The sequence below is a fragment of the Raineyella antarctica genome (assembly GCF_900092135.1).
Classification (GTDB): domain Bacteria; phylum Actinomycetota; class Actinomycetes; order Propionibacteriales; family Propionibacteriaceae; genus Raineyella; species Raineyella antarctica.
On sequence record NZ_FMYF01000006.1, the window covers coordinates 1 to 56,475 of the forward strand.

Annotated in this window: 52 protein-coding genes; 14 read left to right on the forward strand and 38 right to left on the reverse strand. The window is 69.8% G+C overall.

All coding sequences use genetic code 11. From position 1 onward, the window contains the following. Positions 1-8: 8 nt before the first annotated feature. From GA0111570_RS10115 to GA0111570_RS10225, 23 genes are all read right to left on the reverse strand, one after another. Entirely contained in the window at positions 9-1,067 is a 1,059-nt protein-coding gene (locus tag GA0111570_RS10115) for an IS110 family RNA-guided transposase (protein ID WP_092605118.1), read from the reverse strand. Between the two features lie 261 nt (positions 1,068-1,328). After that, the gene (gene abc-f, locus GA0111570_RS10120) at positions 1,329-2,930 is read right to left on the reverse strand and encodes a ribosomal protection-like ABC-F family protein (RefSeq protein WP_092610267.1); all 1,602 of its coding nucleotides are present in this window, start codon (positions 2,928-2,930) and stop codon (positions 1,329-1,331) included. A gap of 9 nt (positions 2,931-2,939) precedes the next feature. Further along, on the reverse strand, positions 2,940-4,289 hold the full coding sequence (locus GA0111570_RS10125; RefSeq protein ID WP_175557441.1) for an acyltransferase family protein: 1,350 nt from the start codon (positions 4,287-4,289) through the stop codon (positions 2,940-2,942). Between the two features lie 206 nt (positions 4,290-4,495). Continuing rightward, positions 4,496-4,846 (reverse strand): metal-sulfur cluster assembly factor, encoded by a 351-nt coding sequence (locus tag GA0111570_RS10130; RefSeq protein ID WP_217634119.1) that lies wholly within the window; start codon positions 4,844-4,846, stop codon positions 4,496-4,498. 65 nt (positions 4,847-4,911) lie between these two features. Beyond that, a complete protein-coding gene (gene sufU / locus GA0111570_RS10135; RefSeq protein WP_092610275.1) occupies positions 4,912-5,379 on the reverse strand; it encodes a Fe-S cluster assembly sulfur transfer protein SufU in 468 nt (155 codons plus the stop codon). Further along, positions 5,379-6,680 (reverse strand): cysteine desulfurase, encoded by a 1,302-nt coding sequence (locus tag GA0111570_RS10140; RefSeq protein ID WP_092610278.1) that lies wholly within the window; start codon positions 6,678-6,680, stop codon positions 5,379-5,381. Before GA0111570_RS10140 ends, sufU begins: the two co-directional genes overlap by 1 nt. Further along, the gene (gene sufC, locus GA0111570_RS10145) at positions 6,673-7,440 is read right to left on the reverse strand and encodes a Fe-S cluster assembly ATPase SufC (RefSeq protein WP_092610281.1); all 768 of its coding nucleotides are present in this window, start codon (positions 7,438-7,440) and stop codon (positions 6,673-6,675) included. The genes GA0111570_RS10140 and sufC overlap by 8 nt, the downstream gene beginning before the upstream one ends. 40 nt (positions 7,441-7,480) lie before the next feature. Continuing rightward, entirely contained in the window at positions 7,481-8,671 is a 1,191-nt protein-coding gene (gene sufD / locus GA0111570_RS10150) for a Fe-S cluster assembly protein SufD (protein WP_245703123.1), read from the reverse strand. A gap of 49 nt (positions 8,672-8,720) precedes the next feature. Beyond that, complete coding sequence (gene sufB / locus GA0111570_RS10155) at positions 8,721-10,154, reverse strand: Fe-S cluster assembly protein SufB (RefSeq protein ID WP_092610284.1); 1,434 nt, start codon at positions 10,152-10,154, stop codon at positions 8,721-8,723. A 3-nt stretch (positions 10,155-10,157) separates the two neighbouring features. Continuing rightward, positions 10,158-10,889, reverse strand: a complete 732-nt coding sequence (locus tag GA0111570_RS10160; protein WP_245703125.1) for a helix-turn-helix transcriptional regulator — start codon at positions 10,887-10,889, stop codon at positions 10,158-10,160. Positions 10,890-11,501: 612 nt separating this feature from the next. After that, complete coding sequence (locus tag GA0111570_RS10165) at positions 11,502-12,329, reverse strand: alpha/beta fold hydrolase (protein WP_175557442.1); 828 nt, start codon at positions 12,327-12,329, stop codon at positions 11,502-11,504. Positions 12,330-12,530: 201 nt separating this feature from the next. Further along, the gene (locus GA0111570_RS10170; protein ID WP_217634110.1) at positions 12,531-13,661 is read right to left on the reverse strand and encodes an FAD-dependent oxidoreductase; all 1,131 of its coding nucleotides are present in this window, start codon (positions 13,659-13,661) and stop codon (positions 12,531-12,533) included. Positions 13,662-13,734: 73 nt separating this feature from the next. Next, positions 13,735-14,232, reverse strand: a complete 498-nt coding sequence (locus GA0111570_RS10175; RefSeq protein WP_092610290.1) for a lipocalin-like domain-containing protein — start codon at positions 14,230-14,232, stop codon at positions 13,735-13,737. After that, positions 14,225-15,256 carry an alpha/beta fold hydrolase gene (locus GA0111570_RS10180; RefSeq protein WP_217634111.1) on the reverse strand — a complete coding sequence of 344 codons (1,032 nt, stop codon included), beginning with the start codon at positions 15,254-15,256 and terminating at the stop codon, positions 14,225-14,227. The genes GA0111570_RS10175 and GA0111570_RS10180 overlap by 8 nt, the downstream gene beginning before the upstream one ends. A 14-nt stretch (positions 15,257-15,270) precedes the next feature. Continuing rightward, a complete protein-coding gene (locus tag GA0111570_RS10185) occupies positions 15,271-16,266 on the reverse strand; it encodes a VOC family protein (RefSeq protein WP_092610295.1) in 996 nt (331 codons plus the stop codon). Between the two features lie 76 nt (positions 16,267-16,342). Further along, positions 16,343-17,155: an SDR family oxidoreductase gene (locus GA0111570_RS10190; RefSeq protein WP_175557443.1), complete on the reverse strand. Its 813-nt coding sequence runs from the start codon at positions 17,153-17,155 to the stop codon at positions 16,343-16,345. Positions 17,156-17,189: 34 nt separating this feature from the next. Then, positions 17,190-17,756: an aromatic-ring-hydroxylating dioxygenase subunit beta gene (locus GA0111570_RS10195; RefSeq protein WP_092610297.1), complete on the reverse strand. Its 567-nt coding sequence runs from the start codon at positions 17,754-17,756 to the stop codon at positions 17,190-17,192. Beyond that, positions 17,753-19,219, reverse strand: coding sequence for an aromatic ring-hydroxylating oxygenase subunit alpha (locus GA0111570_RS10200; protein WP_092610300.1), 1,467 nt, complete (start codon positions 19,217-19,219; stop codon positions 17,753-17,755). Before GA0111570_RS10200 ends, GA0111570_RS10195 begins: the two co-directional genes overlap by 4 nt. Positions 19,220-19,289: 70 nt before the next feature. Next, the gene (locus GA0111570_RS10205; RefSeq protein ID WP_092610305.1) at positions 19,290-20,522 is read right to left on the reverse strand and encodes an NAD(P)/FAD-dependent oxidoreductase; all 1,233 of its coding nucleotides are present in this window, start codon (positions 20,520-20,522) and stop codon (positions 19,290-19,292) included. Positions 20,523-20,525: 3 nt separating this feature from the next. Next, entirely contained in the window at positions 20,526-20,735 is a 210-nt protein-coding gene (locus tag GA0111570_RS10210; protein WP_092610308.1) for a ferredoxin, read from the reverse strand. A 329-nt stretch (positions 20,736-21,064) separates the two neighbouring features. Next, positions 21,065-22,237: an FAD-dependent oxidoreductase gene (locus GA0111570_RS10215; RefSeq protein ID WP_092610311.1), complete on the reverse strand. Its 1,173-nt coding sequence runs from the start codon at positions 22,235-22,237 to the stop codon at positions 21,065-21,067. Next, positions 22,224-23,918, reverse strand: a complete 1,695-nt coding sequence (locus GA0111570_RS10220; protein ID WP_092610314.1) for an MFS transporter — start codon at positions 23,916-23,918, stop codon at positions 22,224-22,226. The genes GA0111570_RS10215 and GA0111570_RS10220 overlap by 14 nt, the downstream gene beginning before the upstream one ends. Positions 23,919-24,026: 108 nt before the next feature. After that, positions 24,027-24,965: a LysR substrate-binding domain-containing protein gene (locus GA0111570_RS10225; RefSeq protein WP_092610317.1), complete on the reverse strand. Its 939-nt coding sequence runs from the start codon at positions 24,963-24,965 to the stop codon at positions 24,027-24,029. Positions 24,966-25,172: 207 nt separating this feature from the next. Between GA0111570_RS10225 and GA0111570_RS10230 the strand changes: the two genes are divergently transcribed. The 9 genes from GA0111570_RS10230 (at position 25,173) to GA0111570_RS10270 (ending at position 33,801) form a co-directional block, all read left to right on the forward strand. After that, positions 25,173-26,099: a VOC family protein gene (locus GA0111570_RS10230; protein ID WP_092610320.1), complete on the forward strand. Its 927-nt coding sequence runs from the start codon at positions 25,173-25,175 to the stop codon at positions 26,097-26,099. Between the two features lie 115 nt (positions 26,100-26,214). After that, positions 26,215-27,231, forward strand: coding sequence for an ornithine cyclodeaminase family protein (locus GA0111570_RS10235; protein ID WP_092610323.1), 1,017 nt, complete (start codon positions 26,215-26,217; stop codon positions 27,229-27,231). A gap of 52 nt (positions 27,232-27,283) precedes the next feature. Beyond that, a complete protein-coding gene (locus GA0111570_RS10240) occupies positions 27,284-28,300 on the forward strand; it encodes a dihydrodipicolinate synthase family protein (RefSeq protein ID WP_092610326.1) in 1,017 nt (338 codons plus the stop codon). Positions 28,301-28,314: 14 nt separating this feature from the next. Beyond that, positions 28,315-29,799 (forward strand): NAD-dependent succinate-semialdehyde dehydrogenase, encoded by a 1,485-nt coding sequence (locus GA0111570_RS10245; protein ID WP_092610329.1) that lies wholly within the window; start codon positions 28,315-28,317, stop codon positions 29,797-29,799. Positions 29,800-29,876: 77 nt separating this feature from the next. Then, positions 29,877-30,452 carry a VOC family protein gene (locus GA0111570_RS10250; protein ID WP_092610332.1) on the forward strand — a complete coding sequence of 192 codons (576 nt, stop codon included), beginning with the start codon at positions 29,877-29,879 and terminating at the stop codon, positions 30,450-30,452. A gap of 1 nt (position 30,453) precedes the next feature. Next, on the forward strand, positions 30,454-31,245 hold the full coding sequence (locus GA0111570_RS10255; RefSeq protein ID WP_092610335.1) for an alpha/beta fold hydrolase: 792 nt from the start codon (positions 30,454-30,456) through the stop codon (positions 31,243-31,245). A 149-nt stretch (positions 31,246-31,394) separates the two neighbouring features. Further along, a complete protein-coding gene (locus GA0111570_RS10260; protein ID WP_092610944.1) occupies positions 31,395-32,114 on the forward strand; it encodes an ABC transporter ATP-binding protein in 720 nt (239 codons plus the stop codon). A gap of 26 nt (positions 32,115-32,140) precedes the next feature. Beyond that, entirely contained in the window at positions 32,141-32,905 is a 765-nt protein-coding gene (locus GA0111570_RS10265; protein WP_092610947.1) for an ABC transporter permease, read from the forward strand. Further along, positions 32,902-33,801: a COX15/CtaA family protein gene (locus tag GA0111570_RS10270; RefSeq protein ID WP_245703126.1), complete on the forward strand. Its 900-nt coding sequence runs from the start codon at positions 32,902-32,904 to the stop codon at positions 33,799-33,801. The genes GA0111570_RS10265 and GA0111570_RS10270 overlap by 4 nt, the downstream gene beginning before the upstream one ends. A gap of 132 nt (positions 33,802-33,933) precedes the next feature. Here GA0111570_RS10270 and GA0111570_RS10275 read toward each other — a convergent pair whose 3' ends face one another. Continuing rightward, positions 33,934-34,647, reverse strand: coding sequence for a TIGR03936 family radical SAM-associated protein (locus GA0111570_RS10275; protein ID WP_245703128.1), 714 nt, complete (start codon positions 34,645-34,647; stop codon positions 33,934-33,936). A 244-nt stretch (positions 34,648-34,891) separates the two neighbouring features. On the opposite strand from GA0111570_RS10275, the gene GA0111570_RS10280 reads away from it, so the two are divergent. Together GA0111570_RS10280 and GA0111570_RS10285 are read left to right on the forward strand one after the other, a co-directional pair. Next, on the forward strand, positions 34,892-35,395 hold the full coding sequence (locus GA0111570_RS10280; protein ID WP_092610344.1) for an SRPBCC domain-containing protein: 504 nt from the start codon (positions 34,892-34,894) through the stop codon (positions 35,393-35,395). A 70-nt stretch (positions 35,396-35,465) separates the two neighbouring features. After that, on the forward strand, positions 35,466-37,181 hold the full coding sequence (locus GA0111570_RS10285; RefSeq protein WP_092610347.1) for an NAD-dependent malic enzyme: 1,716 nt from the start codon (positions 35,466-35,468) through the stop codon (positions 37,179-37,181). Positions 37,182-37,256: 75 nt separating this feature from the next. Here GA0111570_RS10285 and GA0111570_RS10290 read toward each other — a convergent pair whose 3' ends face one another. From GA0111570_RS10290 to GA0111570_RS10340, 11 genes are all read right to left on the reverse strand, one after another. After that, positions 37,257-39,239 (reverse strand): TIGR03960 family B12-binding radical SAM protein, encoded by a 1,983-nt coding sequence (locus GA0111570_RS10290; RefSeq protein ID WP_092610350.1) that lies wholly within the window; start codon positions 39,237-39,239, stop codon positions 37,257-37,259. Continuing rightward, complete coding sequence (locus GA0111570_RS10295; protein WP_092610353.1) at positions 39,190-40,278, reverse strand: CPBP family intramembrane glutamic endopeptidase; 1,089 nt, start codon at positions 40,276-40,278, stop codon at positions 39,190-39,192. The genes GA0111570_RS10290 and GA0111570_RS10295 overlap by 50 nt, the downstream gene beginning before the upstream one ends. A gap of 31 nt (positions 40,279-40,309) precedes the next feature. Continuing rightward, on the reverse strand, positions 40,310-40,771 hold the full coding sequence (mnhG, locus tag GA0111570_RS10300) for a monovalent cation/H(+) antiporter subunit G (protein ID WP_092610356.1): 462 nt from the start codon (positions 40,769-40,771) through the stop codon (positions 40,310-40,312). Then, positions 40,768-41,217, reverse strand: coding sequence for an MrpF/PhaF family protein (locus tag GA0111570_RS10305; RefSeq protein WP_092610359.1), 450 nt, complete (start codon positions 41,215-41,217; stop codon positions 40,768-40,770). Before GA0111570_RS10305 ends, mnhG begins: the two co-directional genes overlap by 4 nt. After that, the gene (locus GA0111570_RS10310; protein WP_092610362.1) at positions 41,214-41,984 is read right to left on the reverse strand and encodes a Na+/H+ antiporter subunit E; all 771 of its coding nucleotides are present in this window, start codon (positions 41,982-41,984) and stop codon (positions 41,214-41,216) included. Before GA0111570_RS10310 ends, GA0111570_RS10305 begins: the two co-directional genes overlap by 4 nt. Then, positions 41,984-43,507, reverse strand: coding sequence for a Na+/H+ antiporter subunit D (locus GA0111570_RS10315; RefSeq protein ID WP_092610365.1), 1,524 nt, complete (start codon positions 43,505-43,507; stop codon positions 41,984-41,986). The genes GA0111570_RS10310 and GA0111570_RS10315 overlap by 1 nt, the downstream gene beginning before the upstream one ends. Then, the gene (locus GA0111570_RS10320; protein ID WP_092610368.1) at positions 43,504-44,112 is read right to left on the reverse strand and encodes a Na(+)/H(+) antiporter subunit C; all 609 of its coding nucleotides are present in this window, start codon (positions 44,110-44,112) and stop codon (positions 43,504-43,506) included. The genes GA0111570_RS10315 and GA0111570_RS10320 overlap by 4 nt, the downstream gene beginning before the upstream one ends. Next, the gene (locus tag GA0111570_RS10325; RefSeq protein WP_092610371.1) at positions 44,112-47,102 is read right to left on the reverse strand and encodes a Na+/H+ antiporter subunit A; all 2,991 of its coding nucleotides are present in this window, start codon (positions 47,100-47,102) and stop codon (positions 44,112-44,114) included. Before GA0111570_RS10325 ends, GA0111570_RS10320 begins: the two co-directional genes overlap by 1 nt. After that, the gene (ndk, locus tag GA0111570_RS10330) at positions 47,099-47,533 is read right to left on the reverse strand and encodes a nucleoside-diphosphate kinase (RefSeq protein ID WP_092610374.1); all 435 of its coding nucleotides are present in this window, start codon (positions 47,531-47,533) and stop codon (positions 47,099-47,101) included. The genes GA0111570_RS10325 and ndk overlap by 4 nt, the downstream gene beginning before the upstream one ends. Positions 47,534-47,623: 90 nt before the next feature. Then, the gene (locus GA0111570_RS10335) at positions 47,624-47,962 is read right to left on the reverse strand and encodes a DUF4233 domain-containing protein (protein ID WP_175557444.1); all 339 of its coding nucleotides are present in this window, start codon (positions 47,960-47,962) and stop codon (positions 47,624-47,626) included. After that, on the reverse strand, positions 47,962-49,485 hold the full coding sequence (locus GA0111570_RS10340) for a bifunctional folylpolyglutamate synthase/dihydrofolate synthase (protein ID WP_092610380.1): 1,524 nt from the start codon (positions 49,483-49,485) through the stop codon (positions 47,962-47,964). Before GA0111570_RS10340 ends, GA0111570_RS10335 begins: the two co-directional genes overlap by 1 nt. Before the next feature lie 106 nt (positions 49,486-49,591). Here GA0111570_RS10340 and GA0111570_RS10345 point away from each other — a divergent pair, with 106 nt between their 5' ends. The 3 genes from GA0111570_RS10345 (at position 49,592) to valS (ending at position 53,684) form a co-directional block, all read left to right on the forward strand. Continuing rightward, on the forward strand, positions 49,592-50,161 hold the full coding sequence (locus tag GA0111570_RS10345) for a DoxX family protein (RefSeq protein WP_092610383.1): 570 nt from the start codon (positions 49,592-49,594) through the stop codon (positions 50,159-50,161). Between the two features lie 27 nt (positions 50,162-50,188). Next, positions 50,189-50,974, forward strand: coding sequence for a DsbA family protein (locus GA0111570_RS10350; protein WP_092610386.1), 786 nt, complete (start codon positions 50,189-50,191; stop codon positions 50,972-50,974). A 94-nt stretch (positions 50,975-51,068) separates the two neighbouring features. Further along, entirely contained in the window at positions 51,069-53,684 is a 2,616-nt protein-coding gene (gene valS, locus GA0111570_RS10355) for a valine--tRNA ligase (RefSeq protein WP_092610389.1), read from the forward strand. A 68-nt stretch (positions 53,685-53,752) separates the two neighbouring features. Here the strand turns inward: valS and clpX are convergent, their stop codons facing one another. From clpX to GA0111570_RS10370, 3 genes are read right to left on the reverse strand one after another with little or no spacing between them, the layout of a single operon-like run. Continuing rightward, positions 53,753-55,048, reverse strand: a complete 1,296-nt coding sequence (clpX, locus tag GA0111570_RS10360; RefSeq protein WP_092610392.1) for an ATP-dependent Clp protease ATP-binding subunit ClpX — start codon at positions 55,046-55,048, stop codon at positions 53,753-53,755. Positions 55,049-55,070: 22 nt separating this feature from the next. Then, the gene (locus GA0111570_RS10365) at positions 55,071-55,757 is read right to left on the reverse strand and encodes an ATP-dependent Clp protease proteolytic subunit (protein ID WP_092610394.1); all 687 of its coding nucleotides are present in this window, start codon (positions 55,755-55,757) and stop codon (positions 55,071-55,073) included. Positions 55,758-55,768: 11 nt separating this feature from the next. Beyond that, a complete protein-coding gene (locus GA0111570_RS10370) occupies positions 55,769-56,344 on the reverse strand; it encodes a ClpP family protease (protein WP_092610950.1) in 576 nt (191 codons plus the stop codon). Positions 56,345-56,475 lie beyond the last annotated feature (131 nt).

Below are 56,475 nucleotides of genomic sequence, written 5' to 3' on the forward strand. Positions count from 1 at the left end.
GGACGCTCCTATGGTCTGTCAAGGACTGGTGGGTGTTCGAGGAGGCGGTAGAGGTCGCGGGCGATGTAGCGCTTGAGGCAGCGTTTGATCTCGCGTGGGGTCTTGCCCTGGGCGGTGCGGCGGGCGGTGTAGTCCTTGGTCGGCTGGTGGTAGCGCTGACGGGACAGGACGATGGTGTGCAGTGCCCGGTTGAGTTGTCGGTCCCCATGGCGGTTGAGTCGGTAGCGGGTGGTGGTCTGGCCGCTGTTGGCGGGGATCGGGGCGACGCCGGCCAGCATCGCGAACGCTGCTTCGGAGTGGATCCGGCCAGGGTGGGACCAGGCGCACAACACCACGGCGGCGACGATCGGGCCGACGCCGAGTTGGTCGAGCAGGTCGGGTCGCCAGCGCTTCACGATGGCCAGGATCGCTGTTTCGTGGCCGGCAGCCTCGGTCTGCAGGCCCTGGCAGCGGCGCGCGAGCTGGCGCAGCACGCGCGCCGTGGTGCTGGTCTCGGTGTCCCAGCTGGGCTGGATGCGTAGCTTGGCGGCGATACGGACCTGCTCGACCGGCCGGTGGCCGCGCAGCTTGGCGCGCAGGACCTCAGGGGCGGCGATGGTCAGGCTGAACAGTTGGCGCATGGTCACGGTGTAGGCATCGACCGCGGAGCCACGCGCGGCGAGCAGCACGGAGAGGGCTTGTCGGTCCCCGGCCGCCCGGGGTGTGCCCAGCACGGGCCGGGCCAGGGCTTCACGGGCGGCGCGGACCGCGTCGATCTTGTCGGACTTCGCCCCGTGGCGGCGCTGGGTGCGTTCGGGCCGGTCCAGCTCCACCACGTACTCCTCGCCGGCCGCCAGCAAACGGGTCAGTCCGGCGCCGTGGCCGCCGGTGCCCTCGATCGCCCACGCGCGCAGCGCGCCGTGCTCATCAGCGAAGTCGATCAGTGCGCGGTAACCCTCGGGGGTGGTCGGGACGCTCAGGTCGGCCAGCGCGGCACCGGTGTGGGCATCGATCACTGCGGCTGTGTGGGTCTCGACGTGGGTGTCGACCCCGATGACGAAGTCGACGACTTCGGCCAGACTGGTCATGCGTTCTCCCTTGCTCCGGAATGGACGTGGTTCCGGTCCGGGAGGAGTCACGGCAGGACTGTGACGGGACACCTCAGGTGCTGTGAACACCTGAGGGTCAAGCTCCTGATCAGGCCAACAAGGCTCCGACCGGGCCGGGGTCGGCCACCCGTGACGGACAAGTCCACTGAAAGGCACACAGGCCAGTCAGGCCAAGGGTCACGTCACCAGGTGGCTTCCCCACAGCCCATCACCAGACGAGCTGTACCGCCATCCTCACAGTCAGGCCAGCGAGATCAGCTCGCCGTACTCCGGGCTCCAGATGTCCTCGTCACCATCGGGCAACAGCAGCACCCGGTCGGGGTCGAGGGCCTGCACGGCCCCCTCGTCGTGGGTGACCAGCACGATCGCCCCGGAGTACGTGTTGATCGCGCTGAGGACCTCGGCGCGGGAGGCGGGGTCCAGGTTGTTGGTCGGCTCGTCGAGAAGCAGCACGTTCGCCGCGGAGACCACCAGCATCGCCAGCGCCAGCCGGGTCTTCTCACCACCGGAGAGCACGCCGGCCGGCTTCTCCACGTCGTCACCGGTGAACAGGAAGGAGCCGAGGATCTTGCGGACCTCGGTGTTGTTCAGGTCCGGCGAGGCCGACACCATGTTCTCCAGCACCGAGCGCGACACGTCGATCGTCTCGTGCTCCTGGGCGTAGTAGCCCACCCGGGCCCCGTGGCCCAGCATCACCTTGCCGGTGTCCGGCTCCTCGATCCCGGCGAGCATCCGCAGCAGCGTGGTCTTCCCGGCGCCGTTGAGGCCCAGGATCACCACCTGGGAGCCCTTGTCGATGGCCAGGTCGACGCCGGTGAAGACCTCCAGCGAGCCGTAGGACTTGGACAGGTTCTCGGCCCGGATCGGGGTCTTGCCGCAGGGTGCCGGCTCCGGGAAGCGGATCTTGGCCACCCGGTCGCCCTGGCGCTCGGCCTCCAGGCCCGAGATCAGCTTCTCGGCGCGACGGGCCATGTTCTGCGCAGCCACCGCCTTGGTCGCCTTCGCCCGCATCTTGTCCGCCTGGGCGAACAGCTGGTCGGCCTTGCGCTCCGCGTTCTGGCGCTCGCGCTTGCGGCGGGCCTCGTCCGCGGCGCGCTGGGTCAGGTAGCGCTTCCAGTCCATCGAGTAGATGTCCATCACGGCGCGGTTGGCGTCGAGGTGGAAGACCTTGTTGACCGTCGCCGCGAGCAGGTCGGTGTCGTGGGAGATCATCATCACCGCACCGGAGTAGGACTGCAGGTAGCCGCGCAGCCAGGTGATCGAGTCGGCGTCCAGGTGGTTGGTCGGCTCGTCCAGCAGCAGCGTGTCCGCGTCGGAGAACAGGATCCGGGCCAGTTCGACACGTCGGCGCTGGCCGCCGGACAGCGTCTTGAGCTGCTGCATCAGGACCCGCTCGGGCAGCGCCAGGTTGGACGCGATCCGGTAGGCCTCGGACTCGGCGGCGTACCCGCCGGCGGTCAGGAACTGGGTCTCGGTCTTGGCGTACGTCGCCATCGCCTTGTCCCGGACGTCATCGTCGGTGGTCTCCGCCATCTCCATCTCGGCGGCCTTCATCCGGCGCAGGATGTGGTCCAGGCCACGAGCGCCGAGGATCCGGTCGCGGACCAGCTCCTCCGGCTCCCCGGAGCGGGGGTCCTGCGGGAGGTAGCCGATGTGGCCGGTGCGCTGCACCTCTCCACCGGCCGGCAGCGACTCGCCGGCAAGGATCTTGGTCATCGTCGTCTTGCCCGCTCCGTTGCGACCGACCAGACCGATCTTGTCGCCGGGGCCGACCTGGAAGGAGACGGGCTCCAGCAGGAGACGGGCTCCGGCACGGACTTCGAGATTGCGGACAGTCAACACCGCGCCATCCTATGCCCGACCCCCCGGAACCTCCGATTCGTCGGTCTGCCCGCCGCCCCGGTGATGATGTTGGTGCCGCCTGGACTGGCGTGAGGCGTCGCGGAACATCAGCGCGCCGGCGGCGAAGCACAGCAGCCCGATCGTGGCCCGAGGTGCAGCGGGGTGGAGCACCATCCCGGTGCGGTAGATCAGCCAGAAGCCGACCAACAACAGCACCATCGAGGCCACCGCCAGCCGTGTCCGGGGGGCGTCACCGAGCGGTGGGACGAGGCGTCGCTCGACCATGCTGATCACCGGGACGAGCCCGACCATCAACGGCAGGGCCAGGGCAATGATGAGTGGGCGGCCCAGCAGGACGGTCGCCCGGCCGGGGTGCCGCTCGGCGAGCGGGTAGAGCAGCCCGATGGCCAGGGCGATGATCGGACCATGCCACAGGTAGATGGTCACGGCGAGCGCGTTGACCCACGCCAGCACCTTCTGCAGCACCCGGGCACGCTCCAGCGCGGCCCCGAAGGCCCGCTCGACCTGGGCCAGCACCGCTGTCTGGGCCAGGGCCAGGGCTGCCATCGTCGCGGTCGGAGGGGCCAGGTTACCGACGGCCTGGTCCCCCACGGCCGCCGGACTGGGCGGATAGTAGCCGACCACCTTGAGCAGCACGAGGAGTGCGATGACCGCGCCGGCGAAGGTGGCCCAGATGATGATCCTCGGTCCCGTCCTCCACCAGCCCCGGTGGTAGGCGATGCCCAGCTGGTGCACGAACAGCCAGACGACCACGTAGTTGATGTCGGCGGCCCACCCGATCCCGAGGGAGAAGCGCACGGCGTCGACGATGATCGCCAGGACGGCCAGCACGATCAGCACGAGCACACCCCACCGGTCGTGGGCGGCGCACATCACCGGCGCCAGGATCACCACCACCAGGTAGACCAGCAGGAACCACAGCGCCCCAGTCAGCTTCTGGGTGCCCAGCATGGCGGTGGAGAAGGTCCCGAACCACGCGATCACCGTCCCCACCGTCGCCCACACCGCGATGTAGAACGCCAACGGGCCGAGCAGTCGTCTGGCCCGGGTGACCAGCCACGTTCCGTATGTGGCGCCTTGGCCCTGCAGGCGGTCGATCACAAGGGTGTTCGCGAAGCCGCCGGCCACGAAGAACAGCGGCATCACCATGATGAACCAGCCCAGCGTCCAGCCGACCGGCCCGGGCGACCCAACGAACGTACGGATCGGGGCGCCGTTGCCGACGGTCGTGACGTCGACGCGGAACAGCATCAGGTGGAAGCCGATCACCACCAGCAGGGAGAGCGCCCGCGCGAAGTCGATGGCGACGTTGCGGGTCGGCGTGCCTGGGGTGTTCACACCCCCATTGAACCGCACCGGGGCCTCAGTGCGGCCCGTACCGAGGGTGGACGGGGCCGATGCGACGCGCGAACGCCCGCGCACGTCGACCGGGACGTGGCGCGGGCGTTCGGATCAGGCATGGCCACAGGCGGCGTGGCAAAAGGCTGCGGCGCTGATCGGGCGCCGATGCCTGTCAGCTGGCCTCGCGGGTCACGTGCGGCTGGTCAGACGTTGAAGCCCATCGCCCGCAGCTGGTCCCGGCCATCATCGGAGATCTTGGCGGCGGTCCACGGCGGCATCCAGACCCAGTTGATGTGCAGGGCGTTGACCATGCCCTCGAGGGCGGCCTCGGCCTGGTCCTCGATCATGTCGGTCAGCGGGCAGGCCGCGCTGGTGAGCGTCATGTCGACCACGACGGTGGAGTCGTCGTCGACGTGGACGCCGTAGATCAGGCCGAGGTCGACGACGTTGATCCCCAGTTCGGGGTCCACGACGTCCTTCAGTGCCTCGAGCACGTCCTCGTCGGTCGGCTTGGAGGACGCGGCCGCAGCGGGGGACGCCGGCGCGTCGCCCATCAGCTCGCGATCCTGCACCTTGTCGGCGGGGTTCTCGATGTCCGTGGCGGTCTCGACGGTTTCGTTCATGACCGGTCCTCCTTCTTGTCCGGCTCGGTCGTGGAGGTCGCACGCATCAGCGCGTCGCGCAGCGCGGACCAGCTCAGCAGGGCGCACTTGACTCGTGCGGGGAACCTGGAGACGCCCGCGAAGGCGATCCCGTCCTCGAACTCGTCCTCGTCCGGCTCGATCCGGCCCTGCGACTCCATCATTTCCTTGAAGTGGTCGTACAGCACCTGGGACTCCTCGACGCTGCGGCCGATCACCAGGTCTGTCATCACCGAGGTCGACGCCTGCGAGATGGAACAGCCCTCACCGTCGTACGACACGTCGGCGATGGTGTCCCCGTCCAGGTCGACGCGCAGGGTGAGCTCGTCGCCGCAACTCGGGTTGACGTGGTGCACCTCGGCGTCGAACGGCTCGCGCAGGCCGCTGTGGTGCTTCTCCCTGTAGTGGTCCAGGATGATCTCCTGGTACATGGCCTCGACGTTCATCAGTTCGCCTTCCTGCGCGTGCGGGACGACGTCCGCGGCCGGGTGAAGAAGTCCCGGGTGTAGTCCAGCGCCTCGACCAGGACGTCGATCTCGTGCTGGGTGGTGTACAGGTACGCCGAGGCCCGGGTCGACGACTGGACGCCGAATCGGTCGTGCAGCGGGCGGGCGCAGTGGTGCCCGCCCCGGACCGCGACGCCGCGCGAGTCGAGCAGGGTCATCACGTCGTGCGGGTGCACGCCCTCCAGCTCGAAGGAGATCGCACCGCCCCGGTCGACCGGCTCGGTCGGGCCGAGGACCTTCAGGCCCTTCACGCCGGCGAGCTGCTCCAGCGCGTACGCGGTGATCTGCTGCTCGTGGGCGGCGATCCGCTCCATGCCGATGCCCTCGAGGTAGTCGATGGCGGCACCCAGCATGACCGCCTGCGCGATCGGCATGGTGCCGGCCTCGAAGCGATGCGGCGGCGGGGCGTACGTCGACCCCTCCATCCGGACGACCTCGATCATCTCGCCGCCGCCGAGGAAGGGCGGCAGCTGCTCCAGCAGCGCATAGCGCCCCCAGAGGATGCCCAGACCGGTCGGGCCGAGCATCTTGTGGCCGGTGAACGCGACCATGTCCGCACCCCACGCCTGCACGTCGGTGGCCATCTGCGGCACCGACTGGGAGGCGTCGACCACCAGGACCGCACCGACGGCGTGGGCCATCCCGGCGAGGACCTCGACCGGGTTGATCGTGCCCAGGACGTTGGACTGGCGGGTCACCGAGACGACCTTGGTCCGCTCGTTGACCAGGCCCTCGCGGGTGGCCTTCTCCAGGTCCAGGCGGCCGTCCGCGGTGACGTCGAACCAGCGCAGGGTGGCGCCGGTGCGCTGGCAGACCAGCTGCCACGGGACGATGTTGGAGTGGTGCTCCATCACGGAGATCACCACCTCGTCACCGGGACGCAGGCTCGCGCCGAGCGTGTTCGCCGCGAGGTTCAGCGCCTCGGAGGCGTTCTTGGTGTAGATCACCTCGGACGCATCGGCCGCACCGATGAAGCCGGCGATCTTCTTGCGGGCACCCTCGTACGCCCCGGTCGCCTCGGCGCCGAGCATGTGCATGGCGCGGGCGACGTTGGCGTTGTGGTGGGCGTAGAAGTCCGCGACCGCGTCTATCACGACCTGCGGCTTCTGCGAGGTGTTCGCCGAGTCCAGGTAGGTCAGGGGGTGGTCACCGACCGTACGCTCCAGGATCGGGAAGTCCTTGCGGACCGCCTCGACGTCGTACGCCTCGGTGCCCTGGTCGACGACCTGGGTCTCAGACATCCGCGCGCGCCGCCTTCAGGTACTTGTCGTAGCCCTCGGCCTCGAGCTCGTCGGCCAGCTCCGGGCCGCCCTGGGTGACCATGTGGCCGTCGACGAAGACGTGCACGACGTCGGGCTTGATGTAGCGCAGGATGCGGGTGTAGTGCGTGATCAGCAGCACCGCGCGGTCGCCCTGCTCGATGTAGCGGTTGACGCCCTCGGAGACCACGCGCAGCGCGTCGATGTCCAGGCCGGAGTCGGTCTCGTCGAGGATCGCGACCTTCGGGTTGAGCAGCTCCAGCTGGGCGATCTCGTGGCGCTTCTTCTCGCCGCCGGAGAAGCCCTCGTTGACCGAGCGCTGGCCGAAGGTCGGGTCCAGGTCGAAGCGGCCGAGGACCTCGTTGACCTGCTTGGTCCAGGTCCGGATCTTCGGCGCCTGCCCGTCCACGGCGGTCTTGGCGGTACGCAGGAAGTTCGCCACGGACACGCCGGGCACCTCGACCGGGTACTGCATGGCCAGGAACAGGCCGGCGCGGGCCCGCTCGTCGGCGGTCATCGCGAGGATGTCCTGGCCGTCGAGGGTGACGGTGCCGCCGGTGACGGTGTACTTGGGGTGGCCGGCCAGCGTGTAGGCCAGCGTGGACTTGCCCGAACCGTTGGGGCCCATGATCGCGTGGGTCTGGCCGGACCGGATGGTCAGGTCGACGCCCTTGAGGATGGGCTTGGGGCCGTTGTCGGTCTCCACCTGGACGTGCAGGTCGTGGATCTCGAGGGTTGCCATGGGGTGGTCTCCTGTCGTGCTGTGAAGTCGTGGGGGGTGATCAGGCGTTCGCGGGCGCGCCGACGGTGACCGAGAGCTCCTCGGTGACCGCCTCGATGAGGCGCTGCTCGATCTCGGGAACACCGATCTTGTGGATGATCTCGGTGAAGAAGCCGAAGACGACCAGCTTGCGCGCCTCGTCCTCCGCGATCCCGCGGCTCTGCAGGTAGAAGAGCTGCTCGTCGTCGAAGCGTCCGGTGGTCGCCGCGTGGCCGGCACCGGCGATCTCGCCGGTCTCGATCTCGAGGTTCGGCACCGCGTCGGCCCGGCAGCCATCGGTCAGGACGAGGTTGCGGTCCGACTCGTACGTGTCGATACCCTCGGCCGCCTTGCGGATCAGCACGTCGCCGATCCAGACGGTGTGCGCGCCCTTGCCCTGCAGGGCACCGCGGTAGTCCACCCGCGACACCGACTTGGGGGTGGCGTGGTCGACCAGCAGCCGGTGCTCCAGGTGCTGCCCGGCGTCGGCGAAGTAGACCCCGTACTGGTGCAGCTCCCCGCCCACCGACGCGTAGTCGGTGGTCTGGGTGAGCCGGACCAGGTCACCGCCGAAGGTGGCGGTCACCGCCGTCACGCTCGCGTCGCGCCCGACCTGGACCGAGGTCTGGCCGGTGTGCACCGCGTCGTCGTCCCACAACTGCAGCTCGACCAGGTTCACCTGGGCACCCTCGCCGACGACCACCGACACGTACGCGTCGTACGTGGCCGAACCGAAGTGCTCGAGAACCACGGTCGCCTTCGCGTGGTGGCCCACGGTGACCACGACGTGGTCGTGGACGACCTGGTCGGCACCGCCACCGGTCAGCTTGAGGATGACCGGCTCGTCGAGCTCCGCCTCGGCGGGGACGTCGACGTGCAGCGCTCCCCCGGCGTTGGCGACGGCCATCACGGCCAGCCGGTCCATCGGCGGGCGCCCGCCGAGGCCCTTGGCCTCCTCGGTGCTGACCTCCGAAGCGGTCACGCCGGCCGGCAGCGAGGTCTCACGGGTGAGCCGCTGGCCGGTGGGGCCGGCCTGCAGCAGGCCGCGCAGCCGCTTGAGTGGGGTGAAGCGCCAGATCTCCTCGCGTCCCTGCGGGACCGGGAAGTCTGCGACGTCCCACGAGGGGGTGGAGTGCAGGTGCGAGGGGACCACGGCCGACGGCGTGGGGAAGCCGGCGGGTGAGGTCGCGGTGGTGGCGGTATCGACGGACAACTGGGTCACTTTCTCGGGTCGTACGGGTGGGGCTGGGCGGGGTGCCGGGTCAGCCGACAGCCCCCTCCATCTGCAGCTCGATCAGGCGGTTGAGCTCGAGGGCGTACTCCATCGGCAGCTCCTTGGCGATCGGCTCGATGAAGCCGCGCACGATCATCGCCATCGCCTCGTCCTCGGCCATGCCGCGGGACATCAGGTAGAAGAGCTGGTCCTCGGAGACCTTCGAGACGGTCGCCTCGTGGGCCATCGACACATCGTCCTCGCGGACGTCCACGTACGGGTAGGTGTCGGAGCGGGAGATGTTGTCGACCAGCAGCGCGTCACAGCGCACCGACGACTTCGAGTTGTGCGCACCCTGCTCGATCTGCACCAGTCCGCGGTAGGACGAGCGGCCACCGCCGCGGGCGACCGACTTGGAGACGATCGAGCTGGAGGTGTTCGGCGCCAGGTGGACCATCTTCGAGCCGGTGTCCTGGTGCTGGCCCTCGCCGGCGAAGGCGATCGACAGGGTCTCGCCGCGGGCGTGCTCACCCATCAGGTAGACGGCCGGGTACTTCATCGTGACCTTGGAGCCGATATTGCCGTCGATCCACTCCATCGTCGCGCCCTCCTCGCAGGTGGCGCGCTTGGTGACGAGGTTGTACACGTTGTTCGACCAGTTCTGGATCGTCGTGTAGCGCACGCGGGCGTTCTTCTTCACGATGATCTCGACCACGGCGGAGTGCAGCGAGTCCGACTTGTAGATCGGGGCGGTGCAGCCCTCGACGTAGTGCACGTACGAGCCCTCGTCGGCGATGATCAGCGTGCGCTCGAACTGGCCCATGTTCTCGGTGTTGATCCGGAAGTAGGCCTGCAGCGGGATCTCGACGTGGACGCCCTTGGGCACGTAGATGAACGAGCCGCCGGACCAGACCGAGGTGTTCAGCGCGGAGAACTTGTTGTCACCCGAGGGGATGACCGTACCGAAGTACTCCTGGAACAGCTCGGGGTGCTCCCGCAGACCCGTGTCGGTGTCCATGAAGATGACGCCCTGGCGCTCGAGCTCCTCGTTGATCTTGTGGTAGACCACCTCGGACTCGTACTGGGCCGCGACACCGGAGACCAGGCGCGCCTTCTCCGCCTCGGGGATGCCCAACTTGTCGTATGTGTTCTTGATGTCCTCGGGCAGGTCCTCCCAGGAGGTGGCCTGCTTCTCCGTGGACCGCACGAAGTACTTGATGTTGTCGAAGTCGATGCCGTCGAGCTCGGCACCCCAGGTCGGCATCGGCTTGCGCTCGAAGAGCTTGAGCGCCTTGAGCCGGCGCTGCAGCATCCACTCCGGCTCGTGCTTCAGGCCGGAGATGTTCGCGACCACGGCGGTGCTCAGGCCGCGCTCGGCCAGCGCACCGGCCTTGTCGGGGTCGTGCCAGCCGTACTCGTAGTGGCCGAGGGCATCGATCTGCTCGGCCTGCGTGAGCTGTGGCTCGTTGGTCACCTGGGTCATCGGTCAGCCCTCCTGGTGGGTGGCATCTGGGGTGGTCCGTGCCGCGGGTGCGGTCACGACTGTCAAGGGGGCCCGGCTGTGGGAGGCTACTGCCCCAGTGCGCGGACGGGTCGCGGTGGTCACCGCGTCGGGAATGTGCGTGGTGCAGACTCCGTTGCCGTCGGCGATGGTCGCCAGGCGTTGCACGTGGACGCCGAGCAGGCGGGAGAACACCTTGGTCTCGGCCGCGCACAGTTCGGGGAACTCGATCGCCACGTGCGCGACCGGGCAGTGGTGCTGGCAGAGCTGCTCGCCGGTCCGCGACGGCTGGGTGGTGGCGACGTAGCCGGCCGCGTTCAGCGCCACGGCCAGGGCCTCCGGAGGATCGACCTCGGCGCCGGCGTCCTCGGCCGCCACGACGGCTGCCCGGTAGGCGCCGACCACGTCAGCGATCCGCTCCTCGGCGAACTGCTCGATCGCCGGCTCGCCGCCGACGGCCTTGAGCTGGCGCAGGGCCTGGATCGCCAGGGTGTCGTACGTGGAGGGGAAGTGGGCCCGGCCGGCATCGGTGAGCAGGAAGACCTTGGCCGGGCGGCCGCGGCCTCGCGAGCCGTAGATCCGCTCCTCCTCGCTGCGCAGGTCGCCGGACTCCTCGAGCACGGCGAGGTGGCGACGGACCGCGGCAGGGGTCAGGTCGAGCCGCTCGGCGAGCTGGCTCGCGGTCGAGGGGCCGTGCTCCAGGATGGAGCGCGCCACCCACTCACGGGTGGTTCGCTCCGCCTCCCGCACGGTGGAGGTGGGCAGCGCTGATACCGCGGCCGCGGCGCCCCCTTGAACGCCGGACGGACGAACGGCGTCCTCTCCGGAAGATTTCACAACGCCATTCTTGCCTTAATGTGCGCCGAATCAAAATCACAACGCCGATGTGACCGAATAGCGGGACGGCTCGGGCGTTGCCGCTCGTGGGGTTCGGTGCCCGAGACTTCGGGTTCGCTGCTCCCGGGTCCCGACTCCCACCCGGTTCGCTGCCGTTCCGCCGATTCGCTGCTCCTCCTCCGGTTCGCTGCCCCTGCAAGGGCAGCGAACTTCCCCAAGGACAGCGAACCGGTCCAAGGGCAGCGAAGCCCCAGTGCCGGCAGCGGCGCGGTCGCCCGTGGCAGCAACTTCTTCAGCCAGGAGAGATCCAAACCACAAGCCAAGCCAGGCCAAGGAACGGCCCCGGACCCGAACGCAACCAGCGCACCCGAACGCAACCAGGGCACCCGAACGCAACCAGCGCCCCCGAACACCACCAGGGCCCGGAGCCTCGGACGCGCACCCAGGCGCGGCGCGATCCCTGGCTCCGGGCCCTGCCCGGGATGACCGAGGTCAGTCGGAGAGGAAGTTGTCCACCAACTGGCTGAACTCGCCGGCCCTCTCGATCTGCGTCCAGTGGCCGCAGCGGGAGTAGACGTGCAGCTGGCTGTCGTCGATCCAGTCCAGCATGGTGAGCGAGGTGCTCAGCGGGATCACCTTGTCGTCGCGGCCGTGCACCATCAGCGTACGGTGCGGGATCGCCCGGACGTCCGCCTCGTCATGGGCCATCGCATCGACCCACCGCTGGCGCGGCGCCGGGAACATGGCGGAGAACGCCTCCTGCATGCCGGGCCGGGTGCTGGCCTCGTAGCGCATCCGGACCAGGTCGTCGGTGATCAGCGAGGAGTCGTACGCGAAGACGGACTTCATGATCGAGTGCATGTTCTCGAACGAGGGCTCGTAGCCCCACACCATGTCCAGGCCCTCGGTGATCTCGAACGGCACGCCGACGGCGCCCATCAGGATCAGCTTGTCGACACGTTCGGGGTGGTGGATGGCCATCGCCAGGGCCATCGAGCCGCCGAAGGAGTTGCCGACCACGCTGGCCTTCTCCAGGCCCAGGGCGTCCATGAACGCGATGGCCTGGTCCAGCCAGACCTGCTGGTTGAACTCGGTCCCCTCCGGATACTCGGTGAACCCGAAGCCGACGAAGTCGGGCATGATCACCCGGTAACGCGGGGACAGGTGCTGCACGACCAGCCGCCAGTTGGCCCAGCCGCTCACGCCCGGTCCGGACCCGTGCAGCAGCAGCACCGGGGTGCCCTCGCCGATGTCGTGGTAGTTGGTCCGGAACTCACCGGTCTGGATGAACTGGCCGATCTCGGGATTCTTGTCGCTCATCATGCTCTTTCGCTCGTGGGGCGCTGCACTGCGCTCCCCTGGGGTTGCACGGAGGGTTCACCACAGACGGTGGCAGGTTGCCGGACCGATGTCGACGGGTGCTCCGCGGGGAGGAACGTGATCCTGCCCACGCCCACCGTCCCGTCCGCCGGCGGGTCGCCAGGAACGGACAGCGTACCGGGGGCGGGACGGCTGGTCCGATCAGATCGGCTGGGCCAGCTTCGCCAGTGCCTCGTCGACCACGGCGGTCTGCTCCTCCGGGGTGGCCTGCTCCTGCTCCAGTCGGCCGATCTTCACCGAACTGTTGACCACCAGGCGGCACCGGTCCTCACGACGGGCGCTGTATGCGGCGAGGGCGCGCGGCACGTCGAAGTCGACCTTCTCCAGTTCCTCGGCAACGACGATGGCGTCCTCGACGGCCATGCCGGCGCCCGAGGCGAGTTGCGGGGTGGTCGGGTGGGCGGCGTCGCCGACCAGCACGACGCGGCCGACGTGCCACGGTGCGGGCAGCACGAAGGCCTCCAGCGGCCGGAAGTTCACCTCGGTGTCCTCGGTGATCTCGTCACGGATCTGGCCGGCGATGCCGCCGTAGCCCTCCAGCAGCTTGCGCATCTCGCCTGGCAGGGTCTGCGGGTCGCGCCAGACCTTCTCGGTGCGCTGGTTGATGAACATGTACATCTCGGTGTCGGAGACCGGGGTGAACCCGACCTTGTTCTTCCCGCCCAGGTAGAAGTGGCGCTGGTCGACGCCCTCGGGGCGCTGGATGAAGATCCGCCAGACGCTCTGCCCGGTGTACTCCGCCTTCGGCGCTCCGGGGAAGATCTGCTCCCGGGTCCGGGAGCTGACGCCGTCGGCGCCGATGACCAGGTCGTAACGGCCGGTGCCGCCGTCGCTGAAGGTGACGTCGACCCCGTCGGCGTCCTGCTCGAGCCGGTCGACGGAGATGCCCAGGCGTACGTCGGTGCCGACCTCGAGGACGTGCCGGGAAAGGATGTTGTGCAGCACCGGGCGCGTGATGCCACCACAGCCCGCCACCCCGGCCTCGGCGGGGATCGGGGTCGGGATCTCGCGGATGAACTCACCCTCCACCGACAGCACCCGGATGCCCTCGCCGACGTACCCCTGGGCTGCGATCTCGTCGTACACGCCGATGTCCTTCAGCGCCCGCAGCGTGGCGCCGGTGATGGTGATGCCGGCGCCGAGCGGGCGCCAGTCCTCGGCGATGTCGACCAGGTCGACCTTGGCTCCGAGGCGGCCGAGCGTGATGGCGCTGCACATGCCGCCGGTGCCGCCGCCGATGATGAGGACCTTGAAGTCGTCTTTGATGGTCACCGGTTCACTCCTTTGTAGTCCGATGTGTTGCGTCGGCCGGGGCGGCGTCGGCAGGATTCCTGGTTGGTGGTGGTCATGCTCGGTGCTCTGCGCCGGGCGCGATCGCGGTCCGGCCGCCAGCGATCCGGTCGTCAACGGTCCGGCTGTCGGCAGGGCGCCGCCAGACGAGGCGCGCCGTACGGGCCTCGGGCGTGCCGTCCTCGAGTCGCGCCTCCAGTGCGAGGGTGCCGTCCTCGCGGAAGACGAAGCGCCGCCGCTGGTCACCGCCGACCCAGTTGGGGAACAAGCTGAGCCCCACGTGGTGGATCACCACATCGCCGTCCACGTCGTACGTTCCGGCGTAGGCGAGCATCGAGGAATAGGCGGCCGCCTTCTCCGTGTCATCGGCGTTCCACTGTCCGCCGGTGGTGAACCGCGGACGACCGGCCTTGGCGATCATGCAGGACATGTCGCCGTCCCCGGTGTAGCGGATGAAGCCCTCGAGCTGCTGGCCCATCGGGTACATCAGGCGTCCGTCGTCGTAGTCCTGTTCCCAGCTGACGATGTCCCAGCGGCCGGTGATGTCAGCCATGGGTCTCCTCCTTGGTCGTGGCGCCCGTACGGGCAGGGGTCGTGGCGCCCGTACGGGCACGGGTGCCGGCGACCAGGAACTCGGTCACCACGCGGTCGTGCTCCTCGGCGCTCTCGTACTGCGCCCAGTGTCCGGTGTCGGCCGCACAGTGGAACCGCCCGTCCCTGACCCGGTCGGCCAGGTACTGCCCGTATGCGGGAGGTGTCCGGTTGTGGTCGCCCCAGAAGACGAGCGTCGGGCAGGTGATCTGCGCGGCCAGGTCGTCCGGGACGCGATGGGGGCGTACGGCCACCCCCGTCTGGTACTCGGTGATGAACCGCTGCTGGACCTCCGCCAGGGCAGGCCGGCGGTACAGCGCCTGGCGGATCAGGATCGCCTCGTCGGTGATCCGGTCCGGGTCGGCGAGGATCCGGGTCATCCGGGCCCGGACGTTGTCGTACGTGGGGTGGCGCAGGGTCTCCAGCGAACTGGCCAGGTTGGAGGCCCAGTTCGGCTCGACGAAGCCGGGGATCGCCCCTTCCGCCGGGTCGAAGCCCATCGTGGTGGTCAGGACCAGCTTCTCCACCCGCCCGGGATGGGCGAGCGCGAGCCGCATCGCCACCCAGCCACCGAGGGACTGTCCCTCGACGGCCGCGGAGGAGATGCCGAGCTGGTCCATCACGTCGATGACCTGGTCGACGAGCGGGGGGATCAGCTCGGGATCGAAGCCCTCGGTCTGGGACCGGCCGTGCCACAGGAAGTCCATCGCCACGACGTGGAAGTGCTCGGCCAGTCGGGGGATGTTGCGGACGTAGTTCTCCAGGTGGCCGCCGGTGCCGTGCAGCAGGAGCAGCACCGGTCCCTTGCCTGCCTCGAGCACCCGGGTGCGGTAGCGGCCCTGCACGATCCGCACCTGGGTGTCGATCAGGTCGACCCAGGTGGTGGAGGGTACGGGGTTGGCGGCGGTCGGATCCTCGGCGCCGAGCTGCGACGCGGAGTCGGGCATCTGTTCGCGCGTCGTCTCGACGCTCTGTTCGCTCGTCATGGGAGGTCGCCGGCTCAGCCGGCGAACTGCCCCTCGGCGACCGGGTCGGGCCCGGCGGCGCGGCTGGCGGAGATCGGGCCCTTGAGGGTGCCGTCGGACTTCTCCAGGCCGAAGGTCCACTGCGAGAAGATGTGCGCCTCGGCGGCGAAGTCCTGCGGCTGCCACTCCTCGGTCACGATGTCCTCGTCCGCGGCGTACTCCCAGGAGCCGCCGAAGGGGGTGAGGAAGTACCAGAAGCAGGCGGAGGAGACCAGGTGGCGCCCGGGGCCGGCGAAGGTCAGCCAACCCTTGGCGTCGAAGGCCTGGCCGCCGAGGATCACCTCGTGCACGTCGCGGACCTTCCACGCCAGGTGGTTGAAGCGGGTGCCGGGCTGCTTGGCGTTCATGAAGAACACGTTGTGGTGGTTGCCCTCGGCCGAGCAGCGGGCGAAGATGCCGCGGTCGGCGTACCGGTCGGAGACCCGGAAGCCCAGGCGGTCCAGGTAGAACTGGGCGGCCTGCCAGGCATCGTCGACGCCGATGGCCAGGTGGGAGATCTCGTACGGCTGGGCGCGGTCGTAGCGCGGGGCCCGCTCGTCGATCCGGGCCGGCCGGCGCGGGGCGTTGTAGCGGGTGACGTCGTAGTCGACGTCACTGCGCCGGGTGACCCGGAAGGCGAGGCGGAAGCCGAGGTCGTCGTGGCTGCGCAGCACGCCCTCGTCGTCGATCACCGCCTCGCGGTCGGTGGCCAGCTCGGCGCGGAGCGCCTCGAGGTTCTCCGGGAAGTCCACCCCCCAGGTCATCTCGACCAGGCCGCTGGCGTCGCCGACCGGCGTGCAGCGGGGGTCGGACGTGTCGGTGCGGACGAACTCGACGCCCGAGCCGTCGAGGGCACGGAAGCGCAGCGTGTCCGCTCCCTCGATGCGGGTCAGGCCCCAGTCGGCGGCGAACCGCTCGGCGGAGTCCAGATCCTCCACGGCGAAGCGGAGTTCGTCGATCCCGTTGAGACCGAAGTCCTTGGTGGTGGTCATGTCGCCTCCTCGGCGCAATTCAGCTGGTGGTACGGGTGGTGGGTGTGCCTGGGGCCCGGCATGGCCCGGCGGCGGCTCAGGCGCGGGCGGGGGTGAGCACGGACCGGTTGAGCAGCCCCTGGTCGGCGACGATCGTCTGCCCGGTCATGATCGTGTTGTGGCGGGAGGCCAGGAAGGCGTAGAGCGGGCCGTACTCCTCGGCCGTCGGGAGCTCCTGCAGCAGCGATACCCGCCGGAAGGTGTCCAGGAAGGCGTCCTTGGGGATGGCGTCCTGGGTCGTCGCGGCCAGGCCGAGCGCTCCGGGACCGGCCAGCTTGCTGCCGGCGATCCCGGCCGGGGCGACACCGTTGACGCGTACGTCGGGGGCGAACTCGAAGGCGAGCTGGCCGACCAGGCTACGGATCGCGCCCTTGGTCGCCGTGTAGACCGCCCCTCCCCCGTCCGCCGCGTACGCGGCGGTCGAGGAGGTGAGGACCAGGGCGCCGTGCTGCTCGGCGAGGGCGTCGTGGAACACCCGGGCCAGCAGCAGGTGGCCCAGCACGTTGACGTGGAAGACCTCGTCGAACAGGGTGGCCAGGCGTTCCGGCTCGATGTCCGCGATCGGCACCTGCCCGTCGAAGATGCCCTGGCAGGCGATCACGGCGTCGACCTGCCCGTACGCATCGAGCACCCGGGCCCGGGCGGACTCGAGGTCGGCGAGCTCGGTCACGTCGCCCCGGATCGCCAGGACGCCGTGACCGAACTCCTCGTGCAGCTGCTCGACCTTGCCCTCCGACACCTCGAGGACGGCCACCCGGGCCCCCTCGGCGAGGCAGTGGCGGACGACGCCCAGGCCCAGGCCCGAACCTCCGCCGACCACGAGGACGACGTCCCCAGCGAGCATCTGCATGGCGTGATTCCTTTCGATCCCAGTGGGAGGGTGATCAGACGAAGACGCCGAGGTTGGGCGTCTGGAGGATCGCGGTGGTCAGCAGCGCCGTGCGGCGCAGCAGGCGAGGGCCATCCGCGGTGAGGCGCAGCTGGTCCTGGCGGCGTACCGGGATCACGTCGCCGAGCTCGTCGTGGCCGCGCTGGCGGTAGAGCAGCAGGGCACTCTCCACGTTGACCACGTCGGCGGACTCGCCGCGCTCGACGATCACGCTGCCGACCACGCGCAGGGTGCGCGAGGGCGCCACCTCCGCCCAGGCCTGGCCGCTGTCCAGGCGCGCCACGCGCAGCGCGAGCAGCGGCTTGTCGTCGCGGATGCGGTAGCCGCCGCCGGAGACCTCGTCCTCGAACGAGAGCCTGGCCGAGCGGATCGGCACCTCGTAGACGATCTCGTCGTCGATCATGGTGAGCCACTCGTCGAAGCGGCGCTCGTCCAGCAGCTTGGCCTCGCGGGCCAGGAAGTCCTCCGCCAGGTGGCGGATCTGCTCCTGGGTCAGTGCGCCGGTGTCGGTGACGGTAGCTGCGGTGTTCCCGGCAGTGGTGTTGACGGTGGTGGTGCTCATGCCTGTGCCCCCTCGGTGAGAATGCCCTCGTCCTCGACCGCTGCCGCGGCCGCCGCGACCACCGCGGCTTCACGGACGGCCAGGTCGGCCGCCTTGGTCTCTGCCTTCATGGTCTGGTTGTGGCTGCGCATGGCGTCCACCCAGCGGCGGTAGAAGGCCTCCTGCAGGTACTCCCCGTAGATCGACGGGTAGTACTTGCCCGGGCCCTGCCACTCGGGGTCGGGTCCGGTGCGCTTCTGGCGGAAGTGCAGCCGCATGCCGGCCTCGCGGGCCCAGGCGCTGCGCCCGGCCTTGGCGATGCCCTCCCAGACCACCGTGTCGTCCTGTTCGAAGACACCGCCGGAGCCGAAGCCGTACTGGCCGGCCAGGTAGGCCTTGTCCTTGTACGCCTGGGGAGCGACCTTGTACTCGAACTCCCAGGTCCACAGCTCCATCACGCCCGGGGCCACCGGCTGCCAGACCCGGATGTTGGTGAACGGGATCGGCATCTCGCCGGGGTTGGCCGGCTGCGGGAAGCGCAGGTAGCTGAAGTTCGGGAAGAAGGTTCCGATGGTCGGCGGCCGGTTCTCGATCATCTCCCGCTGGACGTCGTCCAGGCGGTCCAGGTCGAACAGGTCGCGCACTTCCGGCGGATAGCCCCACATGGTGAACTGCGGTGCGATCAGGTCGGCGATGGAGTGGCCGATGAAGCTGTTGCCGTTGCCGAAGTCGTAGCCGTGGGCCACCACCGACACGTTGTTGAGGCCGGGGATGAAGCCGGACAGGGTGTTCGAGTAGTGCGTGGTGCCGACGTGGTAGGCGTCACCGGCGAAGTTCTCCGCGCCGTTCTTCCAGTCGGCCTTGACGGTGAAGACCTCGGGCTGGGCCAGCACCTCCATGCCGTCCGGGTGCAGGTTCACGACTGCCTCGAAGGCCCAGACCGCATCGCCCAGGTACTCGCGCAGCGGCGGGACGTCCTCCGACAGCGAGGCGAAGATGAAGCCGAAGAGGCTCTCGACCTTCGGCGCCCGCAGCAGCCCCCACTCGCGCGGATCCAGCTTCTCGCCGTACGCGTCGTTCATCTGGGGTGCACCGGCCCAGTCGCCGTCGTTCTTGTAGGCCCAGCCGTGGTAGGGGCACTTGAAGACTGCAGTGTTGCCGCGGTCCTCGTGGCAGACCTCGGTGCCGCGATGGCGGCAGTGGTTGTTCAGGACCCGGATGATGCCCTTGCTGTCACGGCTCAGGATGACGCGGTCGGTGCCGATCCGCCGCATGACGAAGTCGCCCTTGTTCGGGATCTCGGACTCGTGGCCCAGGAACACCCAGGTCTTGGTGAAGATGCGCTGCATCTCGGCGGCGAAGATCCGGTCGTCGTTGAAGATGTCGACCGGGAGCAGGCTGTCGTCGAGGGACTCCTCGACCCGGTCGACGACGGAGTCGATGTAGGCGGTGTCGTCCGCACTCGGGGTTTGGTACCGATGCATGGGGTTCTCCTTTGAACCGAACAGGATGGGGTGGATCGGGCCGGCGGGCAGCCGGGCTGGAGTGGTGGGGTCAGGCGCCGGTCGCGGCGACCGTCAGGCCGGCATGGGCGAGGGCCTCGTCCCAGCCCGCGCCTCTCTGGAGGAGCTTCTTGTAGCCGCGCAAGGAGCGTTCGCACCCGCGCGAGACGATGGCGTGGAACCGGCCGTCGCGGCCGAACAGGACGAGGAACTCCTCGTCGTCGTACGTGCCCAGGGCCAGCAGGGAGTCGTCACCGTCCCGGCGACGCCCGTAGTAGTGGTACTTGCGCTCGAACATGTCGGTCCAGAAGTACGGGACCGTGCGGTAGGGGGTGTCGGTTCCCTTGGCGATGTTGAGTCCGACCACCCGGCCCTGCTCGATCGCGTTGGTCCAGTGGTGCACCCGGACGAACTCGTCGTAGAGGGGGTGGAAGAAGTAGGCGACGTCCCCGGCGGCCCAGACGTCGGGCAGGTTGGACCGTCCGGCGGCGTCGGTCACGACTCCGCCGTCGACCTGCAGGCCGGAGCCCTCGAGCCACTCGATGTTGGGGGTGACGCCGATCCCGGCGATCACGCACCCGGTGGCGTGGGTGTGCTCGATGCCGTCCCGGTCGGTGTAGCGCAGGAGGTAGTCCCCCGGCGTGCCGCTGACGCCGGTGACGTACGTCTCCGAGTGCAGGTCGACCCCGTGGGCACGGTGGTCGTCGCGGATGATCGTGGCGACCTCCGGGCCGATGATGTGGTCCATCGGCAGCGGGTGGGCACCGAAGAGGGTGACCTCCTTGCCGCGTTCGCGCAGGCTCGCGGCGACCTCCAGCCCGATGAATCCGGCGCCGACCACGGTGATCCGGTCGGCCGCGTTGACCTGGTCACGGATCGCGACCAGGTCCTCGGCGGTGCGCATGGTCGGCAGCACGAGCCCGTCGTCGGTGGTCAGCGTACGGTTCCGGGTGCCGGTGGCGACCAGCAGCGCGTCGTAGGGGAACTCCTCGCCGTCCTGGGCGGTGACGACCTTGCGATCAGCGTCGAGGCGGGCGGCCGCCACACCGGTCCGGACGTCGTAGCCCTTCTCGGCGAAGTGCGCCGCCTGGCGCAGCTCGCGGACCTCGGGCTCGCCGGTCCCCGACAGCAGCGCCTTGGAGAGGGTCGGGCGGTCGTAGCCGGGGCGGGGCTCGGCATTGAGGATGGTGATGGGCCCCTGGTAACCGCCTTCGCGCAGGCCGTCGGCCGCACTGAGTCCGGCGGCGGAGCCCCCGACGATGAGGATGTTCTTCGGTGCGCCCATCGGTCAGGCGCCGGTGGTGGTCAGGACGATGGCCTGGGCGGGGCAGCTGCGGGCCGCCTCCTCGAGGTCCTCGCGCTCGTCCTCGTCCGCCGAGTCGCGCAGCAGGACGGCAATGGAGCTGCCGGACGGTACGTCGAAAACGTCGGGAGAGATGCCCATGCACAGCCCGTAGGCCTGGCACTTGCTGGTGTCGAGAGCGATGGAGATGCTCATGGCTTCGTTGCCTTCCTGGTCAGCGTCGGCTGGTTCAACGCGTCCCTGCGCTGGCCGATGGAGAAAACATAGGACGCACGTCACATTTTGGGAAACGGTTCTTCATGATGTCTGCCATCGATGCCATCAATGGCTTGTCTGGCTGGTGCGAGCGCGACCCGTCCGGGGCCAGGGCTGGCAGGTCAGATTCGCCTCACCCACCGGCCCCCTCGGAACGCCGATCGCCCGGCGGCACCCCAGCAGGGCACCACCGGGCGGAGACCCGGGCACCGGCGACGGCCACCGGACGGAGAACGGAGAACGGAGAACGGAGAACGGAGAACGGCCGATCAGATCGGCGCGAGCAGTGCCGTGAAGGAGGCGTCCATCAGCTGGGCATGCTCCTGGCGATCACCCCGGGTGATCTCGATCTGGCCCAGGCGGCCGGAGTTGTTGACCACCATGGCGCAACGCTCCCAGCGACGCTCCTCGAAGGCTGACAGCGCGGCCTCGACCCCGGCCCCGGAGCACAATTCGTCGGCCAGCACGATCGCATCCTCGATGCCGATCCCGGCGCCGGCGGCCAGGTGTGGGGTGGTCGCGTGGACGGCGTCGCCGATCAGGACGATCCGGCCCAGGTGCCATGGCGTGTCGACCAGCAGTCCCTCGAGGGGGCGGAAGGAGATCAGCGAGGTCTCGTCCAGCTGGTCGCGCGCGGACCGGAGGCGGGGATCGGAGAACGGCTCGAGCAGGGCCAGCAGGCGTGGCAGCAACTCCTCGTCGGGCACCCGGCGATGGTCGGGGATGTTCTCGTTGACGAACAGGTACATCTCCCGGTCCGAGACAGGGTTCAGGCCGACCTTGACGTCGTCCCCGATCCACAGGGTCGTACGCGTGATGCCCGGATGCAGCGGGAGCACGGCCCGCCAGACGCCCTGGCCGCTGTAGTGGGGGCCGGGGACGTCGGGGAAGAGGGACCGGCGCGTCCGGGAGTACAGTCCGTCGGCTCCGACCACCACGTCGTAGCGGTGCTCCGAGCCATCGGTCAGCCGGGCCGTGACGCCGGTGCCGTCATCGACCAGGTCGGTGGCGGTGCTGCCGAGGTGCACCCGCACCCCGGCGGCCAGGGCCGCCTCGGAGAGGATCTGCTGCAAGAGCGGGCGCATGATGGCGCCGTTGCCCGGCACGTCCTCGCCGGCGACCCGTGGACTGGGCAGACTCACCAGCGGGTGGCCGTCCGCCCGGAGGACGTCGGTGCCGTCGAAGGCGGCTCCCTCCGCGAGGTACCGGTCCAGGACCCCGAGGGTCCGGAGCGCCCGGAGGGTCGGGCCGCCGATGCTGATCCCGGCGCCGTACGTGCCCCACTCGGGGGTGATCTCGACCAGGTCGACGCGTACGCCGCGCCTGGCCAGCTCGAGGGCTGCGGAGGTTCCGGAGAAGCCGCCGCCGATGACCAGGGCCGAGGCAGGAGCACCGGTGCCGGGAACGCTGGCGCGGGTGATGCTGGTGTCAGGAACGCTCATCGTGCGGGCGACCCCCTTCGAAGCCGGGCTGGTGCGGGTGGACGGGGATCGGGAGCTCGACGACCGGTTCGGAGTCGACGTCGGGGTGCAGCGGGTCGAACAGTGCCTCGGGCTCGGGGTCCTTGCCGCCGGCACCAGCCATCAGCACCACCGTGAGGATCGCTGCCAGCAGGGCCGCCGCAGCGGCGACCAGCAGGCCGCGGGAGAAACCGTCGCCGAGCGCCTGCAGGGCGACGCCGGCGGCACCGGAGCCGGGGGCTCCCTGGGGCAGTCCGTTGACCGCCAGCGGACCGGCGATCCCGTTGATCGCCTCGGCGGCACCCTGGTCCTGCGGGGAGAGGCCGGCGCCGGAGAGGTTCTGGCCGAAGGTACGGGCGGCGGTGCTGAGGGCGACGGAGCCGACGATGGCCGGGCCGAGGGCGAAGCCGAGGTCGCGGATCATGTTGATCGTGGCGCTGCCCATGCCGACCAGGTGCATCGGGACGTTGTTCAGGGCGACCGCCGTCATGGAGTTGAGGGCGAGGGCGAAGCCCAGGCCGACGAACAGGGCGGGGACGACGAACGGTCCGAAGGAGGTGTTGGTGACGTCGAGCCTGCTGAGCAGGAAGGCGCCGACCCCCATCAGCAGCCAGCCGGCGGCGAGCAGCCAGCTCGGGTTGATCACCCCGAGGAGGCGGGACAGCACGGGGACCAGGACGAAGGTGGGTGCCTGCACGACCAGGAAGAAGAGGGCGATCATGATCGGCGGCTGGTGCTGGACCGGGCCCAGCCACATGCTCATGCCGTAGCCGACGCCGAGGAAGGTGAACATGCCGATGATGGAGACCAGCGCGGTGACGGCGAAGGGGCGGTTGCGGAACAGGTCCAGGTGCAGGATCGGCGACTCGACCTTGCTCTCGATCACCAGGAAGGCGGCGAGCAGGGCGGCGCCGATGACGAACGCCCCGAGGATGCGCGGGCTGCCCCAGCCCTCCTCGGCACCTTGGATGACCCCGTACAGGACCAGCAGCAGGCCGAGGGCGAAGGTGATCTGGCCGGGGACGTCGAGCTTGCGGCCCTCGGGGGCGGACGACTCGACCGCCAGCAGGCCGGTCAGCAGCAGTGCGACGGCGGCCAGGCCGGCGAGGAACCAGTAGCTCAGGCGCCAGTTGCCGCCCGAGGAGATGATGCCACCGGCCATCGGGCCGAAGGCGGCGGCCAGCGAGAGCGACCCGGCCCACATCGCCACGGCCTTCGCGCGCTGCTCCGGGGAGTGGGTGATGGCGGCGACCAGGGACAGCGAGCCGGGGAACATCGCGCCGGCACCGAGGCCGTTGATCGCGGCACCCAGCCAGAGTACCTCGACGCTGGGGGCGAGGGCGGAGACGATGCTACCGACGATCGCCAGCAGCGCTCCGGCGATCACCAGCTTCTTGCGGCCGAACATGTCGCCGAGGACACCGAAGCTGAACTCGAACACGACGACGCTCACCATGAAGGCCGCCGTGATCCAGGTCAGCTGGAGGCCGGAGATGTTCAGGCTGGACTGGAACAGGCCGTTCAGCGAGGCGGGGAGCGCGCTGATCGCCTGCGAGACGAACACGGCCGAGCAGGCGGCGATCAGGGTCCCGGAGTAGCCGACGACGGGGGCCGTCGTCGCACTGAGCCGCCCCGGGGATGTCGGGGTGGAGGTGTTGGTCATGGAAGTGTCTCCCTTGCGGTCGGACGTCATCGGCCGATCGGACAGATAGGCATGCGATGAAACTAGGGCGCCGCGAGTGTGACGGGAAACACATGCTGTCGATGGGGACTATTGAGCGGATCGTTCCTCTTCGACGACGCTCCCCAGCGTGGCCGCATGCTCGGAGAACACCTGGCGCATCCACCGGTGCCCGGCGTCCTCGTCGTTGAGGTCGGTCCACAGCAGCGTCTCGGAGAAGCCTGCCAGCGGCACCGGCGGCTCCAGGACGCGGAGCTCGCGACGGATCGCCGGGTAGGCGGCGAGACGGGCAGGGATGATCGCGATCAGCCGGGTGCCCTGCACCACGAAGGGGGTGATCCCCATGGTGGTGACCAGGTCCGTACGGCGTTCCACTGCCATGGCATCCAGCTGGATCTCGACCAAGGAGGGCAGGCCGCCGGCCGTGCCCCACGCCAGGTAGGGCTGGGTCCGGAGGTCCTCCAGGGTGACGCTGCCACCGATGCTCGGGTTGTCCTTGTCGACCACGCAGATGTACCGGTCCCGGAACAGCACCTGGTGACGGAACCTCCGGTGGTCGGGCAGCGCCTCCTTGGGGACGATGACGGCGTCCACCCGGTTGCGCCGCAGCTCGTCCTCGAACCCCTCCGCGGGTGCGAGCACGCTGAAGCGTACGTTCGGGGCGACCAGGGACAGGTGGGCGAGCAGTGGCTGCAGGAAGGTCATCACGACGAAGTCGCTGGCCAGGATGGTGAAGGTCCGCTCGTCCACCGCCGGGTCGAACCCGTCCGCATGGGCCAGCACCCGTTCCACCTCGGCCAGGACACGCCGTACCGGGACCTCGAGCGAGAGGGCGAGCGGGGTCGGGACCAGGGCACGGCCGTCGCGGACCAGCACCGGGTCGTCGAACAGCTTGCGGAGCCGGCCGAGGGTCGAGCTCATCGCCGACTGGCCGATGGAGAGCCGTTCTGCGGCACGGGTGACGCTGCGCTCGGCGAGGAGGGCGTCGAGGGCGACCAGCAGGTTCAGGTCCACTCGTTTCAGGTCCATGCGGGCAAGTATGACCCTTGATGGATCGGATCAATACATCCAATCGTCAGAGATTGTTTGTGGTGTAGGTCCCACTCCTCCTAGCCTCGACACATCGCAGCAGGACGCCCGCCGTCCCCGGCGCACCAAGCGCAGCGAGCCCAGAGCCCCGAAACACCGCGATCCGATCGCACCGACATATGCAGTCCTCAAGGAGGAGGAATTCACATGCAGGCACCGTTCCGCCCGGTCACCCACGTCCGCCACGTCGCCATGGCCGTCCCGAACTACAAGGAGGCCGTCGACTTCTACCAGGACCTGTGGGGCCTCGAGCGGGTCGCCGACGACTCCGGCCTGTCCTTCTGGGGCACCCCCGCCGATCCCGAGCAGTACGTCGTCCGTCTCCGCGAGGACGAGAAGAAGGGCATCGACCTGGTCGCGTACGCCGCTAGGAGCGCCGCTGACGTCGACCAGCTCGCCGAGCGCCTGGTCGCCGGCAACATCAAGCTGGACCGTGAGCCCGGCTCCCTCGACACGCCGGGCGGTGGCTACGGCGTCCGCTTCTACGACCCCGACGGCGTGCTGGTCGAGGTGTCGGCGGACGTCGCACCCAAGCCCTTCCGGGCCCTGGAGGAGCGCGAGTCGATCCCGCAGAACCTCAGCCACTTCGTCCTGAACACGCCGAACCTGGAGGCGATGAAGGGCTTCTACGAGGAGTACCTCGGGCTGCGCCTGACCGACTGGCTCGGCAACGTGCTGTGCTTCATGCGGGCCGGCTCGCAGCACCACATCCTCGGCCTCGGCCGCGGGCGGCACACCGCCATCAACCACGTCTCCTTCGAGATGCGCGGCATCGACGAGTACATGCGTGGCTCCGGCCGCCTGCTGCGCGCCGGCCAGGAGGTGCTCTGGGGGCCGGGCCGCCACACCGCCGGCGACAACACCTTCAGCTACTTTCTCGACCCCAACGGGAACGTGCACGAGTACACCACCTCGCTGGAGGTCGTCGACGACGAGAACCACGAGCCGCGTACGTACGACATGAAGCCGGAGACCCAGGACCAGTGGGGCTTCGGTGGTGCGATCACCGAGCGGATGCTCGCCGCCCAGGCCAACGATCCCGACCAGAAGCTCTGGGCCTCCTCGCCCGTCTGAGCCGCACCGACCCGCTCGGGTCCCGGCGTACGTCCCTGCCCCGGCGGGGACGTACGCCGGGCCCGGGCCGGTGTCGTGCCCTCGCCGTCCCCGCCCAGCTCCCGAGGAGAAGCCCATGTCCCACGATTCCACCACCACCCCTGCCGGCAGCCTGCGCATGCTGAGCGCCGCCGACGTCGAGCAGCTCGCCGACTGGCGGGAGGCGATAGACGCCCTGCGCGACGCCTACGGCCGCCACCTGACCGACGACATGGTGCCGATGCGCTCCATGGCCCGCGACACCGGCATCTGGCTGCGCGGGATGACCGCGATCTCGACCTCCGGCAAGCACGTCGGCGCCAAGATGATCACCGTCAACCGGCAGAACGTGAAGGCCAGCTACACCGTCCTGCTGATCGACCGCGAGGTCGCGACGCTGAAGGCCCTGGTCGACGGCAGCCACATCACCGGCCTGCGTACCGCCGCCACCTCGGCCGTCTTCGTCGACCAGGCCGCACCGCAGCGCCCCGTACGGGTCGCCGTGGTCGGCTCGGGCTTCGAGGCCTACAACCACTTCCTCGCCGTCAGCAAGATCCGCGAGGTCGCCTCCGCGACGGTCTTCAGCCCCCGCGAGACCTCGCGGCAGGCCTTCGCGGACCGCGCCGCCGCCGAGACCGGCCTGGTCGTCGTGCCCGCCGCCAGCGCCGAGGAGGCCGTCCGGGGCGCCGACGTGGTCCTCTGTGCGGCACGCTCCCGGGACGAGTCCCCCACCCTGTCCGGGGCGTGGGTCGGCCCCGGCACCACCGTGGTGTCGATCGGGTCCACCCTGCCCGAACAGCGCGAGGTCGGCACCGACCTGCTGGCGAAGGCCGCCCGGATCGTCGCCGACATGGTCGAGGAGGTCAGCGAGGACACCGGCGACTTCCTGGCTGCCAAGGCCGACGGCATCGACTTCGAGGGCCGGCTGTTCTCGCTGGCCGACATCGTGTCGGGCCGGCAGGCCGCCCGGACCGGTGAGGACGAGATCGTCGTCTACAAGTCGGTCGGGTCGGCCCTGCAGGACATCGTCGTCGCCGAGCAGTTGCTCGCCAGCGCCGAGCGGCTCGGCATCGGCACCGTCGTCGGCTCCCCGATCCAGCCGATCGACAAGTAACCCGACCCCCTGCACCCGCGGACGAGCCAGCAGCGATCAAAGGAGATATGCCATGGACTACCAGAAGAACGAAGCGCGTGAGTGGGCCCGCGAGCACCTGACCGGTGTCTCCGGCGTGAGCAACCCCTCGTTCACCGCCGACCTGAAGAAGCTGAACCGCAACGCGATCGCGCACGACATCAACAAGATCGCCGAACTCGGCTACGACTACACGCTGATCATGGCCGAGACCGCCATCACCCCGGAGGAGAACGCCGAGTTCACCGCCGTGGCCCGCGAGGCCTCCGCCGGACGGACCAAGCTGTTCTTCCACGCAGCCTTCCCCAGCCTGGAGGAGAACATCCGCGCGGCCAGGCTGGCCGAGCAGGCCGGCGCGGACATCGCGCTGCTGTCCTACCCCGCGCAGTTCTGGCCGACCACCGAGCAGCAGATCTACGACTACACCAAGTCCTTCTGCGATGCCGTCGACATGGCCGTGATGCTCTTCCCGATCCCGCTGTGGGGCTTCGAGCGGGTCAACCCGGCAGGCATGTCCGTCGCGCTGATCCGTAGGATGGTCGACACCATCCCCAACGTGGTCGCGATCAAGGCCGAGCAGGGCTACCCGCAGCCGATCGGCATCGTCGAGATGATGCACCACTTCAAGGACGACATCGTCGTCAACCACCCGATCGAGAACCAGTGCCTGCCGCTGATGGACGTGATGGACATCCAGTTCTCCGGCACCTCGAACACCCAGTGGATGAGCGACTACTACCCCAAGGCCTTCAAGCTGGCCCGCAGCGGCCAGTGGGAGCAGGCGATGGAGTCCTTCTGGGCCACCATGCCGGCCCGGCTCGCGAACGACTCCGTCGGCGCCTCGTACATGCCGGGCATCTCGACCCTGAACCGTACGTCCTGGAAGTACCAGGACTGGCTGGCCGGCTTCAACGGCGGCGCCCTGCGCCACCCGATGACCCGTCTGCCCGACAAGCACATGAAGGCACTGCGCGCCGGCCTCAAGGCGGCCGGCCTGCCGTGCACCGACGACCCGGACGAGGCCTTCATGGCCGGCCGGATCCAGGCCTGAGGAAGGACAACGACATGACTGTCGACCAGATGACGCGCGAGGACACGGCGACCACGGCGTACGAGAAGGCCCTGGCGGGCAAGCAGTACATCGGCGGGGAGTGGCTCGACGCCTCCGACGGCGCCACCTTCGGGGTCGAGGACCCCGGCAAGGGCGAGGTCTTCGTCCAGGTCGCTGATTCCACCCCCGACGACTGCATGGCGGCCGTGGCGGCCGCCGATGCGGCGGCAGCGGGCTGGGCTGCCACCCCGCCCCGGCAGCGTGGCGAGATCCTGCGCCGCGCGTTCGACCTGATGATCGCCAACCGCGACGACATCGCCAAGCTGATCACGCTGGAGTCTGGCAAGGCGTACGCCGAGGCCCAGGGCGAGGTCGACTACGGCGCAGAGTTCCTGCGCTGGTTCTCCGAGGAGGCCTGCCGCGGACTCGGCACGGTGGCCACCGCCCCCAGTGGTGAGTACAACATCATCACCACGCTGCACCCGGTGGGCATCTCGCTGTTCGTCACGCCCTGGAACTTCCCGGCGGCGATGGCGACCCGGAAGATCGGTCCGGCGCTGGCGGCCGGCTGCACCACGATCCTGAAGCCGGCCAAGGAGACCCCGCTGACCGCTCTGGCGATGGCGGCCATCTTCGAGGAGGCCGGCGTCCCGGCCGGGGTGATCAACGTGATCACCCCGTCGAAGTCGCACTCCACCATCGCCGCCATGATGGCCGACCCCCGGGTCAAGAAGATCTCCTTCACCGGCTCGACCGGCGTCGGCAAGGTACTGATGGAGCAGGCCGCCCGGCGGGTCATGCGTACGTCCATGGAACTGGGCGGCAACGCGCCGTTCATCGTCATGCCGGACGCCGACCTGGATGTCGCCGTGGCGAGCGCGATGGTCGCCAAGTTCCGCAACGGTGGCCAGTCCTGCACCGCTGCCAACCGCTTCTACGTGCACGAGTCGGTGGAGGCCGAGTTCGTCGAGCGCTTCAGGACGGCGATGGCCGACCTCAAGGTCGGGCACGGCCTCGATCCGGAGAACAACCTCGGGGCCATGGTCACCCGCAAGGAGCGCGACGGCATGCTCGAGCTGATCGAGGACGCCAAGGCCCGCGGCGCCGAGGTCGTGTTCGGCGGGGAGGCGGTGGACTCGGCCGGCTACTTCCTGCAGCCGACCCTGCTGCGCAACGTACCGCGCGACGCCCGCTGCATCCGCGAGGAGATCTTCGGCCCGGTCGCACCGATCGTGACCTTCACCGAACTGGAGGACGTGATCGAGCAGGCCAACGACGTCGAGGTCGGCCTGGTCTCCTTCGTGCAGACCTCGGACCTGGCGCTGGGCATGAGCATGGCCTCCCGGATCGACGCCGGCATGGTCGGCATCAACCGCGGCAAGGTCTCCGACCCGGCAGCGCCTTTCGGCGGCTGGAAGGAGTCCGGCATCGGCAAGGAGGGCGGCCACGAGGGCCTGCTCGAGTACCTCGAGAGCAAGTACACCGCCGTCTCCTGGTGAGCCGGCCGCACGACACCGGCCAGGAGCACCCCTGCCACGGGGGTGCTCCTGGCGCACCCAGGCACAAGGAGAACCAGATGGCTGACAACACCCCCACCTTCATCGGCAGTGCCTTCGACCAGATCTGCTTCGTGGTCGAGGACCTGGACACCGCGATCGAGCACTGGCGCACGGTCAGCGGCGTGGAGCGCTGGTCCAAGGCGTACGACCTGGCCAGGCACCAGGTCGACAAGGAGTACTGGGGCGAGCCGGAGGACTTCCAGTTCAGCTGCGCGTACGGCTTCGCCGGCGACACGCTGATCGAACTGGCCGAGCACGACGGCGGCCGCAGCATCTACCGGGACTGGCTCGACGAGCACGGCACCGGACCGCACCACGTCGGCTTCCGGGTCAAGGACCTGGCCGAGTTCGAGGCGGCCGAGGCGCACTACGCCTCGAAGGGCCTGCAGAAGGCGATGGCCGGCTGGTTCAGGGCGGACGCCGGCAACTGCAAGTGGAGCTACTGGGACACCCGCGCGGCGATCGGTTGCTACACCGAGCTCTACTACGTCGACGGCGTCGCGCTGGAGGCGCTCGAGGGTTTCCGGGCCGGCACGACCGACGACTTCATCCCCGGTGCCCCGCACGAGCGCCCGACCCCGAAGGGTGCCTGACATGACCGGACCGTCGGCCCGCTCGTTGCCTCATCTGCAATCCTCCACCACAGGTCCGGCGGGCGCCCCCTGGGTGACCTTCGTCCCCGGCATCGGCAACGACGCCTCGTTCTGGCAGCGCCAGGCCACCGAGCTCGCCGCCACCCACCGGGTGCTGCGGTTCGAGCCGTGGGGCTGCGGCGGGAGCGAGGCCCCGCCGGAGGACCTGCGGATCGAGGACGTCGCCGCCGGCATCGTGCAGCTGTGGGACGAGCTCGGGATCGAGAGCTCCAGCGTGGTCGGGCTCGGCTTCGGGGGCTCGACCAGCCTCGTGCTTGGCCTGGACCACCCCGGCCGGGTCGAGCGGATCGCAGCATTCTGCTGCCGCCCGCGCCAGCCCGAGGGACGCCGTGACTTCTGGCGCGACCGGCAGGCGTACGCACAGGAGAACGGGCTGGCCGAGCTGGCAGAGGTCACGGTCGACCGCTGGCTGTCCGAGGACTTCCGCGCCGACCATCCCGAGGTCGCCGCCGCACTGAAGGAGGGCTTCCGGCGCAGCAGCGTCGAGGGCTACGTCGGGTACGTCGGCGCCTTCGTCGAGATGGACTTCGAGGACCGGCTGGCTGACCTGTCCGTCCCGACCATGCTCGTCGCCGCGGAGAACGACCACGGCGGCGGACCGGTGGAGGCGATGGCGGCGATGGCCGACCGGATGGACGGCACCGAGCTGCGCATCGTCACCGGTTCGGGCCACATCTGCAACCACGAGGCCCCCGACCAGGTCCTCGACCTGCTGGCGGGATTCCTGGCCTGACGTACGTGACCGGACCGCGGGTGGCGCGCCGATGCCATCCGCGGTCCGGTCCTGCTTTGCCGGCCCGGACCCGTGCCCCGCTCCCCTGCCCCGGTCCACCGAGGCCGCTCTCACCTCAACCTCAGCCGGGGCCGTCCTAGACTCAAGTGGTGCCCGACACCACCCCTGCCCTCGAGATCGACGACCTCGTCGTACGCCTCGGCGGACGGACGATCATCGATTCCCTGTCGCTGCGTGCCGAGGTCGGCCAGGTCACCGCGCTGCTCGGCCCCAACGGCGCCGGCAAGACCACGCTGATCCGCTGCTGCACCGGCATCCTCAACCCCGATGCCGGAGCGATCCGGATCATGGGGACAGACGTCACCACTGCCTGTGCCACCGGACGGGTCGGGCTGATGCCGCAGAGCACCGGCGCCTGGTCCGGGATCAAGCCGCTGGAGCTGCTGCGCTACCTCGCCTCGCTGCACGCCCACCCGCTCCCGGTCGAGCCCCTCGCCGAGCGTCTGGGGCTCACCGACTTCGCCTCCACCTCGTACCGCCGGCTCTCCGGCGGCCAGCAGCAGGCGGTCAACCTCGCCGGCGCACTGATCGGACGCCCCGAGCTGGTGTTCCTGGACGAGCCGACCGCGGGGATGGACCCGCACTCGCGCCGCTCGGTCTGGTCGCTGGTGCACGACCTGCGCGAGGCCGGTGTCTCGGTGCTGCTGACCACCCACCTGATGGACGAGGCCGCCGAACTGGCCGATCGGATCTGGATCATCGACCACGGTCGGATCGCGCTGTCCGGAACCGTCGCCGAGCTCACCGCCGGCGGCCGGACGCTGGAGGACGTGTTCCTGGCGAACACCGACAGCCGGATGCGACCGTGACCACCGAACGCCTGACCGGAGGACCCGTGACCCTGCTCGACCACTCCCCCGCCCCCGGTGCCGCCCCGGCCGGACGGCGGATTCGCAGCCACGCCCTCACCGAGGCCAAGCTGCTGGTCCGCAACGGCGAGCAGCTGCTGCTGGCCCTGGTGATCCCGATCGCCTTCCTGGTCGGCGGCAAGTGGTTCGGCCACGGGCTCGGCCTGCCCTTCGACACCCTCGCGCCGTCGGTGCTCGCCCTGGCGCTGTGGTCGACGTGCTTCACCTCGCTGGCCATCACCGTCAGCTTCGAGCGCCGCTACGGCGTGCTGGAGCGTCTCTCGCCGACCCCGCTGGGCCGCGGCGGCCTGCTGCTCGGCAAGGCCCTGGCCCTGCTGCTGGTGACGGCCGGCCAGCTCGTGATCCTCTCCGTGGTCGCCGTGGCCCTGGGCTGGCGGCCGGTCGGCGGGGCCCTGCCGACCCTGGTCATGGTGGTCACCGTGGTCCTGGGTGGCACCGCCTTCGCCGCCCTGGGTATGCTGCTCGGCGGCACGCTGCGCTCCGAGGTCACCCTCGGCCTGGCCAACCTGGTCTACCTCGTCCTGTTGATGGGAGGGGCGATCATGCTCCCGGTGGCGTCCTACCCCGAGGCCATCCGTCCCGTCATCGCCCTGCTGCCCACGGCAGCGGTCGGTGAGGCGTTGCGCGCCTGGTCGGACGGGACCGTCTCCTGGCAGTCCCTCATCGTAGGGTTGGTCTGGTCAGTGCTCGGTGCCCTGGCCGCACGAAAGGCATTCCGATGGACCTCATGACCCGCATGTTCGGAACCGGTCGCGCGCTGCGCGGCTGGTCACTGGCCAACCTGATCGCCAACAGCGGCATCATCCTGACCGGAGGCATCGTCCGCGTCACCGGTTCGGGGCTTGGCTGCTCCGAGTGGCCGCGCTGCACGGAGGCCTCGTACGTCACCCTGCCCGCCAACGGCATCCACGGGGCGATCGAGTTCGGCAACCGGCTGCTGACCTTCGTCCTGATCGTCATCGCTATCGGCAACATCATCTCCGCCTGGCGCTCCCGCGAGAACGGCGCCCCGGTGCCCCGGGTCCGGACGCTGACCGCCTGGGTGATGGTCGGCATCGTCGTGCAGGCCGTCATCGGCGGCATCACGGTGTGGTACAGGCTCAGCCCCTACCTGGTGGGGATCCATCTGCTGTTGTCGGCCGCGCTGGTCAGCATCTGCACCTGGATCGTCCACATGGCCTGGCGTAGGACGACGGACGTGGCGGACGGCACCTCGGTCGCACTCACCCGGGTGGCATACGTGCTGACCTGGATCAGCATCTACCTCGGCACCGTGGTGACCGGTTCGGGCCCGCACGCCGGCGACCTGTCCTCCCCGCGCACCGGGCTGGACCTGGAGACGATGGCGAAGATCCACGCCTGGACCGTCTGGCTGCTGGTCGCCCTGACCGTCTATCTGGTCGTCAAGATGCGGTCCCGGGCCACGTACGCCCTGCTGGGCGCCCTGCTCTTCCAGGGAGCCGTCGGTTACGTGCAGTACTTCACCGGCCTGCCGCGCGGCCTGATCATCGTGCACCTGCTGGGGCTCTGCCTGGTGATGATCGCCTCGACCAACCTGATGCTCTCGGTCCGCCGCGCGACCGAGGTGCACAGCTCGGGCCGCGACCGCCGGACGGTCTCCGCCTGAGCCCTCCCCGACAGCCAGCCGCCACACCCCTCCGGCATGACCGCCCGGAGGGGTGTGGCGTCTGCGGGCCGCCCGGAACCACGCTGGTGGCGGAGGAGGCGGCGCTGCCCGGTCACCAGGACCGCGGCCCGGTCACCAGGGCGCGATGACCCGGTTCAGCTCCAGCCGGCCCTGGACCAGGCGGGTCAGCTTGGGCGGGTCGACGACGCTGAAGGCCGGGTGCAGCTCCTGCAGGGCGCGCAGCACGTCGTCGGGGCGGACCAGCGGTTCGCTGTGCGCGATCACCAGGTCCAGCATCGGCACGCCATCGGTCACGTACGCGCTGATGCCCTTCACGTCGGCCCGGGCATCGAACGTCCGGGGCCCGTGCTTGGTCATCCGCTCGGTCTCCATGCGGTCACAGTCGAGGAACAACCGGGCTGCATCGGCCATCGCCCGGCCGTCGGCGCCGGGCAGCTCGACCCGCCACACGGACGCCTCCAGACCGTCGCCGACCTTGCCGCCCTCGGCCTCGCGGATCTCGCGCAGCACCAGGCCGTCCGGCATCGCCTCAGAGAGCTTCGCGAGCACCTTCTGCGGGTCACAGACCTCGGCGAGCCCGATCTCCAGGTACTCGGCCTCGGTCGCCGCGCCGGTCGGCGAGGAGTTCACGTACGAGATGCGCGGGTGGGGGTTGAAGCCCGAGGAGTACGCCATCGGCACGTTGGCCCGTCGCAGGGCGCGCTCGAAGGCGCGGACGAAGTCTCGGTGCGAGGTGAACCGGGCCCGGCCACGCTTGGCGTAGCGGATCTGGAGTCGCTGCACCGGAGGGGCCTGCTGTTCGGGTTGCTGCTTCTGGGCTGCCACGGTGGGCCAGCCTACCGCCGCCCCCACCCCGCCGCGACGTACGACGTGACGCCGCCCGAGGCACCGGGTGACCGGCACCACACGATTCCCGCCCTGCGCAACGTGGCGGGCCCGCACCCCGGTCCCCCGACTATCCTTGGCCGTGCAGGTGGTCGACCACCTCGGCAGTGTCCATCGGTGCACACACGACCTCGCCCCGACGCGGCCCTTCCCCAGGCCGGCGCACAGCCTCCCAGGAGCACACATGGACCTCGGTTCCTTCCGCACCCACCACGGCCGCCCTGCCCTGCGCTTCCACCTGGTCCACCCGGCCCGCCCCCAGCGCGTCTGGCTGTCCCTGACCGAGACCCCGCGCCTGGACAACTGGTTCCCCGCGCACGTCGTCCTCGAGCCCCGCGAGGGTGGGGCGGTGCAGTTCGGCAACGAGGGCGCCGACCCGCTGCTCGGCGAGGTCCTGGCGTACGAGCCGGGCGAGCGGCTCGGCTTCACCTTCGGCCCCGACGAGGTCTGGTTCGACCTGATGCCGGACGGCGAGGCCACCATGCTGACGATGACCATGTACCTGGCCGAGCGGGACATGGCCGCCCTGAACGCGGCCGGCTGGACGAACTGCCTGAGCCGCCTGGAGCTGTGCCTGCGCGGCGACCAGCTGGAGGACCTCTACTGCTGGGAGGACGTCTACGACGAGTACGTCCTGGCCGGCATACCGGCGGCGGGCGGCGTGGCGGGCCTCACCGGCGGCGAGTAGCACATCCGGGGCGGTCACCAGCCGGCCACCCCTCCCACCGCCGGCACCGGACCCGAGTAGCGTTCGGGTCATGGGCACTGCTCCGTACGAGTTCACCTCCGGTCCCGATGGCGAGACCGTCCACATCAGGGTGCGGGGCCGCGCGGTCCTCTCGCTCCCGATGATCAACCAGGGCACGGCGTTCCGCCACGCGACCCGAGACGCTCTGGGGATCAGCGGTCTGCTGCCACCGGGCGTGACGTCGATGAACGCCCAGCTCAAGAAGGTGTACGAGCAGTACCGCGAGCAGCCGACCCCGCTGGCGAAGAACAACTACCTCGAGGCGATGCACGACCGCAACGAGGTGCTCTACTACCGCCTGCTGGCCGAGCACCTCGAGGAGATGCTGCCGATCGTCTACACCCCCACCATCGGCGAGGCGATCGAGAAGTACAGCCAGTGGATGCAGCGCCCCCGGGGCGTCTTCCTGTCGATCGAGCACCCCGAGCAGATCTCCGAGGCGCTCGCCTCGTACGGGCACGGTCCCGACGACCTGGACCTGATCGTCGTCACCGACTCCGAGGGCATCCTGGGCATCGGCGACCAGGGCGTCGGCGGCGTACGGATCACCGTCGGGAAGCTGGCGATCTACACCGCGGCCGCCGGGATCCACCCGCAGCGGGTGCTGCCGGTCGTGCTGGACGTGGGCACCAACAACCTCGCGCTGCTGAACGAGGAGACCTACCTCGGCGTACGCCACTCGCGGGTCCGCGGGGAGCGGTACGACGCGTTCGTCCGGGAGTTCATGGAGACCGCCGTCCAGATGTTCCCGCACGCGATGATCCACTTCGAGGACTTCGGCGCCTCCAACGCCCACCGGGTGCTGGAGACCTACCGCCACGACTACTGCGCCTTCAACGACGACATCCAGGGCACCGCCGCAGTCGTCGTGGCCGCGGTGCTGTCCGCCCTGTCCGCGCACGGGGAGGTACTCGCCGACCAGCGGATCGTGGTGCACGGTGCCGGGACCGCCGGGATCGGCATCACCGACCTGCTGCGCGACATGATGGTCGCCGACGGCCTGACGCCGCTGGAGGCGAACAAGCGTTTCTGGGGGCTCGGGTCGAAGGGACTGCTGAGGGAAGGCCTCGCGGGGCGGATGCGCCCGTTCCAGGAGCCGTACGCCCGCTCCGAGGCCGAACTCGCCGGCTGGCAGCTGGACGCCCCCGGGCACTACGAACTGGCCGACGTGGTCCGCAACGTGCACCCGACGGTGCTGATCGGCACCTCGGCGCAGTCCGGGGCGTTCACCGAGGAGATCATCCGGGACATGGCGGCGCACACCGAGCGCCCGATCATCATGCCGCTGTCCAATCCGACGGTGAAGGCCGAGGCCGTGCCCGCCGACCTGCTGGAGTGGACCGGAGGCCGGGCGCTGATCGCCACCGGATCGCCGTTCGGACCGGTCGAGTACGAGGGGGTGAGCTACACCATTGCCCAGGCCAACAACGCGCTGGTCTTCCCCGGCATCGGGCTGGCGGTGGTCGCCAGCCACGCCACCCGGGTCTCCGATGGCATGATCGCCGCCTCGGCGCGCGCGGTGGCGTCGCTGGGGCGGTCCAAGGAGCAGGGCGCCTCCCTGCTCCCGGGCATCCAGGAGCTGCGGGCGGTGTCGGCCACCGTTGCGGTCGCCGTCGCCGCCGTGGCGGAGGCCGAGGGGTTGGCCGAACGCCACCTCTCCGACCCGATCCAGGACATCTACGAGTCGATGTGGGCGCCGGCCTACCCGAAGGTCGTGGCGGACTGAGACGGCTCCCCGTCAACAGCTGCCTCTCCGGCAGCTCCTACCTCTCCGGCACAGGCGGCGGACCGCCGGACCGCCTCAATCGGCGGCCAGCGGGTTGCGGACGGTCGGCAACGGCAGGAGCGTGAGACCGGTCGGGCCGACCTGGATCTCGGTGTCCATCTGCGGGCAGACGCCGCAGTCGTAGCACGGGGTCCAGCGGCAGTCGTCGACCGGCCGCTCGTCGATGGCGTCCTGCCAGTCGTCCCACAGCCAGTCGCGGTCCAGGCCCGCATCGAGGTGGTCCCAGGGCAGGACCTCGTCGTAGTCGCGCTCCCTGGTGGTGTACCAGTCGACGTCCACACCGGTGCCGGCCAGGGCACCGTCGGCCGCGGTCATCCACCGCTCGTACGAGAAGTGCTCGCTCCAGCCGTCGAAGTGGCCGCCGCTGCGCCACACCTGCTCGATCACCGCGCCGACCCGACGGTCGCCGCGGGAGAGCAGCCCCTCCACGATGCCGGGCTTGCCGTCGTGGTAGCGGAAGCCGATCGACTTGCCGTACCGCTTGTCCGCCCGGATGATGTCGCGCAGCTTCTGCAGCCGCGCGTCGGTGGTCGCGGAGTCCAGCTGCGCGGCCCACTGGAACGGGGTGTGCGGCTTGGGCACGAAACCACCGATCGAGACGGTGCACCGGATGTCCTTGCGGCCCGACACCTCCCGGCCGGTCTCGATCACCCGGCGGGCCAGGTCGGCGATCGCCATGACGTCCTCGTCGGTCTCGGTCGGCAGGCCGCACATGAAGTACAGCTTCACGTTGCGCCAGCCGTTGGAGTAGGCCGTCGCGACCGTACGGATCAGGTCCTCCTCGTCGACCTGCTTGTTGATCACCCGGCGCATCCGCTCCGAGCCGCCCTCCGGGGCGAAGGTGAGCCCGGAGCGCCGACCGTTCCGCGACAGCTCGTTGGCCAGGTCGATGTTGAACGCGTCCACCCGGGTCGAGGGCAGCGACAGCGAGACGTTGGTTCCCTCGTAGCGGTCGGCGAGCTGCTTGGTGACATCGGCGATCTCGGAGTGGTCGGCCGAGGACAGGGAGAGCAGGCCGACCTCCTCCAGACCGGTGGACTCCAGGCCCGCCTGCACCATCGCGCCGATCGTCTCGATGCTGCGCTCGCGGACCGGGCGGGTGATCATGCCGGCCTGGCAGAACCGGCAGCCCCGGGTGCAGCCACGGAAGATCTCCACCGAGTAGCGCTCGTGCACGGTCTCGGCCAGCGGCACCAGCGGATGCTTCGGGTAGGGCCAGTTGTCCAGGTCCATCAGGGTGTGCTTGCGGATGGAGTACGGCACGCTGGGCCGGTTCGGGGCGACCCGGCGGATCCGGCCGTCCGGCAGGTAGTCGACGTCGTAGAACTTGGGCACGTACACCCCACCGGACTCGGCCAGGCGCAGCAGTACGCCGTCTCGGCCACCCGGCCTGCCCTCGGCCTTCCACTCCCGGACCACCTCGGAGATCGCCAGCGAGATCTCCTCGCCGTCGCCGAGCACGGCCGCGTCGATGAAGTCGGCGATCGCCTCGGGGTTGAAGGCTGCGTGCCCGCCGGCCAGCACGATCGGGTCGTCCTCGCGCCGGTCCACAGCGTGCAGCGGCATCCCGGCCAGGTCGATGGTCTCCAGCATGTTCGTGTAGCCGAGTTCGGTGGAGAAGCTGAAGCCGAGCACGTCGAACGCGCCGACCGGGCGGTGCGCGTCGAGCGTGAACTGCGGCACGCCCGCCCCGCGCATCAGCTCGGCCATGTCCGGCCAGACGGTGTACGTACGCTCGGCGAGGATCCAGTCGCGCTCGTTCAGGATCTCGTAGAGGATCGCGACGCCCTGGTTGGGCTGGCCCACCTCGTACGCGTCCGGGTAGGACAGGCACCACCGCACGTCGGCGGCCTCCCACTCCTTGACGACGGAGTTCAACTCGCCGCCGACGTACTGGATCGGCTTGCCGACCCGGGCCAGCAGGGGCTCGAGCCGGGGGAAGAGGGACTCAGGCGCGCCGGTCGCCGGCGCCGGGGTGGGGGTCGTCGCGATGTTCATAGGGTTCCAGCGTAACCCGCGGAGCCCCGATATCCGAGCCTCCGACCGGGCTCCCCCACCCCGAGGGCACCCCTGGTGCGGTGGGGGTGAAGAGCCGGGCGACCCCGCGTCGCCGTGCCATCCGGTCGACCACGACCACCAGGACCGTGCCGAGCACCATCGGCACCAGCACTGACCAGTCGCCGGCTCCGGCGCTCCGGTCCGCAAAGGTGCCGAGCTGGCCGGTGAGGACGATCGGCACCAGCCCGACGAGGTTGTTCACGGCATGCAGCGTGACGGCGGCCTCCAGCCCGCCGGTCCGCCAGACCAGCGCGGTCTGGAGGAGTCCGAACCCGAAGTAGAACAGGTTGAGCCAGGGGTCGTGGGCCAGGTGGATCAGCATGAACAGCGCCGCGCCCAGCAGGGCCGCCAACCCCAGGCCGATCCTCGGGTCCGGCACCATGGCGGCGATGCACCGGGGGATGAAGCCGCGGAAGGCCCACTCCTCACCCGCCGACTGCAGCGGTGTGGTGACCAGGGTGAGCAGCAGGAGCACCACCACGGACCCCGACAGCGCCACTGGCGCCCCACCGACCGGGACCACCAGCATCTCGACCAAGTAGTAGACCAGCCATGGCACGCCGACCAGCAGCAGGCACCAGAGCAGCCACCGCCAACGGAACCGGCCGGCCACCGACGACAGCCAGCCGGCACGCTGGCCGAAGAGCACCCGGTTCAGCAGCATCGACAGCGGGACCAGCGCCGCCAGGCCCAGGTTGTTGGCGATGAAGAATGCCGGCCCCATCGAGATCCTGCCCGCGAGGACCTCCTCCATCGTCAGCTGTGCGAGGGTGACGTCACCCCGCACGAGGTCCACCGCGAGGCCGATGGAGCCCAGCACGCCGCCGACCACCAGCCAGCCGAACAGGAGCAGCACGATCCCCAGCAGACCGCGCCACCACCGATAGCGCTCGGTCCGCAGCAGGCCGTAGTAGTCCTGCGGGCCCAGCGGGAGGGCGGGCATAGGGGACCAAGGATCCGCACTGCGCGAGGGTGCCATGGTGAGAGTCTCCCAGCCCGCGGGCCAGGGATCAGGCCTCAGCCGCCGACCGATGGTCCTCCGGCCCGGCGGGCCCGGCCTGCTCCTGCCGGGCGGCAGGGCGCTCGACCGCTGCACGCTCGTCAGCCCCGCGCTGGACCCCGGCACGGCGTCGGACGGCGATGGCCTCGGCCAGCTCGTCGGCCACCAACGTCGAAGGGTCGACCAAGCCGGAACGGTAGCCGGTCCGCGCGACGACGTGCGATGACAGGGTGACCGTCATCATCTGCAGGATGGTGACCAGGGACAGGAGCAGCACGGCGGAGGGGGTCCTGATATGCAGGGCCAGTCCGGCCATCAGGACCATCATTCCCAGGCTCTGCGGCTTGGCCGCGGGGTGCAGCCGGGAGACGAGGTCGGGGAACCGGGCCAGCCCGACCGCGGCGGTCAGGCACAACAGGGAGCCGACGAGGCACAGCACGGCGGCCAGCAGGTCCAGGACTGCGATCGTCATGCCTCACCGCCCCGATCCGTGCCGCCGGCCATGGGCTCGGGGGCCGGCCTCCCGGCGCGAGGCTCTCCGGCGGGCGCGACGACGGGCCGCTCGCCGCGTACGGTCTGCCGTCCGGTGTCGCCGCGGCGGCGGCTGCGACGTACGTCAGGGGGGCTGCTCGGCTGGCGGTCGTGGACGAAGCGTGCCATCGATATCGCCCCGATGAAGCCGACCAGGGAGATCGCCAGCACGACCGGCAGCGCCGTCGTCTCCTCCGACAGCACGATGTGCAGCGCGAAGCCACCCACGGCGATCCCGAGCATCAGGTCGCTCGCGATGATCCGGTCCAGGTTGGTCGGTCCCTTGGAGAGCCGGTACAGGGTGAACCCGGCTGCCACCACCAGGGCGACGACGCTGATCGCCACCACGACGTGCTGGACGGCACGGACTACTTGTTCCGGACTCATCGACCCTCCTCGGGCTGGGCGTCGGCGGGTTCGACCGGTTCCACCATGGGATGGGTCACCGGCGTTTCCGCGGGTGGTTCGGTGGGGATGGGGGCGGGCCCGTTGTCCGCCTCGGGCACCGGCCGGTCCAGCAGGGCGACCTCGTCGTCGGTCCCGAAGGCCCGGATCACCCGCTCCTCCACCGCGCGGACGACCGCGTACGCCTCGGACAACCGCTCGGGGTCACTGACGTCGAGGACGTGGACGTACACCCGGGAGGAGGCCCGGACCTGCTCCACCACGACGGACCCCGGCACCAACCCGATCAGTTCGACGATCATCGCGACCAGCAGGTCGGAGGTGGTACGCAGCCGCACCCCGACGATGGCGCTGCTGACCGGTTTGCGCCAGTTGATCGCCAGCAGGGCGACCCTGGTCGAGGAGATCACCAGTTCGACCAGCGTCGCCGCGATGAGGCGGACCACCCCCCAGGCCCGGATCCGCCCGCGGTAGCGGATGGCCGGCAGCGGGAAGACCAGCGCTACGCCCCAGGTCACGGCCAGGCCACCGAGGATCGTACGGAGGTCGGCCTTGCCCCACAGGATGCACCAGACCAGGACGCCGATCAGGATCGAGCGCCAGCCGACCCGGTTCCACCGGGTCTGGGTACGTCCGGTATCGCTCCTGGCTGCCTCGGCCCGGACCGCACCGGCGGCCTTCGGGTCGGTCCGCCGGCCGGGCGGTGCCCCGGCGCTGCGGCCGCTGCCCGGTCGCTCGGTCAATGGCATCAGTGCACCCCCTCGGGCAGGACCGCTGCGATGTAGCCGCCGTCCCGGGTGTCCCGGGCGGCCCGGTCGGTGAACCCGTACAGCGGGCCGGCCAGCACGGTGAGGGACAGTCCGACGGCGACGATCACGGCGGCGACCACTGCCATCGACGGCTGGAGCGGTTGTCCGGCCTCGACCATCTTGCCGTCCTCGTTCTCGACCAGCGGCATCTGCTGCCAGAACGCCCGGTTCCACACCTTGGCCATCGCGAAGAGGGTGAGCAGGCTGGTGACCAGCACGGCGCCGACGCCGACCGAGGCCAGCCAGTTGCCCTCGGCGATACCGGCGCGCAGCAGTCCTGCCTTGCCGAGGAACCCCGACATCGGCGGGATCCCGGCCAGGTTGAGGGCGGGGATGAGGAACAGCGCCCCCAGCACCGGCGAGGCGGAGGCCAGGCCACCGAGCTCGTTCAGCGAGGTCGACCCGCCGCGTCGTTCGATCAGGCCGGCGACCAGGAACAGCGTCGTCTGCACGATGATGTGGTGCGCGGTGTAGAAGATGGCGGCTGACAGCCCGGCAGCGGTGTCCAGGGCGATCCCGAACACCATGTAGCCGATGTGGCTGACCAGGGTGAACGAGAGCATCCGCTTGATCTCGCTCTGCGCGATCGCGCCGAGGATGCCGATCACCATGGTCAGGATCCCGATCACCAGCATCGGGCGCTGCATGCTGTTCTCGGGGAACAGCACGGTCTGGGTGCGGATCATCGCGTACACCCCCACCTTGGTCAGCAGGCCGGCGAACACGGCGGTGACCGGCGCCGGGGCGGTCGGGTAGGAGTCGGGCAGCCAGGCGGACAGGGGGAAGACCGCCGCCTTGATCCCGAACACGGTCAGCAGCAGGTACTGGATGACCTGCTGGACCTCCGGTGGCAGCTGGGCCAGCCGGACGCCGGCCTGGGCCATGTTGACAGTGCCGGTCGCCGCGTAGACGGCGGCCAGTCCGACCAGGAACAGCAGGGAACTGACCAGCGAGACGACGACGTACGTGGTGCCGGCCCGGATCCGCTCGCCGGTGCCCCCCAGGGTGAGCAGTACGAAGGAGGCGAACAGCAGCATCTCGAAGCCGACGTACAGGTTGAACAGGTCGCCGGTGAGGAAGGCGTTGGACACCCCGGCGGTCAGGGCCAGGAAGGTCGGGTGGTAGATCGAGATCGGGGTCTCCCTGAGCCGCTCCTCCTGGTCCTGTCCGAGGGAGAACAGCAGCACCAGTAGGCAGATCACCGCCGAGACCAGCAGGAGCAGCGACGAGAGACGGTCCGCCACCAGCGAGATCCCCAACGGCTGCCAGCCGGCGATCCACAGCACCTGGGGTCCCTGGGTGTCGGCGAGGTAGACCAGGGCGCCGGCGACCACGAGGATCAGCGACAGCGCGGTCACCGAGATGGCCCGCTGGATGATCGGGCGCCGCCCGAAGATCAGCGAGAGCCCGGCGCCCAGGAGCGCCAGCAGGATCGGCATGGGCAACAGCCAGGTCCAGGTCATCGCTGGGCCTCCTTGATGTCCGTGGTCACGTCGGCCGCCCGCTCACGACCGTCGGAGGACACCCGGACGGCCTTCTCCGAGCCGATCGGCTCCCCATCGTCGGCGTCGTCGTCCTCGTCGTCGTCCAGGACGTCGTCCGGGGCCTCGTCGAGCGGGCCGGGCTCCACGTCGAAGAAGTCCCCGCCCTCCTCCTCGCCCGGCTCACCGGAGCCGACCCCGGAGTCGAAGGACTGCGAGGCCTCGTCCAGGGCCGCCAGGCGACGGATCACCGCGTCCTCGACGTCGTCCTGGACCCCGTCGTCGCCGTTGACCTGGACGGCCCGGTAGGCCATCGCCAGGAGGAAGGCCGTGGTGGCCAGGGTGATCACGATCGCGGTGAGCACCATCGCCTGCGGCAGCGGGTCGGTGACCTCGTCCGCGGGCACCAGGTTGACGAAGGCGGGCCGGCGCGCCGGGCCGGCGATCAGCGGGTACAGCAGGTTGACCCCGTTCGAGGTGAGCAGGATGCCGATCAGGATCCGGGTCAGGGACCGCTCCAGGAGCAGGTAGACACCGCAGGCGATCAGGAAGCCGGAGACCAGCAGCAGGGTGAGGTTCGGTTCCATCAGACCTCACTCTCCGCAGGCTCGTCGAAGTGCCGGCCGGGCAGGCGGACGGCGCTGCGGCCACCGCGTACGCCACCGCCCACCCGGGGCAGCGGGGCGCGGTCCTGCTCGGCCTGGACGTCGATGCCGGCACCCAGCGAGCGGGCGATGTCGAGCAGCAGGCCGATCACGACCAGGTAGACCCCGATGTCGAAGAACACCGAGGTCACGATGTGGATGTCGCTGAGCAGCGACCAGGTGTGGCCGAAGGTGGTCACCTGGGCCAGGCCGGGCAGGTGGATGTCGATCGCGTACGACTGCAGCACCGCCCCGCCGTACGCCAGTGGCGCAACGGCCGCGGCGACCGCGACGACCAGGCCCGAGCCCAGCACCACGCCGGCATCGACCGGTGCGGCATCGTCGAGCTCGTGGCGTCCGCCGGCCAGGTAGCGCAGCACCAGCGCGAGGCCGGCGATCAGGCCACCGGCGAACCCGCCGCCGGGGGCGTTGTGACCGGCCATCAACAGGTAGAAGGAGACGATCATCATCACCGGGAACAGCAGCCGGGTGACGACCTCCATCGCCAGCGAGCGGCGCAGCGGCGAGAGCGCCTCCCCGCCCCGCAGCCAGGAGTAGCGCGGACCGGCGTTCCCCTGCCCGCGGGCCGTGACCTCACGCTCCTCGGCGGGGGTGCGACGGGTGTAGCGGGCGCGGATGAAGATCAGCGAGGCGACGCCGGTCGCGGCGACCAGTAGCACGGTGATCTCGCCGAGGGTGTCCCAGGCCCGGGTGTCGACCAGCGTCACGTTGACGATGTTCGTCCCGTGGCCGAACTCCAGCGCCGCCCGGTAGAACTCGGTCGAGATCGGTGTGGCGATCCGTGCGGTGGTGGCGACCAGCATGGTGGCCACCACCGTCGCGCCGACGGCGATCGCGAGGAAGATGCGCCACCAGCGGGTCGAGGTCAGCGGGCGGTCGGTGAAGTACTTCGGCAGCTTGCGCAGCACGAGCACGAACACCACGATCGAGACGGTCTCGGTGAGCACCTGGGTCAGGGCCAGGTCGGGTGCCCCGTGCAGCAGGAACAGCAGGGCCAATCCGTAGCCGGTCACCCCGACCAGGATGACGGCCTTGAGCCGGCCGCGGGCGTTGGCCGCCAACCAGGCCGCCACGCACATCACGATGCCGACCAGCGCCTGCACCGGGCTGTCCCACAGGCGTACGCCGGCGCCGAGCCCGGGCTGGAGGAAGGCCGCGGTGCCGGTGAACAGCACCAGCATCCCCAGGATCGCCCCCAGGTAGCTCGGCAGGGAGCCGGGCTGGACCCTGGCGGTCACCTCGACGGCGAACCTGTCGAGCCAGCGGATGAAGCGGTGGAACACCTCGTTGGCGGGCATCACGGCGGGCATCGTGCCCTGCAGTTCCTGGACCCTGGTGCGCAGGAGGAACATGCCGGCCCCGAGCACCCAGCAGGCGACCGACAGCAGGAAGGGTGGCGTCACGCCGTGCCACAGTGCCAGGCCCTCCGGCTCGTGGCCCTGGGCCATGGTCCGGCCGTACGGTTCGGTCACCGCGGACCACTGGGGACCGAGCGCCCCCAGCAGCAGGCCGGTGAGCCCGAGGACCACGGGTGCCAGCGCGAACCCCGCCGCCACGTGGTGCACCGTGGTCGGCTTGCGGATGCCCGCCTTCGGTGCGAACGCCCCCCACAGGAAGCGCAGGGTGTAGGCGACGGTGAACACCGAGCCGACCACCAGCATCGCGACCATCGCCGCGGCCGGGCCCGGCAGCATCCGGGTGCCGTCGGCCAGCGGTCCCACCACCCAATTGACGGAGGCCTCGAAGGCGGCCTCCTTGGCGAGGTACCCGGCGGTCGGTGGCAGTCCGGCCATGGACAGCCCGGCCAGCGTGGCCGCGGCCGCGACCCACGGCATCTGGCGGCCGACGCCCGACAGTTCGCGCAGGTCGCGGGTGCCGGTGGAGTGGTCGATGATGCCCACGCTGAGGAACAGGGTCGACTTGAACACCGCGTGCGAGACCAGGAGGGCCAGGCCGGCGAACGTCCCGGCCCTGGTCCCCGATCCGAACAACACGAACAGGAAGCCCAACTGGGAGACGGTGCCGTAGGCCAGCAGCAGCTTGATGTCGTTCTGGCGCAGGGCGCGGTAGCCACCCAGCACCATGGTCACGGCGCCGATCGACATCAGCAGCGGGCGCCAGCCGGGCACGTCCGCGAACCCGGGGGCGAGCACGGCGATCAGGTAGACGCCGGCCTTCACCATCGCCGCGGAGTGCAGGTAGGCCGAGACCGGGGTCGGGGCGGCCATCGCGCCCGGCAGCCAGAAGTGGAACGGCACCTGGGCGGACTTGGTCAGGGCACCGAGCAGCACCAGCACCGTGGCCCCCACCACGAATGCTCCGCGCGGCGCCGCGTCGACGATGGCCACCAGGGAGTACGAGCCGGCCGCCGAGCCGAGCATGACCAGGCCACCGAGCATCGCCAGACCACCGAAGGTGGTGACCAGCAGGGCCGTCAGGGCGGCACCACGGTTGGCGGCGCGGCGCGGGTTGTGGCCGACCAGCAGGTAGGAGAAGACGGTCGTCAACTCCCAGAACACGTAGACGAACAGGACGTTGTCGGCGGTGACCAGGCCGAGCATCGAGCCGGCGAACGCGACCAGGAGGCCGGCCACCCGCGGCTGGGGCCGGTCGGACCCGAAGTACCACCGGCAGTAGAACAGGACCAGCGCACCGACCACCGACACGACCAGGCCGAGCACCCACTGGAGCAGCCCGATCCGGAAGTCGAACGTCAGGTCGAGGCTGGGCACCCAGGTGTAGCTGACCTGGTACGTCCGACCGGCGAGGATCGTCGGCGCGAGCCGGAGCAACCACACGGCGGCCGCCGCGGGCGCGAGGGCGACGAGCAGGAAGATGCGCTGGCCCAGGATCCGGGTGAGCGCCGGGGCCAGGATCGCCAGTCCGAAGTGGACGGCGAGCAGGCCCGTCACAGACCGGTGGTTCCTGCGGCCACGTCAGGGAACCACAGGCTGATCTCGCGGGCAGCGCTCTCGGGGCTGTCGGACCCGTGCACCAGGTTCCGCTGGTTGGACAACGACCAGTCGCCGCGGATGGTTCCGGGGGCGGCCTTGCGCCCGTCGGTCGCGCCGTTCAGGTGGCGTACCGCCTCGATGGCCTCGTCTCCCTCCAGCACGAGCGCGACCAGCGGGCCCGAGGTGATGAAGTCGCGCAGGCCGGGGTAGAAGTCGCGGGCGACGTGGTCCGCGTAGTGCGCGTCGGACTGGTCGGCGTCGATCTGGCGCATCTCGAGGGCGACCACGCGGAGTCCCTTGGACTCATAGCGCGCGAGCACCGAACCGACGAGTCCCCGAGCGACGGCGTCGGGCTTGATCAGGACGAGGGTGCGCTGGGCGTGGGTCATACGACCACCCTAGCGGACCCTCCGAGGCGCCTGAGGGAACATCCGTCCCCGCCGGCGCCCCAAGAGCCGGCAGGGGGCCGTGGGTGCGTCTCAGGCCGTGCGGGCGGGTTCGAGGCGACGGCCCAGCACGAAGCCTGCGACGTAGAGGCCGGCGAAGACCCCACCGACGACGAACATGATCGGCGTCACGATGCCCAGGGCCAGCCCGGCGACCTGCGCGGCCCAACCCAGCGGCTGGCCGAACGGCCGCTTAAAGGTGGCGCCGGCCACCAGGGCGAGCAGTGCGGCCCCGCCTGCCAGTGTCCCGGCGATCGCCGGGCGGGTGCCGTCCAGCATGACCATCACGGCGACCGACAGGCCGAAGACGACCACCTCGAAGAACAGGGTGGTCATCAGCACGCGCAGCATGGGGTTGTCGTTGCTCAGCATCATTGCTCCTCGTCCTGGGCGCCCCAGGCATTGGTTCCGATCTCCAGGTGGAGGCCGGCCTCGTCGGCCGCCTCCGCCGCACGGGCCGCCGTACGACTCTCCCCCGCCGCGCTCTCGCTCGGGACCAGGATGCCGCGGGCCTCACCGACGCCGACCACCGTGCCGGTGACGAGGATGCCGGGGGTCGGCGGCAGGCCGTCCTCGCCCTGCAGCAGTTCGGCGTCGATCCGCTGGGTCATCAGGGTATCCGCGAGCATCGTCGCTGTCTCGAGGGCCTCCACCATGGTCGGCGCCACGTGGACCCGATCCGCGCCGAACACCTCGCGGGCGACCTCCCCAAGCTCCTCGGCCGGGTAGGCGCGCGCCACCGACGAGACGGTGGTCACCACGACCTGGTGCATCACCGGTTCGAGGACCTCAAGCACCTGGCGGACATCCTTGTCGCGCATGGCCGCGAACACGCCGATCAGCGGGGAGAACACGAACGCCTCGGCGATCGTCCGGGCGACCGCGGCCGCACCGTGCGGGTTGTGCGCCGAGTCCAGCACGATCGTCGGGGAGGTCCGGACCACCTCCATCCGGCCGGGGGCGATCACCTGGTCCAGACCGTCCTGGATCACCTCGGAGGTGAGCGGCTTCATGCCGAGAAAGGCCTCCACGGCCGCCACGGCCAGGGCGGCGTTGCGGGCCATGTGCTCCCCGTAGAGCGGCAGGTGCAGGTCACGGACGGGGCCGGCACCGGCGTTGACGGCGATCACCTGTCCGCCCAGGGCAGGGGTCCGCTCGATCAGCCCGAAGTCGGGGCCCTCCGCGATGATCCGCGACCCCACCTCCCGGGCCCGGGCGACCAGCACGGTCGCGGCCTCGGGGTCCTGGTCGGCGGTGACGACATGGCTGCCGTCCTTGATGATGCCGGCCTTCTCGGTGGCGATCTCGGTCAGGGTGTTGCCGAGGATGTGCATGTGGTCGTAGCTGATCGGCGTGAAGACTGCCACGGATGCGTCGGCCACCGAGGTGGCGTCCCAGCGCCCGCCCATCCCGACCTCGACGATCGCCACGTCGACAGGCGTGTCGGCGAAGGCCGCGTACGCCATCCCGGTGAGCACCTCGAAGAAGGTCATCGCGATGCCGTCCAGGCGCTGCTCGTCGACCATGGCGACGTACGGCGCGATGTCGGTCCAGACCTCGTCGAAGCGCTCGGCGCTGATCGGTGCCCCGTCGATGGAGATCCGCTCCCGCACATCGGTCAGGTGCGGGGAGCTGAAGCGGCCGGTACGCAACCCGGCCGAGCGCAGCAGCGCATCGATCATGATCGCCGTGCTGCCCTTGCCGTTGGTGCCGGTGATCTGGATCACCGGCATGGCGCGCTGCGGGTCGCCCAACAGCTCGCACAGCGCGGAGATGCGGGACAACGACGGCCCCACGCGGTGCTCGGGCCAGCGGGCGGTCAGTTCCTCGGCGAGACGGTGGTGCTGGGCCGAGGCCGCGGCTCCGGCCGCCGATTCATGCGAGATCTCAGTCATATCGACACGATCCTATGCGCAGGCGCCACGTCGCGGTCACCGTCACGGACCCGGCGGAACGCAGGGGGCGCAGGGGTCCGGCCCGCCGGCAACTAGACTTCGACCCATGACAGCTGCCCCGACCTCCGGCGACGTGCGCACGGAGCCGACCTCCCCGGACGTCCGCCGGCGTCGCGTCCTGGGCTGGACCGGTCTCGCGTGCCGGATCGTGCTGGGTGTGGTGCTGATCGTGGCCGGGGCACTCAAGGTCGCGAACCTGGAGCAGTCGGTGCTCGCGGTGCGCGGGTACCAGATGCTGCCCTACGAGCTGGCGGTGGCGGTCGGCTACGTGCTGCCACCGCTGGAGATCATCGTCGGGCTGCTGCTGGTGGCCGGCCTGTTCACCCGCTGGGCCGGCCTGATCGGCGCCCTGTTGATGGCCGCGTTCGTGATCGGTATCTCGCAGGCCTGGATCCGTGGGCTGACGATCGACTGCGGCTGCTTCGGCGGCGGCGGGCAGGTGGCGCAGAACGAGACGAAGTACGGCCTCGAGCTGCTCCGCGACTTCACCCTGATGGCCACCGGTGTCTTCCTCACCATCTTCCCCCGCACCCCGTTCGCGCTGGAGGACCGCCTGTTCGCCCTCCGGCCGATCCAGTTGGACGACCGCGACGACGTCGCGGACCCGACGGACTGACCGACCCGAACCGAAGGAAATGCCTCGATGAGCACCAAGAAGCCGGCAGGCTCCACGTCAGCATCCAACCGGCGCGCCCAGATGCGCGCCGAGGCCGAGGCCGCCGCGCAGCGCGCCCGCCAGCGGAAGATCCTGGTCACTGCGGTGTCCGTCGTGGTGGTCGCTGCCCTGATCATCGCCGGCGTGGTCTGGGCCCAGAGCCGCCAGCAGACCCCCGCGGCCAGCAACGCCGTCCCCCCTAACACCACCGCCGCCGGCGACGGCATCAGGGTGAACCCCGGTGTCGCGGAGGGCAAGCCGGTGGTCGAGCTGTTCTTCGACTACCAGTGCCCCGGCTGTGGCTCGCTGGAGCGCTCGGCCGGCGACGTCATCCTGGGCGCGGCCCAGAAGGGTGACTACCAGCTGGTGTACCGCCCGATGACGTTCCTGGACACCAACCTGCGCAACGATGCCTCGGAGCGCGCCGCGAATGCCGCGGCCTGCTACGCCGAGGTCGGGGACTACCCGAAGTACCACCAGCTGATCTTCAACAACCAGCCGGCCAAGGAGGGCGACGGGTACACCGACACCCTGCTGCGCGACCAGTTGCCCGCCCAGCTGGGCACCACCGGCGACAAGCTCACCCAGTTCCAGACCTGCTACGACCAGGGCAAGTACAAGAACTTCGTCGACCACACGAACACCGAGGCCGCAAAGGCCGGCGTCACCGGCACCCCGACGATCCGCGTCAACGGCAAGGACATGGACCTGTCCGGCCTGGCCAAGCCCGCGGACTTCCCGGCCGCCGTCGCCAAGACCGCCGCAGGCCAGTGACACTGCACTGATTCCCGCCCGGATCCCGCCACCGCGAAGTCTCGCCCCCACGCCGATGTGCGTGGGGGCGAGCCGCTTCCGTAAGATGCAGCCCATGAGTGATCCCGTCCAGACGCCCACGTCCACCCCGACCCCGCAGGCCGCGGGCGGCGCGGTAGGCGCGGTGAACGTGCCGGACAAGCCGGCGCTGGAGGGCCTGGAGGACAAGTGGGGCACCCGCTGGTCCGACGAGCGTACGTACGCCTTCGACCGTGACGCCCCCCGCGAGTCCGTCTTCTCCATCGACACTCCCCCGCCCACGGTGTCCGGGTCGCTGCACGTGGGCCACGTGTTCTCCTACACCCACACCGACGTCATCGCGCGCTACCAGCGGATGCGCGGCAAGCACGTCTTCTACCCGCTCGGCTGGGACGACAACGGCCTGCCGACCGAGCGCCGGGTGCAGAACTACTACGGGGTCCGCTGCGACCCCTCGATCCCGTTCGACGCGGACTTCACCCCGCCGGCCAAGCCGGACCCGAAGCGCCAGGTCCCGATCAGCCGCCGCAACTTCGTGGCGCTGTGCAATGAGCTGACCGCCGTCGACGAGCAGGTCTTCGAGGACCTCTGGAAGCACGTCGGACTGTCGGTCGACTGGGACCTGCTGTACACCACGATCTCCGATGATGCGCAGGCCGTGGCCCAGCGCGCCTTCCTGCACAACCACGCCCGCGGCGAGGCGTACATGTCGGAGGCCCCGACGATGTGGGACATCACCTTCCAGACCGCGGTGGCCCAGGCCGAGCTGGAGGCCCGGGACTACCCCGGCTTCTACCACGCCCTCAACTTCCACAAGCCCGACGGCGGCGACGTGGTGATCGAGACCACGCGCCCTGAGCTGCTCGCCGCCTGCTGCGCGCTGATCGCCCACCCCGACGACGAGCGCTACCAGTCGCTGTTCGGCACCACGGTGACCACGCCGGTGTTCGGGGTCGAGGTCCCGGTGCTGGCCCACCGCGACGCCGAACCGGACAAGGGCTCGGGCATCGCGATGTGCTGTACCTTCGGCGACCTCACCGACGTGACCTGGTGGCGCGAGCTGCAGCTGCCGACCCGTACCATCATCGGCCGCGACGGTCGCATCCTGCGGGAGACGCCGGACTGGGTGGTCAACACCGAGGCATACGAGCGGATCGCCGGCAAGACCACGTTCTCCGCCCGCGAGGAGACCGTCGCGATGCTGCGGGCCGGGGACGAGCTGGTCCGCGACCCCGAGCCGACCCAGCGCAAGACGAACTTCTACGAGAAGGGCGACAAGCCGCTCGAGATCGTCTCCACCCGCCAGTGGTACATCGCCAACGGCGGCCATGACGCCGCCCTGAAGGAAGCCCTGCTCGAGCGCGGCCGGGAGCTGGAGTGGGTGCCCCAGCACATGCGGCACCGCTACGACGACTGGGTGGGCGGCCTGAACGGTGACTGGCTGATCTCGCGGCAGCGCTACTTCGGCGTGCCGTTCCCGGTCTGGTACCCGCTCGATGCCGAGGGCGAGCCCGACTACGACCACCCGCTGGTCGCCGACGAGCAGCACCTACCGGTCGACCCCTCGGTCGATGTCCCGGCCGGGTACCAGGAGTCCCAGCGCAACCAGCCGAACGGCTTCGCCGCCGATCCGGACGTGATGGACACCTGGGCCACCTCGTCGCTGACCCCGCAGATCGCCTGCGGCTGGTCGCGGGACGAGGACCTGTTCGAGCGCACCTTCCCGATGGACCTGGCCCCGCAGGCGCACGACATCATCCGGACCTGGCTGTTCTCCCGGATCGTCCGCTCGCACCTGGAGTTCGACCAGCTGCCCTGGAAGCGGGCGACCATCTCCGGCTTCGTCGTCGACCCGGACCGCAAGAAGATGTCGAAGTCCAAGGGCAACGTCGTCGTCCCCTCGGAGATCCTGGAGAAGTTCGGCGCCGACGCCGTGCGCTGGCGCGCCGCGATGGCCCGGCCCGGGATGGACTCCCCCTTCGACGAGAAGCAGATGAAGGTCGGTCGCCGCCTGGCGATGAAGATCCTCAACGCCTCGAAGTTCGTCCTCGGCTACGGCAGCGCGACCGACGCCACCAAGGTCACCGACCCGGCCGACCTGGCGATGCTCACCGCCCTGGCCGACGTCGTCCGCCGCAGCTCCGAGGCGTTCGAGGCGTACGACTACTCGATCGCCCTGGAGACCGCCGAGCGGTTCTTCTGGCAGTTCTGTGACGACTACCTGGAGCTGGTGAAGGAGCGGGCGTACGGCGCCCGGGGCGAGGCCGCTGCCGCCTCGGCCCAGAACGCCCTGGCACTGGCCCTGCACACGCAGCTGCGCCTGTTCGCCCCGTTCATGCCGTTCGTCACCGAGGAGGTCTGGAGCTGGTGGCAGCCGGGCTCGGTGCACCTGGCCCCGTGGCCGGTGGCGGAGGAGCTGACCGAGGGCCTGGTCGGCCCGGGTGATCCCGAGCTGCTGGTCGACATCGCCGCGGCGCTGGAGGGCATCCGCGGTGCCAAGTCGTCGGCGAAGGTCTCCATGAAGACCGAGGTGTCGCGGGCCGAGTTCACCGGCGAGGAGGCCGTCCTCGGGCGTCTGGCCGGGGTCGAGGCCGACCTGCGGGCGGTCGGGCGGATCCCCGGTGAGGTCGTGTGGACCACCGCTTCCGGTCCGTTGTCGGTGGCCGTCGAGCTGGTGGCACCGGAGGCCTGAGCGAGCGCCGAAAGCCCCGGCCCCCTCAAGGGGGGCCGGGGCTTCGTTCGTTCCTCGTCCTGCCTGGCTCAGGCGCTCTTCTCGTGCCGCTGGCCGCGCTTGCTCGCCTGGGCCCGGGTGAGGAGCTCGGGCTTGGCGCCGCAGGTGATGACCTCGGCATTGACGACCACGTGGGTGACGTTCTCGTCCGAGGGCACCTCGTACATGATGTCGAGCAGCGACTCCTCCAGGATGGCGCGCAGGCCTCGCGCGCCGGTCCCGCGTTCGAGCGCGCTATCAGCCACCGCCGCGATCGCGTCGTCGGTGAACTCCAGCTCGACACCGTCCAGCTCGAACAACCGCTGGTACTGGCGCACCAGGGCGTTGCGCGGCTCGATCAGGATCCGTACGAGCGCATCACGGTCGAGCGGGGACACCGTGGCGATCATCGGCAGGCGGCCGATGAACTCCGGGATGAGCCCGTACTTGTGCAGGTCCTCCGGACGCACGTCCGCGTACGGTTCCCGGCTCTTCTCCATCCGCGAGGCGAGGTCGTTGTTGAACCCGAGCGGCCGCTTGCCGACCCGCTCGTTGACCATGTCCTCCAGGCCCGCGAACGCACCGCCCACGATGAACAGCACGTTGGTGGTGTCGATCTGGATGAAGTCCTGGTGCGGGTGCTTGCGGCCACCCTGGGGCGGTACCGAGGCCACCGTCCCCTCCAGGATCTTCAGCAGGGCCTGCTGGACGCCCTCACCCGACACGTCGCGGGTGATCGAGGGGTTCTCCGACTTGCGGGCGACCTTGTCGATCTCGTCGATGTAGATGATGCCGGTCTCGGCCTTGTGGACGTCGAAGTCCGCGGCCTGGATCAGCTTCAGCAGGATGTTCTCGACGTCCTCGCCGACGTAGCCGGCCTCGGTCAGGGCGGTGGCGTCGGCCATCGCGAACGGGACGTTGAGCATCCGCGCCAGCGTCTGGGCCAGGTAGGTCTTGCCGCACCCGGTCGGGCCGATCAGCAGGATGTTCGACTTGCCCAGTTCCACCCCGTCCTCCTCGGCTGCTCGCCGAGGAGTCGGGGCGCTCTGGGCCTGCACCCGCTTGTAGTGGTTGTACACCGCCACCGCGAGGGTCTTCTTGGCCGAGTCCTGGCCGATCACGTACTCGTCGAGGAAGTCCCGGATCTGCTGGGGCTTCGGGAGCTCATCGAGGGCACCGGCCTCCGCGGTGTCGGAGAACTCCTCCTCGATGATCTCGTTGCACAGCTCGATGCACTCGTCGCAGATGTAGACGCTGGGTCCTGCGATGAGCTTCTTGACCTGCTTCTGGCTCTTCCCGCAGAACGAGCATTTCAGCAGGTCACCGGTCTCCCCGATACGCGACATGGTGGTCCTGTCCCCCGGAGGCCTAGACGTCCTTGAGCGAGGTCAGGACGTCGTCGATGAGCCCGTACTCCTTGGCCTCGGGGGCCGTGAGGTACTTGTCGCGGTCGACGTCGCGGCTGACCTGCTCGACCGACTGGCCGGTGGCGTCCGAGAGCATCTTCTCCATCAGGGCCCGGATGCGCAGGATCTCGTTGGCCTGGATCTCGATGTCCGAGGACTGGCCGTAGGAGGTCTGCCCCATCGAGGGCTGGTGGATCAGGATGGTCGAGTTCGGCAGCGCGAGACGCTTGCCCTTGGTCCCGGCTGCCAGCAGGACGGCGGCGGCCGAGGCCGCCATGCCCAGGCAGATCGTCTGCACGTCGGGCTTGATGTACTGCATCGTGTCGTAGATGGCGCTCATCGCGGAGAACGAGCCGCCCGGGGAGTTGATGTAGATGCTGATCGGGCGCTCGGGGTCCATCGACTGGAGCACCAGCAGCTGCGACATCACGGCGTTGGCGATGTCATCGGTCACCGGCGTGCCGAGGAAGATGATGCGGTCCTCGAAGAGCTTGGTGTACGGGTCCACGCGGCGGACGCCGTAGGACGTACGCTCCTCCCACTGGGGGATGAAGTAGTCCATCTGCGGGCCGGCCGGGGTGATCCCGGACGGGGCCAGGGCCTCCTGGCGCTGTTCCATGTTGAACCGAGCGAGATGCTGCATATCCATGGTCGTCCTCCTCACTGGTTCGGGGCGTCGTTGGCGTCGTTGGTGATCTGCGAGGCCTTCTCGTACACGTGGTCGATGAAGCCGTACTCGAGGGCCGCCTGGGCGGTGAACCAGCGGTCCCGGTCGGAGTCGGACTCGATCCGCTCCAACGGCTGGCCGGTGTGCTCGGCGATGAGCTTGGCCATCTCCTTCTTCGTGGCCAGCAGCTGCTCGGCGTTGATCTTCACCTCGGTGGCGGTGCCTCCGACGGCCCCCAGCGGCTGGTGCATCAGGATGCGGCTGTGCGGCAGGGCGTAGCGCTTGCCCCGGGTGCCCGCGCTGAGCAGGAACTGGCCCATCGAGGCGGCCATGCCCATCGCGACGGTGGCGACGTCGTTCGAGATCCACTGCATGGTGTCGTAGATCGCCATGCCGGCGGTCACCGATCCACCAGGGGAGTTGATGTAGAGGTAGATGTCCTTCTCCGGGTCCTCCGCGTTCAGCAGGAGCATCTGGGCGCAGATCGCATTCGCGTTCTCGTCCCGGACCTCGGATCCGAGGAAGATGATCCGGTTCGCAAGAAGGGACTGGTAGACGTTGTCCGCCATGCCGAGCGGGCTCGACCCGTTCGCGGCCTGCAAGGGGCTTCCCTGATTAACGTTCACGAAACGAACCTACCGGCCCGCCACGACAAATCGGAGACATTGGCGGCGGTGTTCGCTGTCGGCAGACGGGGAAG

Bases quoted from the DNA above. Each gene is read 5' to 3' on its own strand.
- GA0111570_RS10115 (WP_092605118.1), bottom strand. From the start codon at position 1,067: ATGACCAGTCTGGCCGAAGTCGTCGACTTCGTCATCGGGGTCGACACC.
- GA0111570_RS10130 (WP_217634119.1), bottom strand. From the start codon at position 4,846: ATGGGCGACGCGCCGGCGTCCCCCGCTGCGGCCGCGTCCTCCAAGCCG.
- sufU (WP_092610275.1), bottom strand. From the start codon at position 5,379: ATGAACGTCGAGGCCATGTACCAGGAGATCATCCTGGACCACTACAGG.
- GA0111570_RS10140 (WP_092610278.1), bottom strand. From the start codon at position 6,680: ATGTCTGAGACCCAGGTCGTCGACCAGGGCACCGAGGCGTACGACGTC.
- sufC (WP_092610281.1), bottom strand. From the start codon at position 7,440: ATGGCAACCCTCGAGATCCACGACCTGCACGTCCAGGTGGAGACCGAC.
- sufB (WP_092610284.1), bottom strand. From the start codon at position 10,154: ATGACCCAGGTGACCAACGAGCCACAGCTCACGCAGGCCGAGCAGATC.
- GA0111570_RS10165 (WP_175557442.1), bottom strand. From the start codon at position 12,329: ATGAGCGACAAGAATCCCGAGATCGGCCAGTTCATCCAGACCGGTGAG.
- GA0111570_RS10175 (WP_092610290.1), bottom strand. From the start codon at position 14,232: ATGGCTGACATCACCGGCCGCTGGGACATCGTCAGCTGGGAACAGGAC.
- GA0111570_RS10180 (WP_217634111.1), bottom strand. From the start codon at position 15,256: ATGACGAGCGAACAGAGCGTCGAGACGACGCGCGAACAGATGCCCGAC.
- GA0111570_RS10185 (WP_092610295.1), bottom strand. From the start codon at position 16,266: ATGACCACCACCAAGGACTTCGGTCTCAACGGGATCGACGAACTCCGC.
- GA0111570_RS10190 (WP_175557443.1), bottom strand. From the start codon at position 17,155: ATGCAGATGCTCGCTGGGGACGTCGTCCTCGTGGTCGGCGGAGGTTCG.
- GA0111570_RS10195 (WP_092610297.1), bottom strand. From the start codon at position 17,756: ATGAGCACCACCACCGTCAACACCACTGCCGGGAACACCGCAGCTACC.
- GA0111570_RS10200 (WP_092610300.1), bottom strand. From the start codon at position 19,219: ATGCATCGGTACCAAACCCCGAGTGCGGACGACACCGCCTACATCGAC.
- GA0111570_RS10205 (WP_092610305.1), bottom strand. From the start codon at position 20,522: ATGGGCGCACCGAAGAACATCCTCATCGTCGGGGGCTCCGCCGCCGGA.
- GA0111570_RS10210 (WP_092610308.1), bottom strand. From the start codon at position 20,735: ATGAGCATCTCCATCGCTCTCGACACCAGCAAGTGCCAGGCCTACGGG.
- GA0111570_RS10215 (WP_092610311.1), bottom strand. From the start codon at position 22,237: ATGAGCGTTCCTGACACCAGCATCACCCGCGCCAGCGTTCCCGGCACC.
- GA0111570_RS10220 (WP_092610314.1), bottom strand. From the start codon at position 23,918: ATGACCAACACCTCCACCCCGACATCCCCGGGGCGGCTCAGTGCGACG.
- GA0111570_RS10225 (WP_092610317.1), bottom strand. From the start codon at position 24,965: ATGGACCTGAAACGAGTGGACCTGAACCTGCTGGTCGCCCTCGACGCC.
- GA0111570_RS10230 (WP_092610320.1), top strand. From the start codon at position 25,173: ATGCAGGCACCGTTCCGCCCGGTCACCCACGTCCGCCACGTCGCCATG.
- GA0111570_RS10235 (WP_092610323.1), top strand. From the start codon at position 26,215: ATGTCCCACGATTCCACCACCACCCCTGCCGGCAGCCTGCGCATGCTG.
- GA0111570_RS10240 (WP_092610326.1), top strand. From the start codon at position 27,284: ATGGACTACCAGAAGAACGAAGCGCGTGAGTGGGCCCGCGAGCACCTG.
- GA0111570_RS10245 (WP_092610329.1), top strand. From the start codon at position 28,315: ATGACTGTCGACCAGATGACGCGCGAGGACACGGCGACCACGGCGTAC.
- GA0111570_RS10250 (WP_092610332.1), top strand. From the start codon at position 29,877: ATGGCTGACAACACCCCCACCTTCATCGGCAGTGCCTTCGACCAGATC.
- GA0111570_RS10255 (WP_092610335.1), top strand. From the start codon at position 30,454: ATGACCGGACCGTCGGCCCGCTCGTTGCCTCATCTGCAATCCTCCACC.
- GA0111570_RS10270 (WP_245703126.1), top strand. From the start codon at position 32,902: ATGACCCGCATGTTCGGAACCGGTCGCGCGCTGCGCGGCTGGTCACTG.
- GA0111570_RS10280 (WP_092610344.1), top strand. From the start codon at position 34,892: ATGGACCTCGGTTCCTTCCGCACCCACCACGGCCGCCCTGCCCTGCGC.
- GA0111570_RS10285 (WP_092610347.1), top strand. From the start codon at position 35,466: ATGGGCACTGCTCCGTACGAGTTCACCTCCGGTCCCGATGGCGAGACC.
- GA0111570_RS10290 (WP_092610350.1), bottom strand. From the start codon at position 39,239: ATGAACATCGCGACGACCCCCACCCCGGCGCCGGCGACCGGCGCGCCT.
- GA0111570_RS10295 (WP_092610353.1), bottom strand. From the start codon at position 40,278: ATGGCACCCTCGCGCAGTGCGGATCCTTGGTCCCCTATGCCCGCCCTC.
- mnhG (WP_092610356.1), bottom strand. From the start codon at position 40,771: ATGACGATCGCAGTCCTGGACCTGCTGGCCGCCGTGCTGTGCCTCGTC.
- GA0111570_RS10305 (WP_092610359.1), bottom strand. From the start codon at position 41,217: ATGAGTCCGGAACAAGTAGTCCGTGCCGTCCAGCACGTCGTGGTGGCG.
- GA0111570_RS10310 (WP_092610362.1), bottom strand. From the start codon at position 41,984: ATGCCATTGACCGAGCGACCGGGCAGCGGCCGCAGCGCCGGGGCACCG.
- GA0111570_RS10315 (WP_092610365.1), bottom strand. From the start codon at position 43,507: ATGACCTGGACCTGGCTGTTGCCCATGCCGATCCTGCTGGCGCTCCTG.
- GA0111570_RS10320 (WP_092610368.1), bottom strand. From the start codon at position 44,112: ATGGAACCGAACCTCACCCTGCTGCTGGTCTCCGGCTTCCTGATCGCC.
- ndk (WP_092610374.1), bottom strand. From the start codon at position 47,533: ATGACCCACGCCCAGCGCACCCTCGTCCTGATCAAGCCCGACGCCGTC.
- GA0111570_RS10335 (WP_175557444.1), bottom strand. From the start codon at position 47,962: ATGCTGAGCAACGACAACCCCATGCTGCGCGTGCTGATGACCACCCTG.
- GA0111570_RS10340 (WP_092610380.1), bottom strand. From the start codon at position 49,485: ATGACTGAGATCTCGCATGAATCGGCGGCCGGAGCCGCGGCCTCGGCC.
- GA0111570_RS10345 (WP_092610383.1), top strand. From the start codon at position 49,592: ATGACAGCTGCCCCGACCTCCGGCGACGTGCGCACGGAGCCGACCTCC.
- GA0111570_RS10350 (WP_092610386.1), top strand. From the start codon at position 50,189: ATGAGCACCAAGAAGCCGGCAGGCTCCACGTCAGCATCCAACCGGCGC.
- valS (WP_092610389.1), top strand. From the start codon at position 51,069: ATGAGTGATCCCGTCCAGACGCCCACGTCCACCCCGACCCCGCAGGCC.
- clpX (WP_092610392.1), bottom strand. From the start codon at position 55,048: ATGTCGCGTATCGGGGAGACCGGTGACCTGCTGAAATGCTCGTTCTGC.
- GA0111570_RS10365 (WP_092610394.1), bottom strand. From the start codon at position 55,757: ATGGATATGCAGCATCTCGCTCGGTTCAACATGGAACAGCGCCAGGAG.
- GA0111570_RS10370 (WP_092610950.1), bottom strand. From the start codon at position 56,344: ATGGCGGACAACGTCTACCAGTCCCTTCTTGCGAACCGGATCATCTTC.